Genomic DNA, 57,671 nt, shown 5'->3' on the forward strand with positions numbered 1-57,671 from the left:
TTATACCAACTGTATTAGCCATCGTTGTGGCTTGCGTTGTAAAACACATCATTGTTGATTTCAAAGAACTTGACTGAAGCGACCCACTTTGAACTGGCTGTTATCGATTATGATAGTAGCCACCCATATTCCATACAGGAAGATCGCCTAATGGAACGAGGGCGAAGCATGATTGCAACGTCATGGAGTAGTGAGGTAAAACGTAATAGCTATAATCGAGAAGAAGTGGTTGGAGACAGTCAGGGGGAGTAAGTATCGCGTGTTCTCAAAAGTGGTCGACAAACAAACGTCAGAAGTGAGGCTGCTAAAATCCCGCCAGTATCGACGTGCTGTTCATAGTGATGGTATCTTCTACGGACTAGTAAGGATCCCTAAAGTTGAATGTGAGCGTGCGTATAAAACTATGGTGGCTAATGAACAAGACGGATTTTGCGATGCAGCATCCCGTAGACAACGAAACTGCGCAGTAATTGGGTAATGGCGCGGAATCCTTAAAGACAGTATTACGAATCATAGTAGGATCAATGGAATGGAATGGTTAAATAAGAATATGGGTAGTGTAACACTTGTCGTTATAGCTGTGTCTATTCTTCTTGGAGTGTGCATGGCGGGGTCATCACGATTGTAGTTGGAAGGAAAATGGACAGAAGTGAGTTAGATTGAAAGATCTGATGCTCCTAGTGTTGATAACTAAAACTTATCAATCAGCTCTCAATTTCTTTGGATAGACGAAGGGCATCTTCCAACTCAATACCCAAATATTTGATGGTGTTTTTGATCTTTGCGTACCCTAGCAACAGCTGAATAGCTCAAATGTTTTTAGTCTGCTGGTAAATCAATGTAACTTTGGTTTGGCGTAGTGAATGAGTACCATAGAGATCAGGGTTATGACCTAAAGCGAGCGCCTAACTATAGGAGACTTTTTTCGTTATTGGCACAACTCCAATCGATGAAGCGAGTGCATAAATCGCACGCAGAATATACATGACAAGAACTAAGAGTTGGTTCTGACTCAAACTTTCTCTACTTGATGGAGGCGAAATGCTTTGGGAGAGCAGCCAAACCAACGCTTACAAGCACGATTGAAGTTACTAGGATTATGAAAACCAAGCCAATTTGATACGTGGTCAATGGGTAACGAGCTCATGGTTAAATAGTGATAACTGGTGACCATCATGACTTCATCTTTGATTTGCGTAAATGTCTTACCCTGCGCAGCTAACCTTCTTTTCATCGTCGCTAAGCTGCAATGCTGCTGCAATGCTAATCTATCGAGTGTAAATTCCTCATTACCTGCCAATAAACCTTGATAAATATTTTTGTAAACATCGCTCAACCACGGATCAATGTCACTATTATCACCCTGGAGCCATGACTCAAACAATGCTTGCACCGGAGCGCAAAACCTCCCCACCTTTCTTTGCCAATCTTGATCTGCCAACTCAATAAACGTCGTTTCAGCATTAAATGTTGCCATTACCCCAAATTCTTCGAGGTAGAGCTCTGAATGAATAGGTTGAGGAATTTGAACCGCCAGTTTCTTGGCAATTAATTTTTGGTTTGTTAGTTGTCGAAGCATTTGCCAAGTGGCCATTAATGCATCCTCATATTGCCAATGTTTGACCGTTGAACTATCGAAACCGAGCCGTAATCGACCAGCTGGCTGATCATATTGCATCTGTAAAATGGCTTCGAACTGGGGTGCGTAATGACACACCAGTTCAACTGCATGGCCTAAGCTTGGTGTGCTTCTCAACACAATATTAAAACTTCCAAAACTGTCGATGTTAAATCGATTACCAAGTCGAAACCCTGCATCAGCGTGTCCTGCCTTGAGCAGGCTCTCAATTGCAGAATGATGAATGTCTGTCAGTTCGACTAAAGTCAACGCCTTTCTGGCGATAAGCAAGGCATCCACTTCACGACTTAACTCGGTATGACATTGATAAGATTTAAATAATTCACTAAGGCTTTTTAGGGTATCTAAATTGTAATCATAAGCAATGCTTAGTTTACCCAATACACTGGACAAATTATCCATCATTTTAATCACCAAAAAATATGAGCTATAAAGACCATTTTGTACCAATGATATTAGCTATTCTTGCCACAGAAGTTAATCAATAGGAGAAAACAGTATGAAAGTCGCACTAGTTACAGGTGCATTCCAAGGTATTGGTTACGCTACTTGTGAATTATTATTGGAACAAGGCTATGCCATTGTTATGGCAGATGTTCAAGACTGCACAGAAAAAGCGACTGCCTTTACCCAAGCAGGTCATAAAGCGATTTCTGTCACGGTAAACCTTGCCGATAGCAGCTGCTTTTCAAAGGTGTCTAGCGTAATTGAAAGTGAATTTGGACATCTAGATGCTCTTATCAACAATGCGGCTATTTTAAAGGACTTTGGTATTGGTCCTATTGAGATGCAAGAAGAGATGTTACGTGAAGTATTGGAGATCAACCAGATCGGGCCTTTTTTACTCACTCAAACGCTCATTCCGCTGCTAAAGAAATCTTCAGCCCCTCGTATTGTTAACCTTTCGACTCAGGTTGCTCAATTAGAACAGTTAAGTGATATGAATTCACCGCTGAAAGATGATATTTGTGCCGCGTATCAAATGAGTAAAGTAGGTGTCAATGCCAATACAGTTTTGTTTGCAAAAGCACTTGAAGAGTTTAACGGCAAGGTCAACAGCTGTTGCCCTGGTTGGGTTGAAACCGATATGAATTTAGATGATCTGCCAGATTATGGTGACTCGCAAGACAGACCTAAGACGGTCAAAGAAGGCGCTGATACCTCAGTTTGGTTAGCCACTTTAGATGATAACGGCCCAACAGCGGGCTTTTTCACTGACCGTCAACGTATTAACTGGTAGGCACAATTATGACACAACAAGTAACAAAGAAAAGTGGCATGTTAATGGGTTCACCTATTGACGAAAAATACCTTCAAATGTCGACAAAACGTGATGAGTTAGTCCCAGTAACTCATGGCTACATTAACCGCCATAGCGGTAAAGCATTCAAGGTCAATAAAGGTCAAGTATTCAGAATCATCCAAGCAGATGGTCCTCAAATTGGTGATGTCTGGGTCTTTAACCAACACGACCGCTCTGAGCACTTTATGGGGCACACCACCTTTTTATATGAAGGCGCTTATTTAGGTCAGTACAGTCAACTGTGGTCATGTATGCCGCATGTTCGTCCTATGGCGACGATGCTTGTTGAACACTCTGGTAACCCAACACTTCCAGAAAACTTCCGCAACCATGTTGCATTAGGTGGGCATTGCACACAAGCTCAATGGGAAATGCTAAGCGGTGTGAAAGGTCATAACAGTTGTCACGATAATGGTATTCAGGCTGTGTCTGAATTTGGCATGGGCGAACAAGATATCATTCACGATAACTTTATGGTGTTTCAGCCAAGTTTCATCCAAGCTGATGGAAGTGGTGATAGTATGCCAAGCCAGAGTAATCCAGGTGATTTTGTAGAGTTTGTAGCTGATATGGATATATTAGTCGCTGTTTCTGCTTGCCCTGTTGGTGATTACTCAGTACCTATGACCGAACCTGAAAAGATTACTGCTAACGGATTAGCATATGAAGTATTAGAATGGCCTGATGCATAAGCACCTATCATTATTACCTCTTTATAAAAAAACGCATAACAAGGATTAAAAAGTATATGGAAATCAGCTTATGGTTAGCTTACGTTGGAGTCATTAGTTTACTCATTCTATCACCAGGGCCTGGTGCAATTTTGTGTTTACATCATGGAGTGAAGTTTGGAGCAGTGCATTCAATTCCAACTATATTAGGTGGATGTGCCGCTGCTCTATGCTTGATGTCATTGTCAGCGTTCGGGTTGGGTGTTTTACTTGCTGCATCTGTCAATGCATTTCTAGTTGTAAAACTCATCGGCGCCGCGTATTTAGTTTTCCTTGGCATCAGTATGTGGCGGGAAGGTGTTCAACAAGTCACTTTATCTGATTGCAATATGAATGGTGAAAATACCAAACATACACAAAATTTTAAGAAAGGGTTTATGGTTGGAATAAGTAATCCGAAGGACATTATCTTTTTTAGCGCCTTATTCCCCAACTTTATTTCCATGGCTCAGCCACAAACTCACCAATTTGTTATTTTAGCAATCACATGGTTTGTCATCGATTTTGCAGCTATGTTCCTATATTCAAGTATTGGCTTAAAAGTTTCCCCATGGTTTAGTTGCTCGAAAAAAATGCTAAGACTTAACCGATGTTTAGGCAGTTTTTTTATTACTATTGGTAGCACTTTGGCCATTTCAAGTAAATAAGCTCAAAGCGAATCTATTTGGCGCACGGAAAGGTCAATGACCAGAGTAAAGGCCCCGATGGCTATTTTGACATGCGGACCAGATTGACCTCTAGCGTGGTTTTAATGCAAGGTATAGTAATGTTGACTTAAGCGATTTACGCATGTATCGCGTACCAAAGGGGCAAGTCTTGCGTTTTTCCAGATATTACTTTTTGTATATCGAAACCAAGTCACTATCTGTATCTTATTTAGAAGCGTAACAAGTTTTGGGACATAAATGCGCTAAGAGCAAACAACAAAAAGGCAGCGAGATCGAATCTTCGCTGCCTTTTTAGTATCAGACTTTATTACTTTCCCACAATAGATATCGGAGAACAATAAATTTTGATCGACTTAATAGCGGATATGTTTATCGTAAGCTCTTCGCTTTTATAGTTTGATCAAATGTGAATTATCGTTCAGCTCGTTAGTTAGCGTAATGACAAAGTCGCTTGGTAGTTAGAGTAAGACAGAATCCCTTGGTGCTCACAATTATCACCAGTCCATCGAAACTCGCTAGTGAATAAAGGTAAGTCAACCAAATCGGTGGGCGGTTGATAAAACCTTCACTCGTTTCATTTCTTGATCCACAAAATGCAACTCACGCACACGATGTATCAAGCCAAGACAATAATTGCCTGGTAACAAGGGGATGATTAAGGAGTTCCATGTGGTGGATATTTTGTAAAGTTTCGGTCTGCGTAAATCGCAAGGCTCGCGATGAGTTGGCATTCTCCCCTAACGCACTTGTCAAAGGTACGAGTCCATCACCGACTAAATGATCAGCGATATAGTTGTGTGCTTTTTGAATTATTGAACCCACCGCATAGGTTTGTATATACGTCGGTAATGCGATAACTTGCGGTCGCTCAACTGGCGCAGTAAAACGACAGCTCGACTGCCAATCATCATCACGGATATAACCATAGCGAAGATCGGTCACACCAGCACTGCGTAACCGAGTGAGCTTTGAGAATGCAACGGTGTAAGGAACACGTTCCAGCATAGCAGAAAGTGTGTTGCCTGCACGCTCTAGTGGCGCTCCCTTATGGGGGGTACCCAAAAAGAATGCGTGCTTAACGCTCTTGTGCCAACTCAGGCCGAGTTTTTCGGCATAATACAATGCACTGCGTATCACTAAACCACCCATGCTATGCCCGATAAAGGTTAAATCGTCTATTGTCACTGGCCATTGATGTACAACTTGTTCTAACTGTACGGCCAGTGCCTGACCATTTTGTGAGACATGCAAACCACTGTTGTAGTGCAGGTGGAGGGGGGTATAGCCATGAGCGGATACAAGTGCTTCACTATGACTCTGCTGTTGAGCCAGTCCTTCCCAGTGAAGTGGACTAGAGCACAGACCGTGAACCATGAGCAGCACTTTATTAGTGGGGAGAACCACAGCAGAAACGTCGGTGGCATCTAATGGCTGTTTGCCGTAAAAAATGGTCATCGGCAATGCCAGAGGATTTCCATCAGCGACAAAGCGATCACCTATGATCCCATTTAAAAAAGATAAGGTTGCCAATCGTTGGGGATCGTATGCGTCACGACTATCAATAGATTTAATCCGTGTTTCGTTATAAGCAAAAAGCTTATCTACCCCGCTACCGACTACATTCGTTGTACCATAGATCAGTCTGTATATGCTGCCCGTTAGCCCACGACACTTACGTGACGAGGGGCCATGAGGCATGCCCAAGGTAGTATAAACCGCTTGGTGAACACCTTCTGTCACCTCAGTAATATCAAGGGTGAGCTGATGAACAACTTTACTCAGACCTCGTAAGTCAGATCCACGTAGTTTCGTAATCCCCTTAATTGCGGCATATTTAGGCATAAACGTTCCTCCAAGAATCGTTTAAGTCTAACACTTAACACGTTGGTTGCAGTGTCATCTCAATCACAACTGGACAGTACTTATTTAATACTCAAGCATATGGGTAACTGAAAATCTTCGAATAAGTCACGTAACTCAGCTTTGCAACGCGCTGCATGAGATTCCCTTTTTCAAGGGAATGACGGTGATTTTGGGATGGTTTGAAACACCGAATGGGCACTTCTGAGTTACAAAGCGCCGACGGTGAGGGCTCTCGACAAAAACGGACTTCAAGTTGGCCTCGTGAATGTCCGGAAATGGCACAGAATTACCGCTTTTAGCAACTAAATCTCTACTACGTTGCCCCCTGATAGTGATAAAATCTCCGCATCAGAATTACCGAGAAACTCTATGTTTATCCACCACGTTAACGGCATCGACTGGCTGGTGATTACAGCTTTTGAAGAACTAAAAACCATGTTTATCGAAGAAGCCGGTGAAATCCCTTCTTGCTTCTCTACCGCCAGCGAATTGAGCCTGATTGATCAAGCAAAGCGCACATATGGATATTTGCCTACACTTAGCGGCGTAATCACCGATACCGGCACTTTTCAAAGCCTGAGCAACTCGGAAGATTTGAACCCACAGCTTGCCTGCTTAGTTGAGGGGCGTGGTCGGGTGTTTATCTATCATGGCGGCTTTGTGGCTTTTGTGGATGACGAGCAAACCTTTATTACCCGAATGGACTGAAAATTATTCAGTAAGTTGAATTCGGCGAATTGGCATTCCTAGCAAGGAAATGGAGCAAAAGTGTTTTACGCTCTTTGCGTTGAAACCCACCCCTAAACCGAACCAAGTCACGAACGTAGTTAAACGAGTACAATGCTCGTGCTCGTTAGATTCCTGTCTTCGCGGGAATGACAATATTTGAGCGTACGTCTTTTTTAGCTTGAGTATTTACGGTAAGTAACTCCGAAATAGGGGGAACGTTAAGCCAGTACGAACGCTATGAAGAAGCGATTATCGTTCTGGCTCAAAGAGAAATTAACGAAGACACTGCCAAGCTTCGCTACAACAGAAAACTACTCGTTGAAGGCTTGATGATAGCTCACTTCACCTTTTGGTATTGCTACTTCATCAGCGCGTAATGACTGAACCATAAAATATTCACAAGGCACCCCTGGCAAAGTTAAATTACCATGGGATTCAAAGCCAAAGCGACGGTAATATTCTGGGTCTCCAAGCAAAACTATGCCTTCTGCACCCTGTTTTCTTATCTGCTCTATTACCTTCTTGATTAACTGACCGCCAATACCTTCTCTTTGACGTTCTGGAGCGACAGACACCGGACCTAGCCCATACCAATTCGATACCGCGTTATCGATCGCCACTGGTGATAGGGCGATGTGTCCAACAATGCCTGTTTCATCTTCGGCTACCAATGATAATGTCAACGCGCCGCTATCACGAAGTCTATTGACGATCTCATGCTCTGTAGGTTTTGCGCCAGGTGCATGATGAGGATGATTTTCAAACGCTTTATAGGTCAGCTCTTCAATTGCTCTACTATCAGTATGGGTTTCTGCTCTAATGTTCATTTTCGCCCTTAACTAGGTTCCGTTACTTTTGTGAATGGCAGACTTTAAACTATAAAGCTATAGTCAGGTCAATGCTTAAATTCAAGGTACTGAGGCGAATGACGATTTCAGATGCACACACTGGGTGAGCATAAGACCAAGACGGCTGCTTTTTGGTATTTAAGTGTCAAATGGTGCTGTATGAGCTTACTTTTTTCGAGTGAAGAGAGCATTCATCTAATGTAGCGACACTTCTTATGGGGGGTTAGTCGCTATGGAGCGTGTTTACGACTAAGCCATAGAAAAGCAAAAAGCCGCTATTAAATAGCGGCTTTTCTAATGTGGTTGCAAGCAACATATAAATTTATAGTGACAATCATACTAAACATGGTAAGTATTTAATTTAATAGGAAAAAGTATGCTAATTCTTTTAGTACATATTTGATTACACATACTAGATGGCGGTAAACGTATATAAACACCTCAAATGTCTCTCATAACATATTGAAGCCTAACTCACTTTGAGTTATTTAATTGTATCAACATTAAAACAATGCTGCTCGATGTTTCCCGCCATTGCGTTTATCAGATTCTTGGTCGCCATCATAGCCATGTTGTATCGAGTATCATGCGTTGCAGAACCTATATGAGGTAATAATGTCACGTTCTTCATAGTGATTAGGGGTGACTCAACAGGTAAAGGCTCAACCTCGAAAACATCCAGTCCCGCAGAGTAGATATCGCGCTCTTCTAATGCGGCAACAAGCGCCTTTTCATTCACCACTTTTCCTCGAGAGATGTTGACAAATATCGCCGAGGACTTCATTTTCTGAAACTCATCACGACCAATAAAATGGTGAGTTTGCTCATTATATGGCAACAATACACAAATGAAATCTGAGTTAATGAGCAAGGTATCTAGATCAACCTTTAGAGCGGAGCTTTGTTGCTCAGCTTGCTTATTTTGAGAGCGGTTATAATACATAACTTTCATATTGAAACCGGCGTGAGCTCTTTTGGCTACAGCTTGGCCAATTCGCCCCATACCTATAATGCCAAGTGTTTTCCCATGTATATCAAAACCAAAGTGATCGGGAGTGATGCTAGACCTCCACAACCCCAAACGCACCAAATCAGACATTTCTACTGCACGCCTAGCAGACATCAACATTAGTAACATCGCGGTATCCGCAGTCGTTTCCGTGACAGCCCCCGGAGTGTGCATCAGTGGGATTCTTCTTTGATTTAGTGCTGGGATATCAAATCGATCAACCCCTACTGAAATGGTAGAGATGGCTCGAAGTATCGGTGCATGTGCAAGGGTACTTTCGCTCAAAGTGACACTCGCACCAAGAATACCCTCAGCATCTTTCAGCTCAGTTAAAAACGACTCGTTTACCGTTTTTAGATCTGGTAAATAGCAGACGTCATGATGTGAACGTAACAGTTCTAGCGCCTCTTTAGGTAGGGCTTTGTACACTACAACTTTAGACAAGGGTCGCTCCTTGCATTCTCAAGAGCTGTTCTCGGTTCATAAGCGATTCGTTATCTCCACGCACGGTTAACGCTGTTGCCCCAAAAAGCGTGGCTCGCCCGATAGCTTGTTGCAAATCTAGGTTCTCGAGTAAAGCTGAAACACAACCAACGGCAAAAGCATCCCCTGCCCCGACCGTATCAACAATATGACGGACTTCGACAGCATCGATATAGCCTTCACCACGTGTTTTGTCATGATAATAGGCGCCATTTTCGCCTAATTTGATCACCACCAAAGTAACGTTGGAAGAGCTTAAGTAGAATTGTGCTATCTCTTCAGGTGTTTCGAAACCAGTTAATAAGCACCCCTCTGATAGACCCGGAAGAACAATATTACACCGCATGGCCATATCATTAAGTGCGCTTACCATATCTTGTTCACTCGTCCAAAGTGCGGGCCTTATGTTCGGATCAAAAGAAATTGACGCGCCTGATCTTTGAGCTCGTGAAACTAAATCGTGGCAGAGTTCATTTGTATGAGGTGACAAAGCTAATGAAATGCCCGTTACGTGCAGGTGGCTATCACTTTCAATGACCACGTCAGAAAAGTCATGGCAATGCATGCTACTCGCCGCCGAGTTTTTTCTTAAATAATCAACCGCCGGGTCGCTACCATCTTGAGACAAAGCTTTAACGACCATTCCCGTTGAATGAGAGGAGGAAGAGGTAATGTATCTCGTATCGACTCCCTCATTCTCTAACGTATCTACAATAAACCGCCCAAAGCAGTCAGTACCGACTTTACTTAGATAGTATGTGTGAAACCCTAACCGAGCCATTCCAATAGCCACGTTGGCCTCTGCACCGGCAAGGCTTCGAGTAAACCCATCAACAGTATTTAACGAGCCTGACTGGATGGCGCTTAATAGCGCCATAGGTTCACCAATAGTAAAAAACGATTTCATGGAATGAGCCTAGTTAAGCAGTATTGCTGGCACAAACATTGTCAGCAATAACGTAAGCAGAATAACAGCGAGATATGGAATTACCGCTTTGAATGACCGATCAACAGGTAAGTCTCCGATTGTGCTAGAGATCAGCAGGCATAAACCATAAGGCGGCGTTACTAGACCCATCGATAAGGTGATAATGACAATGATACCAAGCTGAACTGGGTCAATGCCCATCGATAATGCAACTGGGTAGATAACAGGCACAAACAACACCATAGCAGGTATTGCATCCATGAAAGTCCCAATGAATAAAAAGAAAACAACAATGAGTAATAAGAACACATAAGTACTATCTTCAAAGTCACTAAAAAAGCCAGCCACAATACTATTGATATTGTAATAACCTAAGAACTCGCCAAGTGCTGATGCCATAGCTAGGGCAAACAACGATAAGCAACTTAACTTTAAGGTTTCACTAAAGATAACGCCCAAATCTCGCAATGAGATAGAACGGTAGTAAAAGTAACTCAACAAGAATGCATAGATGGCAGCAAATGCAGCTGCTTCTGTTGGAGTAAAGACTCCAAATACGATACCACCTATAATGATAAGGGGAGTGATCATTGCTGGTATCGCATCTTTGGCTAAAGTAATGAATTCAGCGCGCGATATTCTATCAGCAACGGGAAGATTGTCTCGTTTCGCTAGGTACCAGATAACCAGCAACATCCCTAAACCAATTAATAGCCCGGGAATTAAACCTCCAATGAATAGCGCGCCAACGGAAGTATTGGTAAGCCCGCCATAAATCACCATAACGATGCTTGGTGGAATGATAGATCCAATAGTTGATGAAGCTGCCGTAACACCAACAGCGAGTTCCTTGCTATAACCTTTCTCGATCATGTTAGGAATAAGGACTTTACCCACACCCGCTGTATCAGCGGTCGAAGAGCCACTAACGCCTGCAAACAGCATTGAGACCACCACATTAGCGTGCCCTAAGCCACCAGGTCTTCTACCCACTAATGCAACCGAAAAATCAATAAGTCGGCGGGAAATATTGCCATGGTTCATTAAGTTTGCGGTCAGTACAAACAGTGGTACAGCCAATAATACGTATGAGTTTAGCCCGTAGAACATTTTCATCGGTATCATAGTATTAGGGGTGCCAGCCATTGTAGATATGCCTGCCAAAGCAGAAATCCCGATAGAGAAGGCAATCGGAACTCCAATAAAAATCAATCCGATAAACAATATCGTAACCAATGCTAGTTCCATAGCAAAGTACCTCTTCCAATTAACACTACACTTTCTTTTACTATGTTTTCAACTAGGTATATGGCGGATGTCATGAATGTGATTGGTAATACCAACCATACATATCCTTGTTTTAACTCTGGCAATGAAATCCAGCGTGAATTCCAAAATGTCTCAGTTATCTCAATCGAGTAAATCGAACAAAGTACACAAAACACCAACATAATGATGTTTTGTAAGATAATGAGGAGCGAACGTTTTTTTCCTTCTAGCTTTGCCGTCAACCCAGAAAAGCTAAAATGTTCTTTTTCTTTGACCATGACCGCTGCGCCTAAGAACATAGCCCAAATAAAGGAATTAACGGCCAGCTCTTCAGACCAAATAACAGATATGCCAAAGTGCCTTGAACCTACTTGGATCAATGTTGATACTAGGAACACAATGAGACAGCCAATGCCAATCGTAATTTGTAATCTAGAGATGAAAGTGGTGATGTTATTCATAAAGGGATCTCATGAACAGTGCTTGATAGCACTGTCCATTCTAGTAGCATGTTATTTTAAGTCACGTATGGCTTTAAGAGTTGGCTCCATACCTGAATTTTTTGACCAAGAGTCCTGAATAGAAACAGCTTGGGTGATAAATGGAGTGCGGTTCAAGGTGTTTACAATTGCGCCATCTGCAATGGCCTTTTCTTTGTACTGAGATTCTTCACTATAGAGTGCTTGTCGCTCTGCTTTGGTACCCGCAATAACGGCTTTACTGAAAGCTTGCAGCTGCTCGTCAGTAAAGGCTTCATAAGTTTTATTACTCACCAACAGTAAACGAGTTGTATAGTCGTGGCCTGTTTCTGAAATGAACTTACCATTGGTTGTTTTATGATGCTCCATCGGCACTAAGTACGGATAGGCATTTTCTGCCGCGCTAACCACATTACTCGACAATGCTTGATACAGCTCAGCCCAAGCGACAGAGGTCGGTACTGCGCCTAAATCTTTCCAATATTGTGAAACCACACCCGAAGTTTGAGTACGAATTGTCAAACCTTTTGCATCTTGAGGAGTTTGAATTGGCTTTTCGCCATACCAGTGTCGAACCCCGGCCGTCCAATACGCTGCAACTCGATATTTCTCACCAGACTTTGTATAAACAATATCTGAGACTTGCTGGCCAACTTCACCATCAACAACGCGCTCCCAATGGCTATAGTCATCAAATAGGTAAAGAAGTGAGAAGATATCTATTTCTTTAATGCCAGCAGAAGTCATAAACCCAGGGGAAACAAGTACAACATCGGCTCCACCAAGTACTAACTTCTCTACCAGTTCATTTTCATTAGTACCAATGGTACCTGCGTGAACTTCAACTTCAAAAAGTCCACTCTCTTCCGCGACCTTTTCAAGCTCCAGCATACCTGTTTGGTAAGGGCTCGTAATGTTCGTTTGGTTGTGAGCAGCGATGATTTTAAGCGGACCTGCTTCTTCATTTGATTCACCACAACCAACCAGTGTCGCTGCCACCATTAATGCTAATATCTTTTTCATTGTAATATCTCGTTTCACGTTTATTGGGGAGTAGGTTTACAACTTACCTTACGATGGAATCGGTTCCATTGTTAGTGGAACCGATTCCTTTTTGTGACCAACAAGGCAATTTGCCAAGATTATAAGTGGACTATTGTGACGTAGATCGACGAGTGATAAGCGTTGCTGGTAATTGAATGTCTTTCGAAGACAAATTTGGGTTATTGATACGACCAATAAGTGTATTGCACGCCGATTGTCCAATCATATAAGTCGGTTGCCTCACTGCAGTAATTCCCGGACCAATCAACTCACACCAGCTAGGGTCATCAAAAGCAACAAGCCCAACCTCATCACCAATAACCACGCCCATTTTTTGGAGTATTTTGACGACATTTAAGGTAACAACACTGTTAGTACAAAAGATGGCCGCTTTAGTGGTCTTGCATTCACTATAAAACTCTTGAAGAGCTTTGACTAAATAATCAGCATCTTCATGCTTCCATTCACAGACCTTTACCGTCAATGAATCATGTTGTTCTGCGAACTCTTTCAGTGCATCAACTCGTGCTTTCCTTGGCGATATAACTAGGTCTGCGGTTACAACCAAAACACTTTTGTACTGTAAATCATATAGATGCTGCCCAACAAGCTGCGTCGCACTTTCATTGTTAACACCAACACAATCCAAATCAAGGCTCGGAGCACTTCGATCGACCAAGACAATAGGCGTATCTATTGATTGTAAACTGTTTAGCTCGTCTTTAGACATACCTACTGTGTTCACAATGATCCCATCAACACGGTGCGATTTCAAAAGCTCCAAACTTTTGGTGTTTAAATGGGGGTCATTATCGGTATTGCAGACCAATAACATTAAGTTATTCTCTCTGCATACTGCCTCAATCCCCTTCATCACTTCGATACTGTAAGAGTTGGTAATATCTGCAAGTACTAAACCTATGAGATTCGAACGCCCTGCCTTTAACATTCTTGCCGATTGGCTTGGCTGATAGTTTAATTCATCTATTGCTCGGGCAATCTGCTCTTGCAGCGCAATGGATAGCTTATTTTTTTCTCCATTCAGATAGCGTGAGACACTTGTTTTACCTGAGCCTGCTAATTTAGCCACATCTGAGATGGTTGAAAATCGATTTGCTTTTGTCATATAAGCCTCATCAATAAAAAACGTAAAATGACAGAAAATAAAAGTGCCGTAAAGAACCGAGTAACCCCATCGACTCGAAACAAAGATCTACCCCTTAATTCCGTTAATTATCACTGGAATCGTTCTTCGCTTTAGACTAGTGTGACATGCTTTTGTAATGTTTCGTTGATTCAGACTGAGTTTGGGGTGTTTTTACAAGCATTGTAATATTCCTAATTAATGCAAATGTCACTTACATGATCTATAGAGGTACCCTTGCCGACTGGGCTATAAATTACAATGCTTCTTATGAGGCGATGTTGCTCAAACTCCTCGAAAATAGTGAAAAATCGTCTCTTCTATTGGACAAATCTTTGCCATTATTGAATAGAAGTTACTAAGGTTTTCATTCTGCTCGCCATGTCTTTCTAACACTTCGATTTTCTCCCACAGACCCTGCTGCAATCTAGATGCTTTCAATTTAGCAGTATTGAGTGAACGAGTGGATAGCGATTTCTTGATTTCACGCCCATATGGAAAAAAAGATCGAAATCGAGCGGGAATTTGATAACGGAAGTACCAGATACCTGAAGAAGAACGTTGAGTTAGATAGCGCATGTTTAGTACCACTATTTAGTACCAATTGGCTTTCTGAGCTATATTTAAAGGGTAATTACTTGATAAGTAAGGAGAAGGTAGTAGAAGTGTGGTTGCAAGCATAATGCGTCCACCCATCAATTAAAAATCAATAACTTACAGCAAAGCTAAAACTATAACATGTCCCAAACAAAAACCATAAAGCGTCCTAATATTTAACTCTTCATGACGTTCAGCTTAACGATGAAAGAAAGTTACACCAAACAATACTTCGACCTACGCACCTCGGTAGTTAACGTAATGACAAAGTCGCTTGGTAATTAAGGTACGACAGAATCGCTTGGTGATCACAAAAAGCTCTGCTGACGTTATAACAAACTTTTGGACAGAAATGTTTTAGGTATATTACTAAATTAGGACATAACGGATTAGTAAAAGTAACGTCCTGTTAAGGTGTGAGTAACGCAATGCCGATCCGCCGCAGACCACCTAAAACACTAAAATCAACGCACACTGAAAATGCCACGCGTAGCGAATCACTCTTAAACAGATCGTTAAGGCTCAGTACTTAAAGGGGAGCCGACTGTAATGACGTCACGCAGCTGAGGAAAGTTGTAAACAGATAAAGGCTTCGTAATACCATTCGCGTTGGGAGATATATTGGTAGAGATATTGTCTCCGAACAATTTCATCAAAATCTTTCTATTGGTCTCGCTTTCAGACTCCCACCACTTCGGTGATACAAATACATTTTCGAAATTTTTGAACATGTACTGAATGATGATCGGAACGTACTCCTCTCGATCTTTATGAAGAAGCGATGACATTACTTTGCAGCATGTTTCATCACTATTTTCTAACCACGAAAATGCGATAATTCCCTTTTCACCATCATAATAAGATGTAACAGAGAGGTTATCAGTCCTTTTCATAAGATCCATTAGGTCCTGAACAGGGTTTCCATCAAAGTCAAAGTCTGGATTGGTTCCGCCACAGACCATAACAGGAGGAGCTTCGTCGAATGTAAATATTACTGCCCTTGCTGTCGAAAAGTCGTCATTTTCCAAGGCACTATCAAAATAGCTTTTATGATAGTTTAGGTCTTCAATGGCCGCTCTGTTTCCCAGCTCGTAAAGGAAGTTGTTCATCTGAATATCAAATTGAGCCTCAATGTGTTTACCTTTATCTGCACCATGCCTCAATGTGGAAAGCTCTTGAGCACCTACTATAGCGTAGTACTCCCGAGCAAAAGCTCGATATGCGAGTAGAAAACACTGTTTCTGACTCGCCACAAATGACTCTTTTTCTAAAGGAGCGAAAATCACGTCATCATGATATTTACAAAAGCCATTGAATGTAGACGCATGATTGATACCGATCTTCTCTAATAAAGGTCTACCTCTATTCTTTCGGATCGCCTCATAACTCATTTTAAGCCCAAGGACATGCCCTGCGTCAGAGATTGCTTTCAAACTGGAAGTCTTGGGGACAGTATGAGCTCGTATAACATTTCCCGTGCAACTCTCATTAAATGAGTCAGGACATGAACACTTTTTACGTGAGTTTACATTGTTAAACTCTCTGTTTATTTCCCAATGTTTCATTGGCTCTTGCTTATCACGAAACAAGTGACATTTTTTGTATTTTATCTGAGAACCACACCAACAAGGGTCATTTCTACCAATCTTTTTATCGTACAAGCCAAACTCCTTTGTGAGCCTTAACGATTTATAGACGGACTTTTCCGTCTTTGCATTCCGTCCATGTTGCTGCCATTCATTATGAAACTCAACTGGTGTCAACCTGTTGTGTGAATCGGCATATAGTTGTGGGGGCGAATTACGGAAAATTCCATATAAGAGAACAAACTACGGATTAGATTAACTTAGTCTATTGTGTACTGATCTGGCGTTCCCCGTTACAGGTTATGAGAAGTCTTGGGGCAAAGATGAGTCAGCAGAGGACTAACTAGCTTAAAATGGGAAGTGCTCTTCTTCATACGCTTCCACCCAGGTCACTAGCTTTTCAAGTTCGTCACCTTCGGGTGTGCCTGGTTCAGCATCGAATATGGTTTCAATCCTCTTTAAAACCATCCTGTACTCGTTTTCTGACGGTATTTCCGATTCAGTAAGTCCTTTAACTTTCATGAGAGTTTCCCTATCAACACTCCCGCTTTTGTTAAAGCGTTCAGCCATTTTTAGCATTTTTTCCATTCGGGTGTCGTTAAAAACATCGTCTCTTTGAACAAGAAAATCGCTTTCTGCTTTATCCGTATCTTCAGAATAAGATCCCCAATCTTTTTCATTTGTAGTCGCGAGTTCATCAGCGTGTGCTGTTTTGGGTGTAATACCCTCAAGCAGTTCTTTTTCTGAAAGTGGTTTACGGCTCATGGATCGCTCCTCGATTGAAAGTAACATTATATGATTTATAGCATAGTGAGTTACCAGCTGTAAGGTATGAGCTGTTTTGAGACAAGCTTTGGGGCAAAACTGTGTCAGAGCCCTAGTCAGCAAGGCTCTGGACATTTTTGATTTAGGGGAGACTGGTTCCCTCATACAGAAATGATGGTTCACAAATCATCAATATCAACGTCAATCTCTGGCGAGTTCTCTCTTTGCTTAACTAGTTCTCGGTCTTGTTCATCTTCCTCAAATTCAACTCGGCAAGAATCAAAGACATCTTCTCTTTCTACTAGAAAATCACTGTCCGTCTTATCATTTCCCGAATAAGATCCCCAATCTTTTTCACTTATCGTCGCAAGTTCATCAGAGTGTGCAGAATGGCTCGTTAGCTCTTCTAAAAGATCTTGTTCTGACAACCGTTTTTTACTCATGCTTACTTCTCAATTCGAAATGATAGTAGATAATTTATAGCATAATAGGGCACTAGCTATAACATAAGATCTGCCTTGAAACACGGAAAGGGGCATTTTCGTGTTATTTGCCTCAACCTGAATGATTGTGGGCAAAGTTGAGTTACCTACGAAAATGACTTCGGTTAGAAAGTTGGGCTAACTTTCTAACTGAAATCTCCGTACTTTAGGCTATTTAGTAGCTGTGTTAGTTGGTCATGATCTAAGTCGATGGGTTTGCGCCCTGACAGACTTGGATTAGGTCTTCGAAACCATTCTTCAGCCAATGAGTCACTTCCAAAAACTTCGAATGCTAGTGTTCGAATGTTGCTATCTGCAGACGAAAGAGCTTTTTTCATGTTAGCTTACCTCAGTAAATAACTATGATTCAAAAGTATATCTGATAGATATTACTCTTACACACTTTGGGACAGAGATGAGTTCATCACGAATGTTGCGTGAAGCAGTGTGCGTGATGGATTTATAACGCGAAACGGGCGTAAGGAATGATACACACTCGTCCTATACAAGGTTTATTTGTAGATAATTTGCGTTAAGGGATTAACTCCATTTTTGCGGCCACAGTCGCTTTCAATTCCTTCAACAACCTGTGCGTAGTACGGTACATTTTAATTACATCACCAAAAAGGCGCAGCATGTCCCGAAAACTCCCACCATCACCATTTTGCTTAATGTGAGCAAAAGCCGCATGAAATACTTCTTCATCAGGAGCTATTAGCTTCTCCTCTAGATAGGTTGCAAATTCACCAATGTGAGTACAGTGATAAAGCGCCTCACTAAAAAGGGTATCAAGGTCATACGTATCTCTCCTTGCGTGCTCGTAGAGATCTGGCAGTGGGTGCTCTGCATCACCAATCTGTTTATAGACCTCCTGAGCAGATGGCTCGTTTTTGATCTCTTTTAGTTCATCAAACATGTCGGAAGCTCGCTGCTTGATCGCTACCAACTCAGACAACAACGCTTCAGCATCAGTGTCAGTGTACTTATCTAATTGCATTGGGTTCCTCCCAGTATTAATGTACAGATGTGTTGTAGTTTCTAGTGAACTTCACTCTTATCAGAACTCTCTGAATCGCCACCATTACACTAGTCACTCTGTAGCATTACTAAAGTTAGGTCAATCTTTCGACGCTGAAGTTACTTGTGAATTACATTGCTAGATTGAAATGGGGCATAAATGCTTCAGCATATTGGCCAAAGAACATCCACATTCACTGTTTGGTCAGCAACACTCAATACGCCCCACACTTCATGGAATTTCGCCACTACCTAACAAAAAACCATCAAGCCGAAACTCAATGGTTTTGATTATCTACTACTTGTTCAGCAGGTAGGTTGCTTTCTTCCTGACCTATTCTTAGCTGCCTATGCGGCAGGTCACGCGTCGCTACCCATGTTGCGTATTCTGAATAATTTCTTAGCTGCCTATGCGGCAGGTCACTTTCATAGGTTCATTACCTTTCTGAGTTGATATTTCTTAGCTGCCTATGCGGCAGGTCACTGTAAACTTTAGACCATAACCGCCTGATAGTTCTATATTTACGTCACAGAAACCCAAAAATACCCTTTTTTACGCCACCTTTTTAACTCACTGTTTTTATTAGAACTAAAATACTTGTCTTAAAAAGGGTCAAAAGTGAATATCAGGTACGGTTCCTCGTTTATCTTGGTTGGTGGCGAAGCCATAACTATTAAAACTAGCACGGACGCGCTCGCCAACACGTTCTTTTTGAACATGTAAAATGAAGTCCTGCCTAGATGAGCCACTAGAAATTGGAATTCGATGGAAATGTTCAACCTCGCGATCTTCATCTGCAACGGGTAATGATTCTACACCTGCTAGTTCTGCTCTAACCATACTGCGTTTCATTCTTCGCTTTTTAGAGCCAATGAAGCTTTTGCCTATCGCCTGATTTCGGACAAACCTCACTTCAGCAGCTCCTTCTGGAGCCTCGCTCACCGCTGATAGTTCAAATAGCTCTTCTTCTTTCATAACAGAAAAGTAAGGCTGAAAAGACAGTCCAATCAAAAGCTCTTTATCTTCTGAAACAAAAGCGATGGTATTACCGATGGAATCGACTCTCCAGCTCGGAAAGCTCACTCCTATTTGGTTCATGACCTGTTTATTATTGATCATAAACTTGTGCATTTGACTAATACACCGCCCAGCAAGAAGGCTACAGTCCGCCTGTGCTGGAAGGTAGCGTATACAGACGTAATACCTTTGTTTCATACCTACCCTCATTTTTCTTTGCTCTTTTTACTACTTGAACCATTGAATAGACCACCCTTGACCAATACGGACATAATGAAGTGAACCTCATTAGGAATAACCTGGGTTTCGTTCATTGTTTTAGTCCAAGCCTCTGTGTCTTTGATCAGATGATAGAAGTCATTTTTTAGCGCAACATGCCTTCTCGCAATCACATACTCGCGGTCAGCACCATACTCATTCACCCGTAGAGGTTTGTCTGCATCTTCATGCCACCAATCATCGATCGATTGCAATGCAGCGCCAACTTTCTGTCCATGAAACGCAGCGGTTTCTTTACCATTTTGCAGTTCTACCGTTGCTAATTTTTTTTTTGGCCCCCCATCCTCTCTGCTGTCTAGAAATTCTTGGCTCGGGTATATTTCATCTCCCCATCCAACAGACAGTTTGGCTCGAATATCCATGTAGAAATACTCAGAACGCTCTGACAACGCACGAGTAAGATAAGCCGTCAACAGCTCAAGGCTTTGCGTAGATGGTTCATCCCATTTACCATACCAAGAGAGCCTAGTGGCATCCTCCACCACTATTTTTTCTTGGTCGCTCGTCGTCACCTCAATAGACAAACCTCGACACTCTTCATTTCGCCACAGCCATTTACCTGACAAAATATTTTTGGCGTAACGGTGCGCCAGCTCGTGATAGCCATTAAGCTCTTTATAGGTAGCGGCCAGCGACAACAACGCATCGCGCACACCATCATCATTGCAAACCTCAGGGCTTAGGGAATTGGCTCGAATACGAAGAGAAAAAGCGCAATAAATATCATCCACCCCGGGGGTAACGTAGCACTCTTCAATATACTGAGGGTTGGCGTAAGCTAAATCTTGAGGGGCCACGTTTTTAGGAGAGAAATTGCTTCCTTTATACGCTTCAGCATATCCTCCTTTTGGTGCTCGTAATCGTGTTCTATCAACACCAATCGGGCACATCTCATCATTCTTTGATAAGTAGTAAAAATACGCCTTCCCTGAGGACAGAGAACGAACATAATTAAGCTGGCTACACAAATCCATAAGCACCTAATTCCTATAGTTTTTTATAAGAATAGTTTCGCCACTGGATTCTAGCGACCAAAACGCTCGCTCAAAATAGTGACCTCGCCCACTAAATCGAACTTCAATCGGATTCACTCGCTTCGCAATACCTAACACATTCTCAGCATAAGCATGATGTTCTGTTATCGAGTTCGCACGAACTGTCGGTTTTTCTAACAAGTGATAACCAAGGGAAACTGGAATGTTATCGCTATCATCGAAAATATTTTCTTCAAGTTCATCCAAGTTAATAGGTTGCTGATCACTAGGGTACAGCCAACGCCCGTAAGCCGGAGCGCCCTTGATAGTATGAAACAGTTCCGACTGGCGGCTAAACGTTGTCAACCAATTCACTTCAGCTGAAATCTGCGGCTGAAATAAATATCCTCCCGCAAAGGCCGTTGGTAACGTTGCTTTTAAGTCGGTCAAGTAGTCTGACAATCGCTCGCTACCATTGACTCGAATCACCATATCTATTTCTAAATCGGTTAGTCTCTCACTGCGAATCGTCGACCGTTTGGCATTAGAAACCGTTCGTTTGGTTGCGACGGAGTTTGGTTCCGTCAACTTTGCTGTTGATCGCATATCTTCACTTCGAACGAAAAACGAGAAGCTTGAAAACTCAAATGGTGAGTCGCTTCCAATCAACCGATTGAACTCTCTTTGATAGTGGTGCATGAAGCCCCAAATGGCCGTAAGTGATGGTACGCCACACAAATATGGGCAGCTCATCGCCACGGCATCTTGAACTCGCATGGAAGAAAGATAAATGTATTGCTCGCTTTGGACCGTCTCATCACTAGTGCTTGGCTTGCTCAGTTGGTTAAGCACCCACACTATCTGAGCTTTAACAACTTGTAGCAGCCTTGGGTGGTAGGCGAACTTATGAGTAAATTTATTCTCCTGAAACGCATAGTGAAGCCGATGGTTAAATTGCGTTGCGAGTGATTTCAGCTCTACTTCAGGCAGCGTCAAAAAATCATGAGCTAAAGGATCTTCATGTTCTAAAAGCTGTTCGCTTGGGGTTAAATCGGCTCGGTCTCGCAGTTCAATCAATGGCAGCATCCATAGCGCTATCTGCTTTCTTAGGATCTTGCTTTGAACGTTACGCGCTTTGTCTCTTTGCTTTTTGGTTTTAAGGGGTTCGGCGCCAATCATCCTATTGAGCACCTGACAAATCTGGTAGTTTGTCACCTGATAGTCATCAAGGTAGCGCCCTGTTTTGTTACGACTTGCCGCTAGCGTCCCTTGTGGTATTGGTTTAACCTCAAGCGGATAATTCATCACTTGTATATGTCCGCCAACACTTCCGCATAAGTTTCCAATACTGGCGGAATTCGGCAGTGATGACGTCACAAAGCTGAGCTTACTCTCTTTGTCACGAGATCGAACCTCTAGCTCTCTTTGAACTGAATGATTCACAACTGGCGTGATAGAGACATAATCACCATCCCATGGAAACCGTAGTTGCTTACTATAAGGACTTACTACCTTGGGAAAAGCTGTATCTGGCAAATGCTCCTTAATCGCCCGTTGTAATGCCACGAGCTGTTTCACATCTAATCCCAAATCTTGCAATAACTCTAACCAAACGGGCTGCCTCTCCCAAACAAGTGAGAGTACATTGGTTGATTTTGATTGCCATAGAAAAGGATTCAGTAACCACAATACATGGCGGTAAGCTGCGGAGTTATGTGCCCATCCCATACTCTGTTCAAGATTTTTGCTTGAAACAAAGATTTCTTCTGTGTCGAGAGGTCGCGCTATGAGCCTTTGCTCACTCACGCGGCAGTCTGGAAACTTCAGGTTATGGGTGTGAAACCATTTCAACTCACCCATTGATGACTCTATGTTTTCTGAATCGCTCAAATGCCGCTTCGCACGGTCTTTGTCTAACCAATCATCGCATTTATCGCCTTTATGATGAGAGCTTAGGTTAACTAGTATCGTTAACGCCTCTTTCTCAAGCCCATCCACTTCCGCATCAGCGGTATAAGACATAAACCACCTCTTCAACGCCTTCTGTTTTTCTTTTGCATCTTCGATTGCCAGTAAATCAGTTAATTTAGTCATGCTTACCACTCCGGCAAATATACGTTAAGCCCATCTGTTTCCGAACACATTCGCGTTAACTTGGTTTCTACAATGCTTCTCAGTGTGAAGGCGGACTCATGGCTGGCTATTTTGGTGTGCATGCGCGGCCTAATAGCCGCCTTTATTTCACCGAACTCATACAACCGATACACCTCATCCGTTGTGCAGGAAAGCAATGTAGATGCATCTAGGGGGCTTAATAGCACATCAGCGACATTTCCCTTCGATGATGCTGGATTGTCTGCCACAAGCTCTGAGAGATAATTGAACACCGCAGCCAAGACAACATTTTTGCTTAACTCGCGGCTCGGTAGCTGGCGACAATCTTTGAGCAAACTGCCAAACGCCTCTGAGAAAAACACTTTTCGCCAGTCTTTTGTTCGAACAACATCTGCTTTTTCAACCAACGCATCTAAATCCTGCTTCAGTTTTGTTGGCCACGCCGAGCAATATTCAATAAAAGCATCAAAGCTAATATCGCCTGCGTCGCCGTATCGGTTTACATACCAAAGCAAGACACCATAACGCTCTGATACTGTCATTGCTTTGCTCATCAATCCCGTTTCAACAGAGTTGTCTCCAATCAGCCATTTTGCCGTAATTAACTCAGAATTCGGTGCGGCTTCAGCTTCGCTTTCTCTCAAATCAAAACCACATTCACAATAGGTGATGCTTTCTATGTTTTGATATTCAAGTAACGATTTGCACTCTGGGCAGCGGTGAACCAGTTTGCATTGATGCTTTTCACACACTTGAATGGGAATAAACTGCCAGTTTTGGCGAATATAAGGTTCTTCAACCAGACAGCTGGGGCAGAGAGGCGTAAAGCGCTTTCTTAAAAAAGCGAAAGGGTAATCAACCCCAAAACGATGAACGGCTTTGTAATCGGGTAAGAACGTCGACTTAGAATGATTTAACGCGAGACGGAGAACACCGTAGTTATTAAGCTTAAGCTGCTTTTCAAGTTGGATAAGAACCCGCACCCGCATTTGGCTTGTGGTTTGAGCGTGGTAGATATTGACTCGGTTGAGCTCAAGGGGAAAGGCCCCAGGAATCGCTTCATGGGAGTTTAGCGTTTCATACCAGATGTCTTCTGCGAAGTGCGAGTAACGCTCATAGCCTTGAAACTGGCTTAAGCGCAACAGAAAGCTTTCGAGCGATTCGTCGGGATAAAGTTGAATGTCCGTATTCATATGTCACCACTAAAACTTAGAGTATCTAAGTTTTAGTATTACAGCTAAACCCATTAAATCAAATCGATTGAGACCAAATTGTGACTAAAAACGGGTCCCTGGCTTGCCACCTTGGCAATTCGGACATTTTCGTTGAAATACGTCTGTGCCATTGTTTTTCTGATTGTTACGATTCACATAGCCAATCTGTGTAGTTTTGCTCGTACCGCTTTAACATCAAAGACTCCTATTCTACATCCAACCGGAACCGCCACACTTCCAACAACCGCCATTGACTCCCCCATCTCCACCACAAACTGTGCAAAGCGTGTAGCCAGTCTTATAGGAGCTGGTTTGTGTCACTTTTTTCGTCACCCCGAAACGCATCGCTGTGGGATTCTTCAATGAGGGTTTCACCTTAACTTTCTTAACCGGCGGCTCTTGTTCTTTGATATTTGAGGGTTGAGAAAAGTTTCGATAACTATCAAATCCTTTCAACCATTCGATTGCCTCACTCTTGGACGTCGTCGACACTAAGCTCGCTCGGTTCTTAGAAGTCAAATGCCAGTATCCATTACTTTCATAGAGGTACAGATTTCGAATATTGATCAGGCTCTTTCTGACGCTGCTATATGGCGATATATTTGATTGAATGTTTATCGAAGCAGGGAGGACTCGCTTCAAGTGCTCATGTGTTATGAAAAGTTTCTCGGACTTTCCAGCTAACATAAGCGAGATCTCTTTTGATTTACCTTTCGCAACCTGTTCTATCAGGTGGATTTCGCTCTCATTAGCATTCACATACATCGCTCGGTGATTCGGACAAAGAACTAGATCTGAAAAAGGTGATGATTCAATCTGTTTTGAGATAGAGACTTCTTCCCAATAATATTCACCGTTGGCAAGCTTGAATGGCAGAGCTGACTGACACACCTGACAACAGAGCTCTCCAGCTTTGTTAGTGTACTGCTCGGTCAAAAACTCTCGGGAAGAATCGTAGATCTTAACTGGTTCAGGCTTTATCTCTTTGGCTGGCAGTTTCTCACCTTGATTGACTGAAGTCGGCCATACCCAAGTATATTTGTGCTTCAGGTAGTACTCGTCTTTCAGCCAGGCTAGGTCATGCTCCCAATCTTTAATTGCGAGTTTCATGTTGGCATTTTTGCGTTTTGCGTTTCTCGCAAGGGCAGCAAGAGTTTCTGCCATTTTCTTGAGTCTCGTTGCCGTTTCGGGACGCCCCCACTCAGCGACATATACCTTTGAGTCAACATACGGCAGCTTTTCACAATAAATGCTTCTTAATAGTTTGAGCCTGGAGGATGTATTTAGACCTGAAGCTCCAACAGCATAGCCTACAGCCTTAAGCATACCCATTTGAGGCCACTGACTTTCTGGTAATATCCCATCTGCTTCGTTGGCAACTGTGGAGGGCCAGCGAAAAGTCTTCTGGACTGATTCCTCAACCTTCATACTTGGCTTGGCCTTTACCGCGTTTTCGTCTTTTGAGGAATTACTCGCTTTAGTGTCTTCTTTGTCTTTAAGTTCGACCGGGCTTAGCGTCTCCAAAACATTGTGGCCATTTGGCAATGAACCGACAGCTTCGACTTTAGTAACGTCACCATCGTCACTTGTACCCTGAACGTCAGAAGACTGGGTACCCTCACTTAAGCCGACGTTCTCTACCATTATCGCGGCTTTATCGGCTTCTTTGTGATTATCAGATCGTAAAAGTGAAGGGGCAAGCTGAGGACGCTCATCTAATAGTTGCGTATAGATGCCTGGTTGAACCAAAGCAGATTCAATTGATTCTTTCGTTTTTGCAAAGCCGAGTCTTGATCGAATCATAACTATGAGATTCGCTTTCTCTATAGCAGAGAGCCTTTGCCAACTGAGCTGTTTTTGTAGTAACGAAGGCGTTGTAGTAAACGCAAAATTCTTTTTCTTAATACTTTTGGGAAGCTTTACTTTTTTTCCTACAGAATATCTCAACGTTTGAGTAGACCACATAAAGTTGACTAACTTCTCTAGAGAAACCCTTTGCTCACGCTCACCCGTATAATTGCTTTTAAACGTAAACAATCTGTAAGCACGTTTAAGGAATTCAAATTTCTCTTTTTCATTTTGACCTTGAACGGTTTCACACGGAAAAGCAGTACCGATCTGTCGCAAAACCAATCTGCGACTACCATCGGTCCAGGTCCACGCACACTCTAGTCCATAAATACCAAGCTCTTCTTGAAGCTTTAGTAATATCGAATCATTATCCTGTAACTGATCTCCATCTTGTTTCAGCTCCGGCCGGCTCAAAGAACCACTTGGGAGCTTATCAATAGGATTCATCTTTAACGCAGGATCTAAGTCCTGAGCTGAGCGCTTTTTTACTTCACTCCAAGACGGGGCGTTTGACCAGCTGCTGGTACTTTTTTGTGCGGAGCTCGTTTTTCTCAAGACTGTTCTCGGTGAATGAGAAACAGTTGTTTCTAACTTTTTCACCTCTCTCCGTTGCTTTTTAAGAGCAGCTTCTTTCTTCCTTCGAGCTTTTCGCTCCTTTTTGAGTTCACTTTTGGTTTTAAGCGTGTCGCTACTTTTTTGAGATTGAGAAGAAAGGGATTTGGGCTTTTGTTGCTTCTGCTTAGTTAGTTCATTCCAAAGAAGCTCCAACTGAATTTCTTTAATGCCATCGTCAGAACGGTCATTTTGAGTAATCTTTTTTACGCGCTCTATTGCCGCAGTCTCATCCTTATCGTTACTGTAGTTGTAACGAGAGAAGTCATAAACAAATTGGCTGACATTACGACTTGGATTACTCAACTTACCCATAGATTAGACCTACCTAACGAAACTAATTTCTTTGAGAATACTGACATTTACTTCGGCATTCTTGCCAAGTTACGCCATTCCATCAAGTTAACACCTATATACAAGATATATAGATACCACCACATCATTTGATTATAAAATCATACAATATCTACAGTACTGACTGTTATCTAATGGCGCTAGTATTTCGTAATATTCGTTATTCTTGACATTGCTAACCAATCCCGACACACGCACTAGCTAGGTCTAATCCGTCTTACCTAGTGTTCAGCAGAGATAATATCCAGCATCAACACTTCATGTTCACGAATGTTGGCTCGCCCAGCATCATGTGGTCCCCAATCTTTGTAACTCATCATGATAGCTTGCTTTAAACTCTCTGCTCGATTGTTCTCAATGTAGAACTTCTTCTTATCTTGCGGAGAATAATTACTAAGCCTTGAGTTACTGCTTGGTGAAATAAGGCAAAGGTTACCGAAGCGATCCACGTCCTGCATCTTACTTGCACCAGATGGGTCGGTTTGTGGGAAGTAATGTTCAACAGAAGTTCTGAATGAAAACTGAAAATCGTCGAAGTGCTTTCCAAGTTCATTTTTACCGATACCATCAAACGATTCATTGTTTGAGAGACGTTTCCACAATAAATAGTCTAAACGATTAAAAACAAAGTTTTGCACACCAGTTCCCTGATGTAACACACCGACATTATTCTCTGTAAACTCAAGTTGAGAACCACCACAGATCTCATCAAAATACTTGTCACTCTGATTTTCAAGTGCAGCTAAGTACGAACTGCCATCAACTTCCAATCTGTCTTCTGTAGCGAGATCGTTTAATACCCGTAAGGCGTCATTCAACCAACGCTTATATACCAAAGCAGGGTTCGATACATGGAACATTGCCAAGATCATACGAATCTTTTCGTTGTTATCGCTACTGAAGGCATTTGGGTACTCTGGACTCAAACTATTTTTGTTTATGTAAGAGTTAAGCCTTAACAAGCTCCACTTACGCTTTTCATCGTGTTGGTCAGGCTTGATTACGTAACTATCAAACAGAATTCGACATTTAAGCAGTTCATAGACAAAAGCTTTAGCGCCAACCTTTAGACCATCGCCTTTAGAGATAAATGCATCGATCAGCTTCTTATCATCAAGCGAAACGTTCTCTTCCGTCTTCATCAGTTTTAAGACATGAAGTAAGAAGTTTGAGAAATCGATAACCGAACCAAAGCGTTCTTCCTTCTCACGCTCGTCATCGTCAGTATTTGAGCTGGATGCCTTGTTACCGATGATTTCTCGCAGAGTCATTGCATCTTCTTTTTGCTGCTTGCTCGTGTGCTTTTCTTGAATAGCTTCAAAGCTTATTGGCATTGTCTGCCAATCTGAGCCGAATACCTCTTTTCGTAAGTCCGATTGGAAGCCCATTTGGGTATAGCGCGTCATATTCGCACAAGCGTCCCAAACAGTGGAAAAGCAGCCTCTCTCCTCATCATTATCGAGGGTAGCCATAAACTTCGCTTTCAAAACTTCATGCTTTTCTAGCTGCTCACCACGGTTATTCATGATCTCAAAGTAGTGGTTAAGATCAGTTTGAGGTGGAACGACGACTCTAAGAATGGTGACGTTTTCTAATAGATACCCAAAGAACTGCTTAGTTTTCGCCTGTGTATCTAATCCTTTGGTTTTGAAGTAACGCTTGATGATGTTGAAAGCAGCATGAATGTTAGGCTCTTCTGACTCGCCATTGGTTCTGCCTGTATAGATGTCATCTAATGCTCTGGAGGATTTTGGACGACTATCAAAGGTGAGATTAATGTCTAGCCCTTCTAGCTCGCTCTCTTCGAGCACATCACAATGTTTGAGGTACGCCAACAAGATAGAGAGCGTGGTATGCCTTTGCTGTCCATCAATGGTTTCGTACACCACATTAGATTGATGTGAATGCGATGTACGCTGATAAACTACAAGACTACCAAGATAGTACTTTACTTGTTTGGCAGTAGCAGTTTCATTCGACTGAGTAATCAGCCCTGCAGCATCACTGATATCTTGGATAAGCTGCTCAATTTCTGTCGCACCCCAAGCGTAGTTGCGCTGATAGATAGGAATCACATATTGGGTTTTACTGTCGAAAAGTGCTCTAACGGATAACTGCTCTACTTGGTTCGAATCACTCATTTACACTTCCCGATTTCATTGCTTCAATAGATGCCTGCACGTCCTTCGCGTTCTTGAACTTAGGCTCTTGAATGTAAGGAGGCTGAAAGTTCAACACCTGTTGAGGGTGAACAGCTTTGCTGATTGCTCTAAACAGCCCACTACGATCCTTAGCGTGGTTATCTACCGACTCCATACCGATACGTTGTAGCTCAAGGCGAAGGAAATAACTCCAGCGATAACAAATCTGTGCCGCTTTCTCTAACTCCACATCACCGAACTTGTCGTAGTAATACATCACTGCACACAAAAATAGGTTTCGTACATAGCTATCCCCTTTACGGCTACTGCCTTTATACTTAGCGTGCTTATCGACGAATGAAGATAGCCTTGCCTCATCACCAACGAACAAGGTCGAGTGAATCGCCATGTAGTGCTGAATGTACTCAAAGAAGCGTTTACCGTTGATCATCACCTGATCAACTTGAAATGGATACCCTTTCGTTTGCTTGTCCCATTTACGTGCGGGATCAGCATTAAAAGTTTCAATCGCATAATCAAGCGCAAGCATAGAATCTACATAGGCGTACTGAGTGTTTTCTAGGTTAATGCCTTTAAATACATCGATGTTATGGCGACTAAACTGTATGCCGTAGTCACCATCGACCCAACGGCGCATACGGAATAAGAACTCTCCCATGATAGTATGCAAATTCGCAGAGTCATCATCGGGGTTAACGCCTTGCTCCCACAAGCTTACATGGTGCAACCTCTCTGTTTGCTCTGTCGAGTCCATCATTTCACGTAGATGGTAAGCCTTTAGCAGATCATGAGGTGCAAGCGCTTTACCACGAGCGTTTTGCGAATCGAAAAACTGGAATGCTTCACTTAAATCATCTAGCGTAACTTGTATAAGCTCGCACTTGTTAAGAACGAAATCGAGTAGCTCTTGCTTTTCTGTATCTGGCAGACTGGCTACTCGTTCAGAGATTATTTGCGCATTATTCTTGAGGTTTTGGATACTGACCGAGGATTCAAATCTGTGCTCAAGAAGAGTTGATATGATGGTTTTCTCTTCTCCATCCAGGATAGTACAAAGCAACGTTAAGGTGAGAAGGCGCTGCTGCCCATCAACGATGTTAAGCGCGTCCTTTTTTTCGCCACTTTCCACATCTTTTCCTTGATGTAGTACCACCGTACCAAGCCGATAACATGGCTTAGTGCGGTGATTAAAGATGTCATCAATCAGTTGATTAACGTGTTTAGGTTGCCATTTGTATGGGCGTTGGTACTCAGGAATAGTGAGTTTTTGTTCCAACAACTGCGCAATGGTTTGAGGCTGATTGAAGACTATTGCCATGGTTATACCGCCTGTTCGACAATAGCGTCTGTTACTTGTAATTGAGTGATTTGAGACTCTTTTAATCGAGCTTTTAGTTGTTCGCAGACAACCATCAGTTCTTTAACTTTAGTAACTATACGGTGTTGTTCTTCTAGCGGTGGCATTGGCAACACAATGCTACGACTTTTTGTAACAGATATATTATCCTGACCAGCCGTACCAATCAGTTCTATACTCTGAAGGAATAACCCTGCCGTTAAATAAGTATATATATACTTATTTAATAAAGGTTCTATCGGTCGAAATACGACTATAGCCTGATTACAATTCCATTCAGGATATGAATCAGGGATTATCGCTACTTTTCCAAGAGGTGGCCCTACGATGTTCATCACAACGTCACCAGGATAAAGAATTGAACGGGTTAGTTTGGTTTTATGGTGTACAGAATCAACGAACTGTTCTTTATAATTGAAATCAATTTCCTGATTTCTAATATTGTAAACCTTGAGATACGGCACACCTTCACTCTCGATAAACTTATCTTTCGGAGGGGTAGAGCCAGAAGTAATACCTGTACAAATGTCATCAAAACGAGCAAAACACCAACCATTTGCAAGCTCAAATAACTTTTCATCATCAGCAATCGGCGGCAGTGCCTTCTGCTTTTTGATTTTCTTCTCTTTAATTAACTGGGCTTTTTCTTCCCCAATACGCTCAAGCAGCTTTGCAGCAGGTTCATCATTTGGGTCTTGTGGGACAAGCTTACCCATTACCGCCAGTTGCAAGATGGTTTGTTTTAGCTGATCGATGCTCGCTTCGGTGGTGAACAGGGTATCGAAGTGCTCCGCAACCATTTGCCAGTTTTGCATTAACTCTTCAGCATTTGCTGAGTTGGTTAGCGTGTCTAACAGCGTTGTTACCAATACCTGATGCGCTTCAATGTTGGCTTCGGTTTGTTGTTCTAGTTGGTCGCAGAGTGTCATTAGTTCATCGACTTTGGCGACGATGCGGTGTTGTTCTTTTAAAGGTGCAACAGGAACTATTACGGATACTACTGAGCTTGTATTTAATTCGACTTGTTTCGTTGACCCAGAAACTAATGCATTCTCATGGTCTGGTTGTATTCTAGCTTGTACCCCTGGTGCCATAATGAAACACCATAAAAATCGGCTATAGAAATTGGTTGGGCGAATGACAGTAACGTGTGAATCGGCAACGATACGCTTTTCAGGAATATTCGTAATCACATTTGCACGACCAACAGTGCCTGTACCTGTTGAATTCCATAGAATATCATTGTCTTGCAAATATCTTTCTTCCTGATATTTTTCAAGACTTTCATCAGTCACATAACGAGCAGGTGATAAATCGAATCCAGAGTTTTGCACACACTTTTGGGATACTACTTGTACACTTCCTGATTCAGCATACTTAGGTCCTTTCCCTCGCTGAACATATGTCGTCAAATCTTGTAAATGAGCCCATTCCCAACCAACTGGTAATACAAAACTTTTTTCTTCGTCTGATATTTCAGGTAAGTTTTTCGGCTTCTTAATCTTCTTCTCTTTGACCAACTGCGCTTTTTCTTCCGCAATTCGCTCAAGCAGTACCGATGAAGGTTCATCTGTTGAGTCCTGAGGCACTAACTTACCTCGCACAGCTAATTCTAAAATCAGCTCACGCAGCTTCTTCACACCATAAAGCTCGCGCTTTTTGCTGCTGCCACGACCAGAGGATGACTTGGCTTTAACGGTTGAGGTCCAAACGTCGATATTATCTGTTATCAACTGATTCATAGAGGTCTGTTCTACACTCATTATTCAGCACCACCCACAGACGAATTCAGGGCTTCACCTAGAATGCCTTTAAGTTGATTACGAAGCTGAGAGATCTCTTGCTGCTGCTGTTGGTAGCTCTCTAATAACTCTTTTGGATCGTGACTAATCACTTCACCTTGATACGGGTTTTTAATATCTAGGTTGAAGTTACGCTCAATGATGTCGGCGATTGGCACTTTCCATGCGTGATTGTTCTCTACACGACTAGCAAAACCGTCATCTTCATTGCCCCACCAATCGATTTCTTGCTGGAACTCTTCGAACTTCATTGGTTTGGTTTTGCTGTAGTTCTTCACGCCTTCTGGGTATGGGTGCTCGTAGAACCATACGTCTTTGGTTGGCTTGCCTTTGGTGAAGAATAGAATGTTGGTTTTGATGCCTGTATATGGGTTAAATACCCCATTAGGTAAACGCACGATGGTGTGCAGGTTACACTCTTCGGTTAGCATCTTTTTGATTTTGGTTTTAACGCCTTCACCAAACAAGGTGCCGTCTGGCAGTACTACGCCTGCTCGACCGTTGTTTTCATCAAGCACTTCAATAATAAGCTGTAAGAACAGATCGGCAGTTTCACGCGTCTGCATTTCGGCTGGGAAGTTCTTTTCAATGCCGTCTTCTTCTGTACCACCAAACGGAGGGTTAGTCGCAATCACATTGATGTTGCTGTCCCAGCTTGAAAGCGGTTTGTTTAGCGTATTGCCGTGTTTGATTTGTACTGGTACTTCAATGCCGTGCAGCATCATGTTGGTGATGCACAGTAGGTGTGGCAGTTGTTTCTTCTCGACACCATGAATCTGCTTTTGCAGTGTTTGGTGATCCGCTGCAGTTTTCACGTAGTTGTCTTTCACATGGTCAAACGAACATGCAAGGAAGCCGCCCGTCCCCGTTGCTGGGTCCATAATCGCTTCGCCCAGTTTTGGGTCTAAGCGGTTTACGATGAAGCGTGTAACAGCACGAGGCGTGTAGATAATGGAATTTTGGGACTTTCCGAAAACTGTTACACCTACATCCAATAAGGCTTCAAATGGTGTAACAGTTTTAAGTCAATTATCGCCCAGTACACTCTTAAAACGGAATGGGCGCAGTGGATTTTGTTACTTATATGGTAGCGGTGGAAGTATTTTCGCTTTTAACTCGTCGACAGAATACGGTGGTGATTTACGGTGGAGCATCGCATGGCAGTTTGGACAAACAGGCACTAAATCCTTAATTGGATCTACTTGGTATTCTTCGTCAATATCAGAGAGGGGAACGATATGATGTACGTGTATAAAATCACGCCCTATATCACCATAAACATCGGAAAAGTTGAAATTACAGACTTGGCAAATCGCTTTGTAGTGCTCAATGCACGCCTCCCTTGCTTTGGGGTTCCTCTCAAACTTATTAACAGTAACTTTCTTTGATGAGCCTTCATATTGATCTTCTATCTCGTCAGGATAAACAGAAACATCTACCTGCTTTGAGTAAGCGAGAAACTGTAGGTAAGCGTGCATCGCAGACTTACAATTCCTTCTAGAACCATCTGGCATATCCGTATCCAACAGGCAACCATCAATCTTGCGAACATCAGCCTCTGTTGCGACTGTCTTTGAGGTTATATTAATGCCAATGTGATTGGTGATATTGTTCAAATAGTCGATATAACTCGTCGCTGTACCTGTTGTCAGCCTGCGTTCTTTTTCGTGAACAAGGAAATACTTGAATTCTCTTTCTTGCTCGATCATATGGCGACTCCTTGTCACTATTATATTTCAGGTTAACCCACAAACTTCAAACGCTCAGCAAAGTCATTTCGCTCCGCAAGCACTTGATCATACATTGAATAAACCTGCTGAATATGCTCCCAAAGCTGCTCGTTTTGCTTTTGGTACGAGCAAGCCATCAACTCCGCTTCTTCTTGTTTTTGCTTTGCCTTATCGAGCTTAGACTTCAGCTTCTCAACCTCTGTCGTAACCTCAATCTGTTCCTTTCGACTTTGCTGTGTCTCTTTAGCAGCCTGAATACGCACCTTTAACTCAGGATAACGATTATAAATTAGAGCATTAGAAACACCTGCCTTTGCTGCTACTCGGCTCACATTTATCTTTTCGCCTGTCGCAATCATCTCGGTCACAATGGCTTCAAGTTGCTCTCTTGTTTCAGTTTCCATTAGGCTTCCTTAACGTTGATTTGAAGTTGTTCAATGATTCGATTGGCAGCATGTAAGTTATCGGTGAGTGCGCCCTTAAACGATGCAAACCTTGGTTGCATCTCTTCAGGAAATTGCTCAAACGCCGTTAGTTGCTGTTCACAGCGTTGCTTTATCACTAGCCAATGAGGTAGATGTTTCGGTGTTGCGATATAAGAGTCACAGTTGATGCAATGGCTTGGGTCAGCCGCATTGCGGACTTTGCAGCTTGTACCTTTGGTGCAATATCCATGTGATAGCCCTCTGAAATTAGACGAGTGCTTGGCGGTATAGGTTAGTAGTTCTTGCATATTGGCGAAGTGCGGTGAAGAGCCATTTTCAAAGTCATCACCAAGCACCTGTTTTAGTATTTCAACAAACTTCTGACCACCTCGACCAGCCAAATGACCTTGCTCTGCTGCGCTGACCAAATTGGTCATGGCTTGCTCGGTTAAATAAGCTTCAAAACTTTCGGTAAGACGTACAACCTCTGCCATAGAATCGTAACCGCGATGGCTATAAACCAGCGTCATACTGCTTTCTAAGTGTTTATATTGGTACTTAATGTCATCAAGATCGCCTAAGCGATTGGCAACAATAAACCAAGCAAACGTGTGCCGAAATTGGTGAGAAGTAAAGTTAAACGGGATGCCAACTTGGTAAGGTAAGCGGAAGTTTTTACTCGTTGCAGAGACAGATTGAACATTACACCCCAACGTTTCCAACTGCTCAATATCCGCTTGCGTCACTGGGATGCTAAACAACGTATTCACGTTATTGAAACCGTTTTTGCTTACCTTAGATTGATTACTAAACCACGCCGACTGCTTGGGGTATCTCACTCGAAATAGTTTGTTGTCCTCAGCGCCAAATTGAAGGTTAAGGAAGCGCTTTTCAGGAAGTGAGTTTGAATAAAATTGGATGAGTTGCTTGGCTCGTGCACGATAAATCGTGTTCATCTTGCCAAGTAACTTAACCCCTCTATACGCTTGTTCACTGACTACCCATTCTAACGCTTGACTGCCATCTGTTGTTTTTGATAAATCAGAACGTAAGTAATGAATAGCATCACGGCTGAATGCCGCATCATCGTCAAGCGCCATGGCTTCACTGTGCCTCATCCCTGAGTAGGCCATAACAACCACAAAAACATAGCACCTTATACGTTTAAAATACGCATGCAAATGATTTAGCTCTTCCGCTTCAGTTTCACTCAATGCATCGATAAAGGTGTTACAACTAAAGTGACCAGGATTGAGGCCTGCAATTCGGTTATTCAAGCCCAGTTGGATGGCTTGCCATTGGTCAAAATGCCTCTCCGCATGCTCAAGTTGCTCTTCGCACTCCTTCAGTATCAATTTCATTATGCGGATAGGGATCACCGCATGCTTCTGACGTAGAGAGGATTGAAGGGCAATCAGAGGACTGAGTAATTCAGTAAATAAATCCACACGTTCGGCTGATTTAATAATGCCGTATTGTTGCCACCAATAGAGCGCACTCGATACATCCTGTGCGATGTAAATATGCTTTGATGCGTTATTAGCCGTCAAAAACTTACCAATAAGATGCCTTAACCTCAACAAGGGCAACACATCTAACTGGTGTAAAGAGCGAATGTTTTGCGCCTGCAACCAAAGACCAAATCGTTTGCTACAACGAATGATCCGTTTGGTTGTTCCCCATTTTACAGGTTGCATGCCTTCACCTGCACCATGCGCAAGCATCCCTAACGTTATCGCTCTCAGTTCATACCCCAACTCCGTATTCGCCTGATGAAAGGTGATGGATGACTTCTCACCATTTCTTAGCCAAGAATCATCACTGAAACGGCTTATCATCGTTCCCGTGTTTCTGTTTGCTTGCCATAAAACCGTGGAGGCTAATCGTTGGTATTTTTCCGTAGAAAAAGGGCGCAATCGAATGGCACCATCAACATTCAAAACTGTGTCTACCACGTCATGTATCATGACCTTTCCCCTATACCGCGACGGTTGAAATAGCAAATGACCAGAATGGGTGCATGCCCTGATTTCGCTGCATCTCTTGAGCTTGTTCGACTGCTTTATGATCTCTGTTCGAAAGCTGATGCAGAATATCATTCACTCGGTCTTTCAATACTTCCATTGCTTCCGTTTGTTGTTCATTGCCCTCTAGATTAGACACACTTGCCCTCATATCCGCTAAGACATAGTCCCGATAACTTAGAAGTTGCCACACATGATCTGGATCGGCGACAGTTCGAAAATATTTGCACCAAATACAAGCTAGATAGTCACTGCACCATGTCGCCTCACGGCCATTGTCTTTATGTAACAGTCGATGCTCTTTGTGATATTGCTGTGCTTCAATGTCATTGCCCTTGGAGGCACATAACCCCGTTGGCGTCTGCTGTAGCTCGGTATCATCTTTGTCGATAATAATGATGTCAGAGCTGATCTCACGCCCCGTAAAGTAGCTCTGCATGGTTTGCACTGCATCGCCAAGATTGGTTTGAATATCGGCTTCTTCCACTTGCTTGTAGTGCTGAATAAATGTCGAGTAGGAATGGCGCATCCGCTGCTTGTATTTACGCAAATCTTTTGCCACTTCACGGTAGATATAATTAGCCCCTGACTTACGAATGCGCTGAGAGTTGTACCGCACACGGCAACCTTGCTGTTCCAACTGGTTGTTTATGTAAGATGTGGCATTAGTGCCTTTAACGCAGCCGATCTCTCCGTACTCTTCATAAACAAACAGGAGTGATTGAAATGGCGAGCGAGCCTTTCGGTACTGTTCAGTGAGCACTTTTACTTGCAACAAGTCCTGCATCACGCTGTTCACCGTGCGACCATCAAGCTGAAAAGTATCGATGTCGTACCCTTTACGCGCTTTTTGCAGCATGACCACCATCGTCTTTTTCGACGTGGGTAACTCAATCTCTTTGATATCAGAGAGTTCAATTGCACACATTGGCGCAGTGTTCCAGCAAGTTTTTAGCTGGATTTTGGCAAAGTACAGAGCGATTAACGGCTTACTTTCTTTTGCTTGTTCAATGGCTTTCTCTACGTGGAAAACCAACTCCGTTAGCTCTTCATCACTGTAGGTCTTTTCTAGTGATTCTCGCTTGGCATGAGTTTGGTAGCGTTGCATCGATATTCGATAGGCATCGACAACCTCTTGTCCTGTCACTTCCATTAACCAACGTATGACTTCAAAGTAACCTGTACCCGTTCGGAGTGAGATACTCTTTTGCTGAACATCACTTTGAATGGCTTGAAACAGTGATTTTTGGATGCGATTGTTATCGACACTTAACGCTTGTAAGCCATATTCCTCTAATTCGTCTTTAAACTGCGGGGCTAAGCACTCTAGTAACAATCGCTTGGCCTTTGAGAAGCGAGTATGGAGTGTTTCCATACTGTAGCTTTTTTGCGGCAACAGCTCAGTCTCGCTGCTTAGTAAGGAGGTCATTTCAGCGTAAATCTTTGGCATAGCCGCTTTTAGATCTGCGCTATCGATGTGTCGCCAAGCACCTTGTTCTTTAAAATAAAATGCCCACAAATCCGAAAGATAGTGATGTTTTTGCAGCGGTCTTCCCATGAAAATACCAATGGCAAACACCAGTTCATTACGCAATTCTTTGCGGATATCACTGCGGTAGATTGATTTCAAAAATGCATTATGCTCCTTAACAAAGCCACTAAACCCTTGTTTAAGCAATTCTGCATTGGCGTCATTAGCAATAATGAATCGGCAAGCCGTCAATATCACACGAAATCGTGCCGACATTGAGCGTTGATTATGACCTTTCCCGCCTTGATATCGTTCACTTGCCAAAATTTGCTTCAAGTCCTCCACTAAAGCAGGTGAAAATTCGAATAAGTCCTTGATGTTGGTATTACCAACAGGCAGTTCAAGCGTAACCTTACTCATGCTCACCACCTTGCTGTATTGCTAGTAAATCACTGTGTAGGCTAGGTAAATGTTCACCAAACAGCTTATCGACCCAGCTCGACATCTGCTTATCAAAGGTTTCTGAACGCGCAAAGTTGATGTACTTTTGCGTGGTTGCAAAATCACTGTGTCCAAGCAGTTGCATTAGCTTGTATTGAATAAAGCCAATCGGCAGGTTTTGCTTAAGCATGAACTTGGCAAGGTTCGTGGCAAAGGTAGAGCGTAAATCGTGAAAGTCTCGTTCTAGCGGCTTATCTGTTAACTCTGCTCGGACTTTAGAAATCACATTGCTGACTGATTTGGAGACGATTGGCCTGCCTGAGCGATTAATAAACAGCGGTGCCGCATCACTGTCACCATGCTCTAATTGCCATTTACCTAATCGACGCTGCCGCTCAGCCGAGTTTAGATAGCCCCATAAACTCGCCATAAGCGCACTCGAAACCATGACCTTTCTGGTCTTACTCAGCTTGCCTGTGATTTCAACGTAAAAGATTTTGTCCGTGATAAGCGCAGGGTCTTTGACTGCCGATGCTGGAAATGTGGCGACCTCATCGGCTCTTAACCCACATTGGTGCGCCAATTCTACCCACAACCTTGATGCTGGCTTGGTTAGTTCCTTGCTTGTGTAAAGCAGTTCCAACTCTTCACGGCTATAAGGCGCTAATTCATTCTGATTAAAGGACTTTTGTTTGTACTTCTTAGGTATGAGCAAGTCGGTGGTTGTTACCGTGATACCACGCTCTTGAGCAAACTGACCACTAAATAGGAAATCAATATCCCCATCTTTGCGCTTTTTCTTAATAACTTGAGTTTTGTATTGGAAAGGAATTTTATCGATACGGCGCTGTTTCAGTGCCCACTCGTAAAATTGGCGAATATGGTTCATATAAAGATTGGCAGAGTCACGATCGATCTCTTTGGTGGCCACTCGATCAATTAAATGTTTGCGAAAACGGTACACAGGGAGCCAATATTTGGCTTTTTCTGAAGGAGCAATAGCAATCACTTCTTGCCACGCTACATTGTTTTCTTCAAGCCATGACAGGAAGATGCTTAATGAATAGGCCGTTGAGCTAAGCGTCAACACACTTACCCCACCAAGGGTGTTTGTTTGATTGGCACGCTTGGGAGGCATAAACTGCCCTTTATAGCGATGCTCTAAAAACAAATTCATTTCCAATACATCGTGAATACGAGTCAATGAGCGTAAACGAGGAAACTTACTGATCTCACGCTCACAATGATACGACACCTCACGTAAAGACTGCCCACAACGTGACTCCTGATTGAAGTACGGCAAATCACCCAGATTCACCTCATTTTTAACAACACTTACCATTACACCACCCCGCACCATCCGCTTACTGCAATAAAAAGATAGGTGAGGTAGGTTTTAATGTCAAAGTTTTATTTGCATCATACAATTACTGTAAAAAATCATTGCGCGAGATTTGTCAGATGCCACAATATCAAACATGGAATAACTAAGAGGCTCAGCCAAATGGTTGAAAGTAATGAGCAAGCAATCTTGAACACGCCAAAAGGAAGCGTTCAGAGATGAGTGTTCAGAAAACGGTTACATCAGTAACACTCAACGACTGTGTCACGATTCAAGCGGGTTACCCATTTAGAGGGGCGATCAGAGCCATCCCTAGTGGTAGCGTCAAAGCCGTACAAGCTAAAGACATCTCTCCTTTAGGCGAGTTGATAACGGATGATTTGATCACCACCGACCTGACAGGTAAACGAGGTGCTGACTGGCTCAAGCAAGGTGATGTGTTATTTAGCGCCAAAGGCTCGAAACATCTGGCAAGCTATGTGAGTAAGCAATTAGAGAGCACTACCTGTGCGCCAAGTTTGTTTTTGCTCAGGGTAAAACCGCAATGGCAAGAAAAGGTTAATCCACAGTTTTTAACCTGGCAGCTTAACCAAGCGCCTGTGCAAACCTATTTTAAGCGCAGTGCCGAAGGCAGTTTTCAGATAAGCATCAGAAAACCTGTGCTTGCAGCAACGCCCATTGCACTGCCCGATATTGAAACACAGAACACGATTGCCAAGCTCTATGAAGCCAGCATCAAAGAGAATGCGCTGCTTCATAAGCTTATCAACAACCGTCAGCAGCAGCTTAATGCTATTGCTTCTGACTTAATCCAAAATTCTAATGAATTAAAGCAAACTAATTAAAGGCTAGGGAAAATGGTACATACACCAATTAATCAAGATCCTCTTTACCAAGAACAAGTCAACAAAGCCGTATGGGCTGCCTGCGATACCTTCCGTGGCACCGTAGACCCATCTATTTACAAAGACTTCATCCTAACCATGCTGTTCTTAAAGTACATCTCAGACGTACACCAAGACAAGTTTGATGAGCTATCAAAGCAGTTCAATGGTAACGAGCAGATGGTCACTGCGATGATGTCGAAACAGTCTTTCAAAATCCCCACTGGTTCTACTTTTTGGGACTTATACGAAGCTCGTCATGAAGCAGGTAACGGCTCTCGTATTGACCAAGCCCTCCACGCGATTGAAGAAGCGAATGGCACTAAGCTAAAGAACGTGTTCCAAGACATCAGCTTTAACACTGACAAGCTCGGTGATGAAAAGCAAAAGAACGACATCCTTCGCCACCTACTGGAAGACTTTGGCAAAGAAACCTTAAACTTACGCCCAAGCCGCGTCGGTTCACTGGACGTAATTGGTAATGCATACGAATACCTCATCAAACACTTTGCGGCTGGCAGCGGCAAATCGGCGGGTGAGTTCTATACTCCACCAGAAGTATCGGACTTATTGTCTATCATCCTAGAACCACAACAAGGCGATAGTATTTGTGATCCTGCCTGTGGCTCAGGTTCACTGTTGATGAAGTGTGGTAAGCAAGTACAAAAGAACTGTGCGGGCTCTAAGCAGTATGCTCTGTTTGGTCAAGAAGCGATTGGGTCAACATGGTCGCTAGCTAAGATGAATATGTTCCTGCACGGTGAAGATAACCACCGCATCGAATGGGGTGACACTATTCGTAACCCTAAGCTACAAGACAAAGAAGGTGGCCTATTGCACTTTGATGTGGTAACCGCCAACCCACCATTCTCGCTAGATAAATGGGGTTTTGAAGATGCAGGTAACGACCACTTTGGTCGCTTTCGTCGTGGTATTCCGCCTAAAACCAAAGGCGACTATGCGTTTATCTCACACATGATTGAGACGCTAAAGCCGCAAACAGGTCGTATGGGTGTGGTTGTACCTCATGGTGTGCTATTTCGCGCTTCAAGTGAAGGTAAAATTCGTAAGCAGCTTATCGATGAAAACCTACTCGATACCGTAATTGGTCTACCTGAAAAGCTGTTCTTTGGTACTGGTATCCCTGCTGCCATTCTTATCTTCAAAAAGCAGAAAGACGATAACAAGGTACTGTTTATTGATGCTTCTCGTGAGTTCAAGTCTGGTAAGAACCAGAACCAGCTTACGCCTGAGAACATTCAGAAGATTGTTGATACCTACAAGGCGCGTGCAACTACCGATAAATACTCGTACCTAGCGACACTAGAAGAGATTGCCGAAAACGATTACAACCTCAATATTCCTCGTTATGTGGATACTTTTGAGGAAGAGGAAGAGATCGACTTAGTTGCGGTGCGCACTGAGCGTTTGGGGCTGCAAACTGAACTAGCCGATCTAGAAGCGGAAATGGCGGGCTACCTAGAGGAGTTGGGTTATGGTGCCTAATGGTTGGGAGTTCAAAAAGCTTGGGCTTGTAGCTGAGTTACAGCGTGGCTTTGATCTACCTTCAGCGAAACGAATTGAAGGGAATGTACCAATTATTTCATCTGGTGGCTTATCTGGGTATCACAATGAATCAAAGGTAGAGCCACCTGGTGTTGTAACAGGACGATATGGCTCAATTGGTGATGTATTCTATGTCGAGGAAGATTTCTGGCCACTGAACACCTCCTTATGGGTAAAGAACTTTCATGGGAATTATCCCAAGTATGTTTATTATCTGTTAACTAGCTTTGACTTTAAAAAATTTAGTGATAAAACAGGTGTCCCTGGTGTAAATAGGAATGATTTACATGCAGTTAAAGTCGGGCTGCCACCGCTACACGAACAACGCAAAATCGCCAAAATCCTCTCAACATGGGACAAAGCGATTGCCACCAATGAAAAGCTGATTGAAACCAGTAAGCAGCAGAAAAAAGCCCTGATGCAACAGCTTTTGACGGGTAAGAAGCGTTTGGTGAATCCTGAAACGGATAAGGTGTTTGAGGGGGAGTGGGAAGAAGTTAAATTAGCAAGTTCCGTTTCACTGATGAGAAGTGGTTTATCCAGAAAACTGGAAAGTGAGAATGTCGGTATAGCTGTTTTACGTTCAAATAATGTAGGTGAACGCTACACATCTAATGAAGATTTAAAGTATTGGTATCTAGATGACCCTCAAGGTGCAAATGTAAGGAATTACATCCTAGATGAGGGAGATATCCTTGTTAATTTTATCAACAGCTTAAGTCAAATAGGTAAAACCTGTATTTATAAAAAGACTGGTGACTTAAATGCGATATATACAACTAACTTACTTCGATTGAAACCTAATACCGAAGCAGTTACAGGGGACTTTTTGTTCTATTTAACGAAGACTGAGCGTTATCGCAACGCCGTAAAGTCAATAACAAAACCTGCTGTTAATCAGGCTAGTTTCACAACTAAAGAGTTTGGAAAAATAACATTCACTCTACCAGCTCTTAAAGAACAACAAAAAATCGCCTCAGTCCTTACCGCTGCCGACAAAGAAATTGAAGTACTTGAAGCAAAACTGGCTCACTTTAAACAAGAGAAAAAGGCACTAATGCAGCAGTTGTTGACGGGTAAACGCCGCGTTAATGCTGAAAAACAAACGGAGGTAGCCGTCTAATGGAAGTTAAAAAGTTAACATTACACAAAGTTGGACGTTTTGATGAACTGGAGATCCCTCTAGCTCCTCTTGGCAATCAATACGGTAACGTTACTGTGTTTGTTGGTAATAATGGCTCAGGGAAAACTTCTATACTCAAAGCATTAGCCACCTCATTGAGTTGGCTTGTCTCTCGTATCCAAAGTGAGTCAGGTAAGGGAAGCCCTATTCCTGAACTTGTTATCAAAAATGGTAGCCCTTCGGCTGCTATCGATGTAGATATTTTTAACCACGTTGTTGGTAACACTGAAGATGGTGATCTAGAAGCTTTCGATGAAAACTACTTTGAATGGCGTATAGCAAAAGCTCGCAAAGCTAGGAAGAGTGAGCACAAAAGTGATTACTGGGGAGCAACCAGTCTAGCGGACTTTTACCGTGAGCAAATTTCATCAGATGAAAAAGCTTCGCTTCCATTAATGGCTTTTTATTCCGTAGAGCGTGTCGTTATTGATATTCCATTGAAAATTAGAGAAAAGCATACTTTTCTTCAGTTGGATGGTTATGACAAATCATTGAGCCAAGGGGTAGACTTTAGACGTTTTTTTGAGTGGTTCAGAGAGCGAGAAGATACTGAGAATGAGTCTGGCTTAACCGATGATATCCTGGATCAACTAAAAGGGCTTTTTGATGATGACCAAGAAGCATGGTCAAAACTTAAGAGCCTAAACGCATCAAGCAAAGACAGGCAACTGACCGCAGTTCGCTCAGCCATCTATAAATTTATGCCTGAGTTTTCCAACCTCAGAGTTCGACGAAAACCTCGCCTTCACATGTCAATTGATAAAAATGGTCAATCATTAAACGTTGCTCAATTGTCTCAAGGGGAGAAGTCTTTAATGGCTCTAATTGGGGATATTGCGCGACGATTAGCAGTAATGAACCCAAGTTTAGAAAACCCGCTGATGGGAGACGGTATTGTACTAATCGATGAAGTCGATATGCACCTACACCCCAAGTGGCAACGTACCTTGATAGCTAAATTGACAAATACGTTCCCTAACTGTCAATTTGTTCTTACAACTCACTCACCTTTGGTAATCAGCGATAGCAAAGATGTTCTAACTTACTTGATTGGTGAGGATGATGTAACCCCTCTGCCATCACTTTACGGGCAAGATGCTAACTCGGTTCTTCTCGATATTATGGATACTGATATTCGAAACGCTCAAGTTAATGTCAAAATAGGTGACTTGCTTGATGCAATCCATGATTCAAACATCGGTAAGGCAAAAGAGCTGATCGCAAATTTAGAAGCTGACTTGCCATCAGATAACTTGGAATTATCTAAAGCAAAACTCTTGCTTCGTAAGAAGGAGCTAAGAATTGCGAAAGATAACTAAACGTGCAGGATACGAGCCCCAGCCATTGACGGATTGGAAACAAGCCAACCCGAATAAGCGATATCCACAACTTAAAGATGGTGCCGTACGTCAATCAATACGCTCGGAAGCTCTTAAAGAACAACATTATTTATGTGGTTACTGCTGTCAGGCTTTATCTGGTGGTGGCGATTGTCATAATGAGCATGTTGAAGCACAAGATCTCAATCAGAATAAAACTCTAGATTTCAGCAACATTATTGCTAGCTGCAATACATCAAAGCAATGTGGAGACTCCCATAAATCTCAACCTTTGCCACTAACACCATTAATGGCTCAATGCGAGACTGACTTGGTGTTTAAACTCAGTGGTCGTGTATCAGGTAAAACCCCTGATGCGATTGAAGCTATAAGAGTTTTAAATCTTGGGGATACTGAGAGAAACAACAAGAGCCTCATAGAAAAGAGAAAGCAGTTATCTCTCGCTCTATTGACTGAACATGTCATTGCACCAGAAGATGAAGAAGACTGGACAGAGGAACCTGAACTGCTTACAGACGTTATAAATGACCTTCTTACTCCAGAAAATGGAAAGCTAAAGCCCTTCGCACCTGTGGTTGCTAATGTATTGAGACAGTGGATGGCATAATGAACAACTCAAGCAATTTACCCAACTTCCGTGAAGAGCAAAGCGCGAAAATTCCCGCTCTCACCCTGCTGACCAACCTTGGCTATCAGTTCATTGCACCGAGCGAATGTGTGGTGAGACGTGGCAATCTTTCCACGGTCATTTTGCCTAATGTACTGCGTGATGTGCTCAAGCACAAAACCTACTCGTTCATGGGGAAAGATCATCGCCTCTCGGAAGCGGCCATCGATAAAATTGTCCATCAGCTTGCCAACCCGGCCATGAACGAAGGGCTGAAAGCGGCGAATGAAAAGCTGTATAACGCGCTGACCTATGGCATTGGCGTCACCGAGTTCGTTAATGGTAAGAAAGCCAGCCCAACGATCAATGTGATTGATTGGGAAATCCCTGAGAACAACCAGTTCCACTTTACCGAAGAGCTAGAAGTCGAAAACGCACATGGTACGGGTAAACGCATCCCCGATATTGTCTGCTTTGTGAACGGCCTGCCTTGGGTAGTGATTGAAGCCAAGCGTCCTGACTCTTCTCATGAAGGCAAGCCGACGGTTGCTGAGGGTATTTCACAAAACATCCGTAACCAAAAAGTCGATGAGATCCCACACCTGTTTGCCTATAGTCAATTACTCATGTCGGTGAACGGAAATGAGGGCTTATACGGCACCTGCGGTACGCCAAGTAAGTTTTGGGCGAAGTGGAAAGAAGAACAGATCACCGATGCCACCTTTGCACGCCTTAAAAACACGCCACTGACGCCAGATCAGCTAGATAAGCTGTTTGCGCACCGCACAGCCAAGGTTCGTGATGAATACCTATCGCTGATTGCGGGCGGTGATTTAATGGTGACTGACCAAGACCGCTTGTTGGTATCGCTGCTTCGTCATGACCGCCTTCTGGAAATGACCCAACTCTTCACCTTGTTTGATAAAAAAGCGGGCAAAATCGTGGCGCGTTATCAGCAGGTCTTTGGCATTAAAGCCCTGATTGAACGCGTAACCTCCTTTGATGAGAAAGGTGCACGTAACGGCGGCGTTATCTGGCATACCACAGGCTCGGGTAAGTCGTTCACCATGGTGTTTTTGTCCAAGGCTCTCATTTGGATTAAAGAGCTCGCCAAATGCCGTGTTGTTGTCGTTACTGACCGTGTTGATTTGGAAGATCAGCTAGCACGCACATTCGCCTCTGGCGGTGCACTGTCTGAAAAAGATCGTAAAACAGCCATGGCTACCACAGGCCGCCGCTTAGCGGAGCAAATCGGCAAAGGCAACGAGCGTATTATCTTCTCTATCATCAACAAGTTTGGCACCGCGATTGAACTGCCAGAGTGTTATAACGACAGCCCTGACATGATCGTGCTGGTTGATGAAGGCCACCGTAGCCAGAACGGTGAAAACAACATTCGAATGCAGCAAGCGCTGCCAAAAGCTGCTTACATTGGCTTTACGGGGACACCGCTTCTGCAAGATGATAAGACAGAAAACAAGTTCGGTAAAATCATCCACTCCTATACCATGCAACAAGCGGTGGAAGATAAAACCGTTACCCCACTTTTGTATGAAGAGCGTGTGCCAGAGCTCAGCACCAACGACAAAGCGCTTGATGCTTGGTTCGACCGCATCACCGATAAGCTGACCGAAAAACAGCGTACCGACTTGAAGAAGAAGTTCGCGCAGAAAGGTCAAATCTATCAAACTGAGGGTCGTATCGAGCTTATCGCTCACGACATTTCTGACCATTTCCAAAACTTTAAGCGCCAAGGTTTAAAGGGTCAGCTTGCTTGCGACTCAAAAGCCTCTGCCATCCAATACAAGAAGCTTCTCGACCAAATTGGTAAAGTGACCTCGGTTGTTGCCATGTCACCGCCAGACACCCGTGAAGGACACGATACAGTCGACGGTGAAAGCAAAGATGTGGTACAGAATTGGTGGAAAGAGAACGTGCTGGATTCTGATTTTGGGCAAGATGAAAAAGCCTACACCAAGCATATCATTGAAGAATTCGGTAAAGATGACGGCCCCGACTTAATGATCGTGGTCGATAAGCTATTAACGGGTTTTGATGAACCAAAGAACACCGTGCTGTATATCGATAAACCGCTTAAACAGCACAACCTTATCCAAGCCATTGCTCGCGTGAACCGTTTGCACCAAAAGAAAGAGTTTGGTTACCTCATCGATTACCGTGGCATCTTAAAAGAGCTCGATGCCACCATTGCGGACTACCAAGACTTGGCTGAGCGCACCCAAGGTGGTTTTGATATTGACGACCTTAAAGGCTTATACAGCCGCATGGATACGGAATATAAGAAACTGCCTGGCCTATACAGTGAGCTGTGGGCTTTTTTTATTGATGTAAAAAACACCCAAGATCCTCAAGCAATGGCACGAGTATTTGCGCCGAACATAGAATATGTAGATGGTCAGCCAACAGACTTAAACCTAAAGAAACGCCAAGATTTTTATAGCACGCTCACTGCATTTGCTAATTGTTTGAAAGTCGCTCTGCAATCTGCCACCTACTTTGAAGACAAGAGCTTCGATGATAAACGCCAGATTTATAAAGACACGCTAAAAAGCATGACGTCGCTGCGCCAAGTTGTCCGTCAGGATGCCGAAGAAACCATTGATTACGACGAGTACGCTGAAAGTATCCGTACCATGCTAGACAAACACATTGGTGGTGTTGAGATCCAAGAATCTAAAGGCGCGTATCTGGTCGGTAGCATGGGTAAAGATGTTAAGCCAGAAGAGCTGAGTGATGATGAAGCACGTAACAAAAAGGACGCGATTACGGGTCGTGTCACCAAGATGATTGAGCAAGACCTTGCCGATGACCCATACGCCCAAGAGTACTTCTCGAAGCTGCTTAAACAAGCGATTCAGCAAGCAAAAGAGATGTTTGATGCGCCTGTTAAGCAATATCTCCTATTTGCTGATTTTGAACAGCAAGTGATCGATCGCAAAGTCGAGGGAATGCCAACCGATCGCTTCGCAGAGCTAGATCCAAAAATTAAGCGTCATGTTCAAGCTTACTTTGGGTTGTTCTTAAAACATGGCGCTGAAGGTCAAGGTCTTACTGAAGATCAATGCTTCAACTATGCAGTAGAGATTGATGAGAAAGTACGCAAAGCGGTGGCAGAGTTTTCAATCAATCCATCAGAGATTGAAAACCAGATCACGCTAGAGGTACTTCCGTTGCTGTTTGCCGATTTAGGGGTCGATAAAGCGCAAGTCATTGCCGAAGAAGTGGTGCAAATCACTCGCTTAGGTCTAGCTGGTCACCATTAATGGCATCAACGGTTTCTGACGAACATAACAAGGAAGAATACAGCTTCATCTATGGGGATGAGGCTGTGAGCTATGAGGTGCTGCGTAAGCCTATCAAACAAGGAAAGAAGCGAAGCATTACCATCAAGGTGCAACCCAACTGTGATGTCACGGTGAGTACCCCAGAAGACGCTGAGCTTGAGGACATTCACCAAGCGGTAATGAAACGTGCCAAATGGATTTATGATGCTCTGAAAGAGTTTCGAGGTCATTTGGAGTACGTGCAGCCCAAACACTACGTCAGCGGTGAGATGCAGTTTTACCTTGGTCGTCGTTATGTACTAAAGGTTGTAGAAGATGCAGATGCCTTGCCAGCGGTAAAAATGACTCGTGGTAAGCTACTTGTCACCTTGACGAGGTTCAACGATGACAAAACTGCCATGGTTAAAGCGTTGGTGCGCAACTGGTACAAGGTTCGTGCGCAGCGTATTTTCCATGAGCGCCTATCTGAGTTGTTGCCACAAGCGACATGGGTTGATGGTATCCCAAGTTTTCGTGTGCTGCCCATGACCAAGCAATGGGGAAGCTGCTCAGCCAAAGGGAACCTGATGTTCAACCCTCACCTTATCAAAGCGCCTAAAGAGTGTATTGATTACGTGATTCTGCATGAGCTTTGCCACATCGCTGAGCATAACCATAGTGAGAAGTTCTGGCGCTGGCTGACCAGCGTGATGCCTAATTGGAAAGAAGTTAAAGCCCGTTTAGATGGGATGGCGGAGCTGTATTTGAATGAATAAGGATTGCTGAAATGAGATGCCCAACTTGTGAAAAGCATATTGGCTGGGACTGGCTAGAAGATGAATGCATCGAGCCAAACGAAGCCTTTGATTGTCCGCATTGCGATGAAACCCTGCGTTATGAAGTTGATGAAGGCACATACCTTGGTGCGCAGCACGTAACGATTGAAGTTGTGGATGATTGATATGAAGAAAACAGCAAAGCTATCAGATTGTCGTACTTATCGTTATGAGCTTTGGCGAACCTGGGATGAGTCAAAACCTTATGCAATGTTCGTCGGACTTAACCCATCGACGGCAGATGAAACAGAAGATGACCCTACCATTCGTCGCTGTATTAATTTCGCTAAGTCATGGGGGTATGGCGGTTTATGTATGGCCAACCTTTTTGCCTATCGAGCTACTCAGCCAGAAGACATGAAAAAAGCATCAGATCCAATCGGCGACAAAAATGATGAGACTCTAATTCTACTTGCCAAAAATGCAGGAGTAATTGTTGGTGCGTGGGGAAATGATGGTGTGTTTTTGAATCGTTCAGAAGAAGTTCGATCTTTGATTCCAGAGTTAAGCGTATTGAAGGTAAATAAATCAGGTGAGCCTGCTCATCCACTATATTTAAAATCGACTTTGACGCCTATTGAATGGTAACAATTTATGCTGCCAGTGGAAGGTGGCATTTAGACTGTAAAGAGGTAGATGGCATTATGTAGAACTCACCCGCATTACCTGCGCTTTGCAGATCTTTTAATATTTGTTCGTAAATATCACCAAACAGGTGACGCTCTGATGAATCAGTAAAGTCTATTTCATTCAGCTTGTTGATCACTTGGCGTAGTAGCGTGCCGTTTTTCATGTAGTTGAAGGCATCGCTAAACGCTTCTTTGGCTACAAAACCACGCGGGTTGAGATCAACCGGCGCGGTTAGGTTTTTCAGTTTATAGAACAAGTCGTCGTTTACGAACTCAAGCAGTGCTTCACCGGTGATACCTTCAGCATCTTGCGCCCAGTTGCGCCACAAGTATTGCTCAGGGATTGGGAATTTGTAGTCGTCCAGTTCTAGCTCTAACTCTTCCTCTTGAGCGTCAAACACTTTTAGAAAGAGCAACCAAGACATTTGACCAAGGCGCTGTGCATCACCGTCGACACCGGCATCTTTACGCATGATGTCTTGAATGGATTTTATAACTGAACTGATAGACATGGTTTTCTACTTATTAGACAACTGATAATTAGGCGAATTATAACAGAACTTGTCTCGAAAAAGTCTACCTAGGTCGATGAATGTGGCAACGCATTCGTGGTTTAATAGCTTTGTTTTTTATAAAACCATACACATAAATAAAACAATTTAATTAATCAAGCAGTTGACTATAGAAATGAAAATCGAATGCCCACATTGTCAGGAAGACAATCGCATTGAATTTGCCGAGAATATTTCGTGCAAAAAATGTGAAAAGAATTTTAAAGGTTTCAAGTTCAGTAAAAGAAAGTTGGTATCAGCAGGCTCTGCCTTGGTCATTGGCACCGTTGGTGGCTACGCCGTTAATAACAAATTCGATGAGGAGCGCTATCCACTGGAAGTGGAGTACGCGATTGTGGATACCTGCGTCAATTCATCCAAGAGCATGGTCTCAGTAAGCTGGTATGAAAATAAACGAGACGCCTGTTTATGTACATTGCGTAAAACAGAGCAAGATATATCTTACTCCGACTATAAATCTGATGAGGCGAGCTTCATTGCAAGTTTTCGGCATAACGCGAGAAGTTGTAGTTAAAGGAGGCGGCACAACACCGCCTCGCTAAGCATTAACGTTTAGGTGTATTACCACGACCAGGGCCAGATGGATTACCTGTTTTACTTGGGTAGTTCGGGTTTTGGTTGCTCATGATAATGCTCCTATTTGCCTTGTTTTTGGTTTTTTTCTGCTGCGCGCTGCGCTCGTCCAGCAAAATCCCCTTTCGGAACTTGGCCACCGTTTTTTTTCGCTGCATTCCCTTGAATACGAGCAGCGGCTTCTGGTGTCATTGGTGCTTTATTCTTAGACATGTTGTTTTCCTTTTTAACATTAATTTGAGGTGTCTTCGCTAAGACAAGGCAACAATAACGTAGAGGGTAGGGACAAATGGGGACATTACAGAAACAAGAGCAAATCCGCTCAATACTCAACACTCTTAACTGGAGTTACCGACAACTGGCTGAGGTGTTATATGAGGAGCTGTACTGCGACGCTTATCAAAATTTGGAAGATACCAACCCAGAAGATATCTCACTGTTTCATGAAGCCTTAAAAAAGCAATTAAAGCGCAAAACCACATCTGAAAAACGACTCGATGAATACTTAACAATAATCTCAGAACATCCAGATTTTTTAGCTGCGCGCCTTAATGTTATTGTCCCTAAATACCTAAAGCACCAGTGCTTAAATGAAAGCCTAGCGAATGAATTAAAAAATATATCAAGCTGGCTAGATAAAGACTCTAGCTAACAAAAACACTTCAACAGCATTGATTCCACAAGGTGCATATTCTAATCTGGCTCATATTCCCATGTTGCTAAAGGAATTTTGTATGTATAAAGGGCATTGGTATGATGTTTCAGGTAGAGAGCGAACTGATTTGAGAGCCATGACTTTAGACTTTGACTCACTAAAGCTCGCCGTAGATGAAGCCTTGAATGTTTTTCCAGAAACCCAATTAGTCGCCCTAAACGATAGGCTTGACTGGGGGCTAATTTCTATTGAGTCAACAAAACGCATGTTGATTTGCAATGACTAAGTACCCCCATATAACAACACACCCATATGTGGTTTGTTGCCTATATCACAGTTTGTTTAATAAGTCCGCAATATCATATAAGTTCAACATCAACCAAGGAGCTTTATATGACATGTAGTAATTGCAACAAACGTTTGAATATTGGCATGATCCATAAACGCGAGCCTCAAACAGGACGAAAATACAAATCATGCCCTCATTGCTCAGACGCAAACAACGGTGAACATGTATTCCACCCATATCCTTCTTCTTTTGGCAAAACTCCTGCTCGAATTTCAGCACGCAATCCAGAAGGCTATCAAAGCTACTGCATCGATTGTCGAAAATTAGATAAAGGCGTTCAGTCACAAACATATAGGAACGGAAAAACATGCAGCAGCCTAATCTAGGAACTCAATGAATTTATCTAAAACTGACGCTGTAAACTGGCTAACAACGCTCGATACTGCGAGCGTTGACCTGCTAATTACCGACCCACCGTATGAATCGTTGGAAAAACATCGAAAAATTGGGACAACCACTCGACTGAAAGTGAGTAAATCTTCAAGTAATCAATGGTTTGAAATTTTCCCCAATTCAAGATTCGAGGAGTTATTACAAGAAATATATCGAGTATTGAAGAAGAACGCCCACTTCTACCTTTTTTGTGACCAAGAAACAATGTTCGTGATTAAACCCATTGCCGAAAAAGTAGGATTCAAATTTTGGAAACCTATTGTTTGGGATAAGGTCTGTATTGGTATGGGTTACCATTACCGAGCTAGGCATGAGTACATTCTGTTTTTCGAAAAAGGGAAAAGAAAACTTAACGACCTAAGCACTCCAGACATCTTGACCTACAAGCGAGTTTACAAAGGCTACCCCACAGAAAAGCCCGTCGATTTACTGGAGGTTCTAGTTAATCAAAGTAGCTCAGAGGGGGATTTAGTCGTTGACCCCTTTTTTGGCTCTGGCTCAACGTTAATCGCAGCAAACAATTTGAAAAGAGAAGTTAAAGGGAATGATATTTCCGACGCTGCTCATGAGTATTTCGAGCAGCGCGGTAAATTCTGATTTATGCAGATTGATAAATTGCCGCTTCCAAATCGTGTACAGCCTCTAAATATTGAGGCTTACCACCAAATCCTTTCTTGATGATTTCAAGCGGCCTGCCCATTTCATCAAAAGGCTTCACTTTTAGAACATGTATATTTTCAATCTCTTGCACACCTTCATCGGCATATTTATCAAGCAAATTGCTTAGTACCTGTTGCGCGGTATCACCGTATTTAGTGAAGTAATTCCGCTTTTTAACATTCTCTGCACGTTCTTTACGAGTTAACGCGGGTTGGTCGTAGACTACGTGACAAATCATATCGAATGGGTCCATGTCTTTCCCCACTTCATCTTCCAACGCTTCCCACAGAATGCCTGCTTCCGCGAGTTCATCTATGATGGCTTGCTTACGCTCTGAGTCATTCCAACGCTTGGTAAACTCATCCAGTGATGAAAACTGCTTCACCATGGTTTTGCGGGTGTAGTCTTTAAATGACTCAGTCACAAGCTTTCCGTCTGAGTCGTAATACTGAACACGTTCGGCCAAGGCTTTCACCGCTACGCCGTTGACATGGAATTTTCGAACTCGGTTGTCATCGTCCCAATCATCACTGCTTTCACCACTTTCAGTTGAGCTTCCTTCGGAACCTGCATCATAAGTCGGTTCTGGCTCTTGGATTGAATCTGGGTCGATATCTTCATCACCAAATGGATTATCAGCGTCTACGTCATCAACACCATCGATGATGTCATCTAAGTCTTCGTCATCTTCAAACTGTTCTGGTGTGGTGACTTTTACGCGCTCTGGTGTGCCGTCAAAACGCTCATCAGCGAACAGCTCTGTCGCTTTTTTGAAATCTAGGATGGTAAACCAAAGCTTGCCGTAGCGATCATCGATACGGGTTCCACGACCAATGATTTGCTTAAACTTGGTCATAGACTGAATCCCTTGATCAAGCACCACGAGCTTACAGGTTTTAGCATCAACCCCCGTGCTCATTAGCTCAGACGTCGTCGCTATGACTGGGTATTTCTTTTTCGGGTTGATGAAGTTATCTAGCTGAGCTTTGCCGATTTCATCATCCCCAGTAATTTTCATCACGTACTTTTCGTTTTTCTTCACTTGCTCTGGGTTTAGGTTAACCAAAGCACGGCGCATTCGTTCGGCGTGGTCAATGTCATTACAGAAGACAATGGTCTTTGAAATTGGGTCGGTACGTTTTAAGTAATTTGTGATGGTTTGAGCCACTAATTCAGTACGCTCATCTATCACCATGGTGCGATCAAAATCTTTCTGATTGTAGATACGGTCTTCAATCACTTCGCCGTGTTTATCGGTTTGGCCTTTAGTTGGTCGCCACCCTTGTACATCGACATCAATATCCACGCGCACCACCTTGTATGGCGCTAAGAAGCCATCTTCAATCCCTTCTTTTAACGAATAGGTGTAAACAGGGTCACCAAAATACTCAATGTTTGAAACTTCGTCGGTTTCTTTTGGCGTTGCAGTTAAACCCACTTGGGTAGCCGAGCCAAAGTATTCAAGGATTTCGCGCCAAGCGCTGTCTTCTGATGCACTGCCTCTATGGCACTCATCGATGATGATAAGATCGAAGAAGTTTGGATCGACCTGTTTATAAGCCTTTTGCTCTTCTTCTGGGCCAGTAAGCGCTTGGTACAAAGCCAGATGGACCTCAAAAGCAGGGTCAACTTTTCGCCCTGTTATCTTTGTCATCGCTGTGCCGAACGGCTGGAAGTCATTGGTTTTTGTTTGGTCGACTAGGATGTTTCTATCGGCTAAAAATAGAATCCTTTTTTTAGCTTTTGCTTTCCATAATCGCCAAATGATTTGGAAAGCGGTATAGGTTTTACCTGTGCCTGTCGCCATCACTAATAAGATTCGATCTTGTCCTGCGGCGACGGCTTCAACGGTCTTATTAATGGCTTGAAGCTGATAATAACGCGGTGATTTACCGCTGCCATCATCATGGTAGTCTTGGGTAATAACAGGCAAATGTTCGGTTTTATAGCCTTTCCAAATGCAGTATTTATCCCATAGCTGTTGAGGGGTAGGAAAATCTTCTAATCGAATCTCGGTTTCTAATTGAGTCGGATTCGTTTTATCGTAGAAAATAAAACCATCGCCATTGGACGCAAATATAAATGGCACTTCTAAAAGGCGGGCATAGTCCATCCCTTGCTGCATACCTTTGCCAACTTCATGCTTATTCGCTTTTGCTTCAATGACAGCAAGCGGCATACTTGGTTTATGGTATAAAACGATGTCGGCCGATTTTACTTTTTTACGAGCGGCAGCTTGGCCTCGAACAATCACCTTACCATCGCGCAGCTTCACTTCCTGGCGAATCTGTGTCATATCATCCCAGCCCGCGTCTTTAATAGCAGGTAGAATAAACTTGGTGATGATATCGGTTTCGGTTAGCTTTGCTTTATTAATGTTCGTAACCATGCTGCAGACTCGAAGAAACGTATTGATGAACCAGTATATAACAAAGTTCATATCAAACTGAATGTATTACCTTTAGAGTCATCGTGTTATTTGTACTCTAGCTCACACTTTGGCCGCGAATGTCCTAGGCTAACCATTTCACAACCTATCAAAAAATGCTGAAATGACACGTTGCTTAAACTGACCAAGTTTCAATTCCTCTTGTGATAGAGCTAAGCTAGATAATCCCTCTGGCTGTACTTCTAAGTCGCGCCAGTTGAGTTGGGATCTATCCGTTTGAAATGGATTCTTGCCAGTAGTTGTACTTAGGTTATCTTTTGGCTCAGCTGTGAAATGATTTAACTCCTTTGTGTTTTGCTTTAAATACGTGCACGTATCTGGAATATCTTGCTCAATTCGTTCTGCAAACCCAATTAGACTTTCTTCGGCAAAGGTGAATAGCCATGCTTCTTGATTTGGAGCCGTATTCACTCGCAAAATTCGCCCTAACACCTGCCTAAAATACAACTCGGTTTTTACCGCGCTCATATGACAACATACTTGCAACCTAGGGACATCAGTACCTTCACTGATCATTCCAACACTCACTATCCACTGGGTATTAGAATGACGAAAGGCTTCTATCTCTTCTAACGGGTTCTCATGCTGATAAGTCACAATACAAGCCGACTGGCCAAAGTGTTGAATGAGTAATGATTGAATGTGTTTGGCATGCTGCACAGAGGCGGCGACGATCAACCCTCCGGCTTGGGGGGAGCACAAGCGTATCTCGGCAAGTTTCCGACACCCTAATTCAAGTAAATAGTTCATCGCCGCTTCGTTTTGAATCACGCTCCGGTATGAAATGTTGGATTGTTTAATCAACTCTAAAATAGAGGCGAATTTTTTGATTTCAGTGCCTTCCGTTAGTGAAAGGTGCTCACTATCGACTAATACAATTTTAGGGGCGCGACACACTTTCTCCTGAACGGCGCGTTTTAGTCCATATTGATAATCACACAAGAACTTCCCATCAGGGTCAGTATATTCTGCCATCGCAATAGGCACACTGTCGGAGCGCCAAGGCGTTCCGGACAGTGCTAATGTATAACGAGCCAAACCTTGAATTTTTGTGAGGATTTGTTCACCCCAAACATTGGAACGACCTTCTTCATCAAAAGAACAATGGTGAATTTCATCAAACACAACAAGCACGCGGTACTTCCTGATTGTGTTCCAAAACGCATCGTCTAAAAAGCGGATAGACTGGTAAGTATAGGAAGCTCCCATCGCTCCCATGCCACCATCAAAAGAGCAGTCTAAATACCGAGAGAATGTCTCTTTAATCCCAAGCGCTACGGTGGAGGATGGCGAAAAGCAAAGTACTAAGTCGATTTTATCTTCTTGGATTAAACACTTCGTTAGTTCCGCTGCCATTACCGTTTTTCCCGCACCTGGGGTTGCCTGACAGAAAAAGTTTCGCCCGCCACTGCGGTATTTATCTAGGGCTGCTTCTACACAATCAGACTGCCATTGCCTTAACATTACGCAGCTACCTTAAACGTGGAGGCTTTTAGTACTTTCGACAATGCGTTGATACTACCGAGTAGTTTTGCTGAACCCTCCTTTGCCTCTGTTAACATTGGCAGAAACAACGCCTTTTCTTTCGGAAAACGTTTAATGAGAGACTGATACTCTTCCACTTCACCAAGTACAATCGCAAGCTCCCCCTCATATCGCCTCTTTTCTTCCACTAATGTTTTTAAATCCGTAGTGCTTTCTAAAGCGGATACTTTGCGAGGTTTGGACAGTTCTTTTTTATCGCGAGGAGTGAATGAGTGTGACAAAAATGACTCGGTTTTGGTGTACCTTTTCACGCCGCTCAATACCTTTGATATTAGCCAACCTTTTCGTTCATATGTCCAGATCTGTCTGTATACGTATCTTCTCGCCTCCTCATGGTTTTTGAACTCTGAGGTTGTTGCCATCAATGCATCTCTCGCTTCTGTCACTGAGA

At 43.0% G+C, this 57,671-nt stretch carries 51 protein-coding genes and 4 pseudogenes (1 of these 55 running past the window's edge); 20 read left to right on the forward strand and 35 right to left on the reverse strand.

Annotated features, from left to right (window positions below):
- The first annotated feature begins 69 nt into the window (after positions 1-69).
- Positions 70-252 carry a hypothetical protein gene (locus LNL84_RS01570; RefSeq protein ID WP_244354626.1) on the forward strand — a complete coding sequence of 61 codons (183 nt, stop codon included), beginning with the start codon at positions 70-72 and terminating at the stop codon, positions 250-252.
- A 452-nt stretch (positions 253-704) separates the two neighbouring features.
- Here the strand turns inward: LNL84_RS01570 and LNL84_RS01575 are convergent.
- Together LNL84_RS01575 and LNL84_RS01580 are read right to left on the reverse strand one after the other, a co-directional pair.
- Positions 705-896, reverse strand: a pseudogene (locus LNL84_RS01575) (integrase); the annotation flags it as partial.
- Between the two features lie 116 nt (positions 897-1,012).
- Positions 1,013-2,044 (reverse strand): AraC family transcriptional regulator, encoded by a 1,032-nt coding sequence (locus LNL84_RS01580; RefSeq protein WP_244354629.1) that lies wholly within the window; start codon positions 2,042-2,044, stop codon positions 1,013-1,015.
- Positions 2,045-2,138: 94 nt separating this feature from the next.
- On the opposite strand from LNL84_RS01580, the gene LNL84_RS01585 reads away from it, so the two are divergent.
- The 4 genes and pseudogenes from LNL84_RS01585 to LNL84_RS01600 all read left to right on the forward strand — a co-directional run.
- On the forward strand, positions 2,139-2,879 hold the full coding sequence (locus LNL84_RS01585; protein WP_244354632.1) for an SDR family NAD(P)-dependent oxidoreductase: 741 nt from the start codon (positions 2,139-2,141) through the stop codon (positions 2,877-2,879).
- Positions 2,880-2,887: 8 nt separating this feature from the next.
- Positions 2,888-3,634 carry a DUF1989 domain-containing protein gene (locus tag LNL84_RS01590; RefSeq protein WP_244354634.1) on the forward strand — a complete coding sequence of 249 codons (747 nt, stop codon included), beginning with the start codon at positions 2,888-2,890 and terminating at the stop codon, positions 3,632-3,634.
- Between the two features lie 56 nt (positions 3,635-3,690).
- Positions 3,691-4,320 carry a LysE family translocator gene (locus tag LNL84_RS01595; protein WP_244354636.1) on the forward strand — a complete coding sequence of 210 codons (630 nt, stop codon included), beginning with the start codon at positions 3,691-3,693 and terminating at the stop codon, positions 4,318-4,320.
- A 12-nt stretch (positions 4,321-4,332) separates the two neighbouring features.
- Positions 4,333-4,451 (forward strand): annotated as a pseudogene (locus LNL84_RS01600) (DUF3429 domain-containing protein); the annotation flags it as partial.
- 490 nt (positions 4,452-4,941) lie between these two features.
- On the opposite strand, the gene LNL84_RS01605 reads toward LNL84_RS01600, so the two are convergent.
- Positions 4,942-6,183: an esterase/lipase family protein gene (locus LNL84_RS01605; RefSeq protein WP_244354637.1), complete on the reverse strand. Its 1,242-nt coding sequence runs from the start codon at positions 6,181-6,183 to the stop codon at positions 4,942-4,944.
- Between the two features lie 390 nt (positions 6,184-6,573).
- Between LNL84_RS01605 and LNL84_RS01610 the strand changes: the two genes are divergently transcribed.
- Positions 6,574-6,912 carry a cytosolic protein gene (locus tag LNL84_RS01610; RefSeq protein WP_244354639.1) on the forward strand — a complete coding sequence of 113 codons (339 nt, stop codon included), beginning with the start codon at positions 6,574-6,576 and terminating at the stop codon, positions 6,910-6,912.
- Between the two features lie 332 nt (positions 6,913-7,244).
- Here LNL84_RS01610 and LNL84_RS01615 read toward each other — a convergent pair whose 3' ends face one another.
- The 27 genes and pseudogenes from LNL84_RS01615 to LNL84_RS01740 all read right to left on the reverse strand — a co-directional run bounded on the left by LNL84_RS01615 (position 7,245) and on the right by LNL84_RS01740 (position 39,755).
- Positions 7,245-7,760, reverse strand: a complete 516-nt coding sequence (locus tag LNL84_RS01615) for a GNAT family N-acetyltransferase (protein WP_244354641.1) — start codon at positions 7,758-7,760, stop codon at positions 7,245-7,247.
- Between the two features lie 505 nt (positions 7,761-8,265).
- Entirely contained in the window at positions 8,266-9,234 is a 969-nt protein-coding gene (locus tag LNL84_RS01620) for a 2-hydroxyacid dehydrogenase (protein ID WP_244354643.1), read from the reverse strand.
- Positions 9,227-10,180: a sugar kinase gene (locus LNL84_RS01625; protein WP_244354645.1), complete on the reverse strand. Its 954-nt coding sequence runs from the start codon at positions 10,178-10,180 to the stop codon at positions 9,227-9,229. Before LNL84_RS01625 ends, LNL84_RS01620 begins: the two co-directional genes overlap by 8 nt.
- Before the next feature lie 9 nt (positions 10,181-10,189).
- A complete protein-coding gene (locus LNL84_RS01630) occupies positions 10,190-11,449 on the reverse strand; it encodes a TRAP transporter large permease (RefSeq protein WP_244354646.1) in 1,260 nt (419 codons plus the stop codon).
- Positions 11,440-11,931, reverse strand: coding sequence for a TRAP transporter small permease (locus LNL84_RS01635; protein WP_244354647.1), 492 nt, complete (start codon positions 11,929-11,931; stop codon positions 11,440-11,442). Before LNL84_RS01635 ends, LNL84_RS01630 begins: the two co-directional genes overlap by 10 nt.
- A 51-nt stretch (positions 11,932-11,982) precedes the next feature.
- Positions 11,983-12,972, reverse strand: a complete 990-nt coding sequence (locus LNL84_RS01640; protein WP_244354649.1) for a TRAP transporter substrate-binding protein — start codon at positions 12,970-12,972, stop codon at positions 11,983-11,985.
- Between the two features lie 130 nt (positions 12,973-13,102).
- Complete coding sequence (locus tag LNL84_RS01645; RefSeq protein WP_244354651.1) at positions 13,103-14,119, reverse strand: LacI family DNA-binding transcriptional regulator; 1,017 nt, start codon at positions 14,117-14,119, stop codon at positions 13,103-13,105.
- A gap of 303 nt (positions 14,120-14,422) precedes the next feature.
- Positions 14,423-14,716, reverse strand: coding sequence for a DUF6538 domain-containing protein (locus tag LNL84_RS19765; RefSeq protein WP_341829444.1), 294 nt, complete (start codon positions 14,714-14,716; stop codon positions 14,423-14,425).
- 533 nt (positions 14,717-15,249) lie between these two features.
- A complete protein-coding gene (locus LNL84_RS01650; RefSeq protein WP_244354653.1) occupies positions 15,250-16,395 on the reverse strand; it encodes a YecA family protein in 1,146 nt (381 codons plus the stop codon).
- A 273-nt stretch (positions 16,396-16,668) separates the two neighbouring features.
- Entirely contained in the window at positions 16,669-17,085 is a 417-nt protein-coding gene (locus LNL84_RS01655; RefSeq protein ID WP_145568542.1) for a hypothetical protein, read from the reverse strand.
- 179 nt (positions 17,086-17,264) lie between these two features.
- Positions 17,265-17,528 carry a hypothetical protein gene (locus LNL84_RS01660; RefSeq protein WP_244354655.1) on the reverse strand — a complete coding sequence of 88 codons (264 nt, stop codon included), beginning with the start codon at positions 17,526-17,528 and terminating at the stop codon, positions 17,265-17,267.
- A gap of 185 nt (positions 17,529-17,713) precedes the next feature.
- Positions 17,714-17,905: an MbcA/ParS/Xre antitoxin family protein gene (locus tag LNL84_RS01665; RefSeq protein WP_244354657.1), complete on the reverse strand. Its 192-nt coding sequence runs from the start codon at positions 17,903-17,905 to the stop codon at positions 17,714-17,716.
- 194 nt (positions 17,906-18,099) lie between these two features.
- Positions 18,100-18,564, reverse strand: coding sequence for a hypothetical protein (locus LNL84_RS01670; RefSeq protein WP_244354659.1), 465 nt, complete (start codon positions 18,562-18,564; stop codon positions 18,100-18,102).
- A 633-nt stretch (positions 18,565-19,197) separates the two neighbouring features.
- Positions 19,198-19,800 (reverse strand): type I-F CRISPR-associated endoribonuclease Cas6/Csy4, encoded by a 603-nt coding sequence (gene cas6f, locus LNL84_RS01675; RefSeq protein ID WP_244354661.1) that lies wholly within the window; start codon positions 19,798-19,800, stop codon positions 19,198-19,200.
- Between the two features lie 8 nt (positions 19,801-19,808).
- Positions 19,809-20,855, reverse strand: coding sequence for a type I-F CRISPR-associated protein Csy3 (gene csy3 / locus LNL84_RS01680; protein ID WP_244354663.1), 1,047 nt, complete (start codon positions 20,853-20,855; stop codon positions 19,809-19,811).
- A 6-nt stretch (positions 20,856-20,861) separates the two neighbouring features.
- Positions 20,862-22,949, reverse strand: coding sequence for a type I-F CRISPR-associated protein Csy2 (locus tag LNL84_RS01685; protein ID WP_244354666.1), 2,088 nt, complete (start codon positions 22,947-22,949; stop codon positions 20,862-20,864).
- 2 nt (positions 22,950-22,951) lie between these two features.
- Entirely contained in the window at positions 22,952-24,163 is a 1,212-nt protein-coding gene (locus tag LNL84_RS01690) for a TniQ family protein (protein ID WP_244354668.1), read from the reverse strand.
- Between the two features lie 231 nt (positions 24,164-24,394).
- Positions 24,395-26,962 carry a hypothetical protein gene (locus tag LNL84_RS01695; RefSeq protein ID WP_244354670.1) on the reverse strand — a complete coding sequence of 856 codons (2,568 nt, stop codon included), beginning with the start codon at positions 26,960-26,962 and terminating at the stop codon, positions 24,395-24,397.
- Between the two features lie 260 nt (positions 26,963-27,222).
- A complete protein-coding gene (locus tag LNL84_RS01700; protein WP_244354672.1) occupies positions 27,223-29,142 on the reverse strand; it encodes a DUF262 domain-containing protein in 1,920 nt (639 codons plus the stop codon).
- Positions 29,135-30,481, reverse strand: a complete 1,347-nt coding sequence (locus LNL84_RS01705; RefSeq protein WP_244354674.1) for a DUF262 domain-containing protein — start codon at positions 30,479-30,481, stop codon at positions 29,135-29,137. Before LNL84_RS01705 ends, LNL84_RS01700 begins: the two co-directional genes overlap by 8 nt.
- Before the next feature lie 2 nt (positions 30,482-30,483).
- Entirely contained in the window at positions 30,484-32,283 is a 1,800-nt protein-coding gene (locus tag LNL84_RS01710) for a restriction endonuclease subunit S (protein WP_244354676.1), read from the reverse strand.
- Positions 32,283-33,269 (reverse strand): annotated as a pseudogene (locus LNL84_RS01715) (N-6 DNA methylase); the annotation flags it as partial. The gene LNL84_RS01710 and the pseudogene LNL84_RS01715, both read right to left, overlap by 1 nt.
- Positions 33,270-33,398: 129 nt before the next feature.
- Positions 33,399-34,031, reverse strand: a complete 633-nt coding sequence (locus LNL84_RS01720) for an HNH endonuclease (RefSeq protein WP_244354679.1) — start codon at positions 34,029-34,031, stop codon at positions 33,399-33,401.
- A gap of 32 nt (positions 34,032-34,063) precedes the next feature.
- Positions 34,064-34,456, reverse strand: a complete 393-nt coding sequence (locus LNL84_RS01725) for a hypothetical protein (RefSeq protein WP_244354680.1) — start codon at positions 34,454-34,456, stop codon at positions 34,064-34,066.
- Entirely contained in the window at positions 34,456-36,444 is a 1,989-nt protein-coding gene (locus LNL84_RS01730; protein WP_244354682.1) for a site-specific integrase, read from the reverse strand. Before LNL84_RS01730 ends, LNL84_RS01725 begins: the two co-directional genes overlap by 1 nt.
- A gap of 10 nt (positions 36,445-36,454) precedes the next feature.
- Positions 36,455-38,392, reverse strand: a complete 1,938-nt coding sequence (locus tag LNL84_RS01735) for a hypothetical protein (RefSeq protein ID WP_244354684.1) — start codon at positions 38,390-38,392, stop codon at positions 36,455-36,457.
- Positions 38,385-39,755, reverse strand: a complete 1,371-nt coding sequence (locus tag LNL84_RS01740) for a tyrosine-type recombinase/integrase (protein WP_244354686.1) — start codon at positions 39,753-39,755, stop codon at positions 38,385-38,387. Before LNL84_RS01740 ends, LNL84_RS01735 begins: the two co-directional genes overlap by 8 nt.
- Positions 39,756-39,973: 218 nt before the next feature.
- Between LNL84_RS01740 and LNL84_RS01745 the strand changes: the two genes are divergently transcribed.
- From LNL84_RS01745 to LNL84_RS01785, 9 genes are read left to right on the forward strand one after another with little or no spacing between them, the layout of a single operon-like run.
- Positions 39,974-40,600, forward strand: coding sequence for a restriction endonuclease subunit S (locus LNL84_RS01745; RefSeq protein WP_244354688.1), 627 nt, complete (start codon positions 39,974-39,976; stop codon positions 40,598-40,600).
- A 12-nt stretch (positions 40,601-40,612) separates the two neighbouring features.
- Positions 40,613-42,145, forward strand: a complete 1,533-nt coding sequence (locus LNL84_RS01750) for a type I restriction-modification system subunit M (protein ID WP_244354690.1) — start codon at positions 40,613-40,615, stop codon at positions 42,143-42,145.
- The gene (locus tag LNL84_RS01755; RefSeq protein ID WP_244354692.1) at positions 42,135-43,328 is read left to right on the forward strand and encodes a restriction endonuclease subunit S; all 1,194 of its coding nucleotides are present in this window, start codon (positions 42,135-42,137) and stop codon (positions 43,326-43,328) included. The genes LNL84_RS01750 and LNL84_RS01755 overlap by 11 nt, the downstream gene beginning before the upstream one ends.
- On the forward strand, positions 43,328-44,707 hold the full coding sequence (locus tag LNL84_RS01760) for an AAA family ATPase (RefSeq protein WP_244354694.1): 1,380 nt from the start codon (positions 43,328-43,330) through the stop codon (positions 44,705-44,707). Before LNL84_RS01755 ends, LNL84_RS01760 begins: the two co-directional genes overlap by 1 nt.
- Complete coding sequence (locus LNL84_RS01765; protein ID WP_244354696.1) at positions 44,691-45,335, forward strand: HNH endonuclease family protein; 645 nt, start codon at positions 44,691-44,693, stop codon at positions 45,333-45,335. The genes LNL84_RS01760 and LNL84_RS01765 overlap by 17 nt, the downstream gene beginning before the upstream one ends.
- Positions 45,335-48,619, forward strand: a complete 3,285-nt coding sequence (locus tag LNL84_RS01770; RefSeq protein WP_244354698.1) for a type I restriction endonuclease subunit R — start codon at positions 45,335-45,337, stop codon at positions 48,617-48,619. Before LNL84_RS01765 ends, LNL84_RS01770 begins: the two co-directional genes overlap by 1 nt.
- The gene (locus tag LNL84_RS01775; protein WP_244354700.1) at positions 48,619-49,395 is read left to right on the forward strand and encodes a M48 family metallopeptidase; all 777 of its coding nucleotides are present in this window, start codon (positions 48,619-48,621) and stop codon (positions 49,393-49,395) included. The genes LNL84_RS01770 and LNL84_RS01775 overlap by 1 nt, the downstream gene beginning before the upstream one ends.
- Positions 49,396-49,406: 11 nt before the next feature.
- A complete protein-coding gene (locus tag LNL84_RS01780; protein ID WP_170963342.1) occupies positions 49,407-49,580 on the forward strand; it encodes a hypothetical protein in 174 nt (57 codons plus the stop codon).
- Between the two features lies 1 nt (position 49,581).
- Positions 49,582-50,043, forward strand: coding sequence for a DUF1643 domain-containing protein (locus LNL84_RS01785; protein ID WP_244354702.1), 462 nt, complete (start codon positions 49,582-49,584; stop codon positions 50,041-50,043).
- Positions 50,044-50,101: 58 nt separating this feature from the next.
- Here LNL84_RS01785 and LNL84_RS01790 read toward each other — a convergent pair.
- Positions 50,102-50,596: pseudogene (locus tag LNL84_RS01790) on the reverse strand (type I restriction-modification system subunit M N-terminal domain-containing protein); the annotation flags it as partial.
- 175 nt (positions 50,597-50,771) lie between these two features.
- Here LNL84_RS01790 and LNL84_RS01795 point away from each other — a divergent pair.
- Positions 50,772-51,170, forward strand: coding sequence for a hypothetical protein (locus LNL84_RS01795; RefSeq protein WP_244354703.1), 399 nt, complete (start codon positions 50,772-50,774; stop codon positions 51,168-51,170).
- Between the two features lie 122 nt (positions 51,171-51,292).
- Here the strand turns inward: LNL84_RS01795 and LNL84_RS01800 are convergent, their stop codons facing one another.
- Positions 51,293-51,442 (reverse strand): hypothetical protein, encoded by a 150-nt coding sequence (locus LNL84_RS01800; protein ID WP_244354705.1) that lies wholly within the window; start codon positions 51,440-51,442, stop codon positions 51,293-51,295.
- Positions 51,443-51,518: 76 nt separating this feature from the next.
- Between LNL84_RS01800 and LNL84_RS01805 the strand changes: the two genes are divergently transcribed.
- From LNL84_RS01805 to LNL84_RS01820, 4 genes are all read left to right on the forward strand, one after another.
- Positions 51,519-51,881, forward strand: a complete 363-nt coding sequence (locus LNL84_RS01805) for an elongation factor Ts (protein ID WP_244354707.1) — start codon at positions 51,519-51,521, stop codon at positions 51,879-51,881.
- 82 nt (positions 51,882-51,963) lie between these two features.
- Positions 51,964-52,170, forward strand: coding sequence for a hypothetical protein (locus LNL84_RS01810; RefSeq protein ID WP_244354709.1), 207 nt, complete (start codon positions 51,964-51,966; stop codon positions 52,168-52,170).
- A 107-nt stretch (positions 52,171-52,277) separates the two neighbouring features.
- Positions 52,278-52,559, forward strand: coding sequence for a hypothetical protein (locus LNL84_RS01815; RefSeq protein WP_244354711.1), 282 nt, complete (start codon positions 52,278-52,280; stop codon positions 52,557-52,559).
- Between the two features lie 7 nt (positions 52,560-52,566).
- Positions 52,567-53,223, forward strand: a complete 657-nt coding sequence (locus tag LNL84_RS01820) for a DNA-methyltransferase (protein WP_244354713.1) — start codon at positions 52,567-52,569, stop codon at positions 53,221-53,223.
- Position 53,224: 1 nt separating this feature from the next.
- On the opposite strand, the gene hsdR is transcribed toward LNL84_RS01820, so the two are convergent.
- The 3 genes from hsdR to LNL84_RS01835 all read right to left on the reverse strand — a co-directional run.
- Positions 53,225-55,675, reverse strand: a complete 2,451-nt coding sequence (hsdR, locus tag LNL84_RS01825) for an EcoAI/FtnUII family type I restriction enzme subunit R (RefSeq protein ID WP_244354715.1) — start codon at positions 55,673-55,675, stop codon at positions 53,225-53,227.
- A gap of 138 nt (positions 55,676-55,813) precedes the next feature.
- Positions 55,814-57,199, reverse strand: coding sequence for a DEAD/DEAH box helicase (locus LNL84_RS01830; protein ID WP_244354717.1), 1,386 nt, complete (start codon positions 57,197-57,199; stop codon positions 55,814-55,816).
- On the reverse strand, positions 57,199-57,671 hold the 3' portion of the coding sequence (locus tag LNL84_RS01835) for a hypothetical protein (RefSeq protein ID WP_244354719.1). Its footprint extends 67 nt past the window's final position; only the last 473 of its 540 coding nucleotides appear in the window; its start codon lies beyond the right edge, outside the window; it ends in the stop codon at positions 57,199-57,201. Before LNL84_RS01835 ends, LNL84_RS01830 begins: the two co-directional genes overlap by 1 nt.

Origin of the sequence: Vibrio gelatinilyticus (assembly GCF_022836845.1) — a bacterium.
Classification (GTDB): Bacteria; Pseudomonadota; Gammaproteobacteria; order Enterobacterales; family Vibrionaceae; genus Vibrio; species Vibrio gelatinilyticus.

Coding starts and splice junctions, on each gene's coding strand:
- LNL84_RS01580 (WP_244354629.1), bottom strand. CDS start 2,044: ATGATGGATAATTTGTCCAGTGTATTGGGTAAACTAAGCATTGCTTAT.
- LNL84_RS01585 (WP_244354632.1), top strand. CDS start 2,139: ATGAAAGTCGCACTAGTTACAGGTGCATTCCAAGGTATTGGTTACGCT.
- LNL84_RS01590 (WP_244354634.1), top strand. CDS start 2,888: ATGACACAACAAGTAACAAAGAAAAGTGGCATGTTAATGGGTTCACCT.
- LNL84_RS01595 (WP_244354636.1), top strand. CDS start 3,691: ATGGAAATCAGCTTATGGTTAGCTTACGTTGGAGTCATTAGTTTACTC.
- LNL84_RS01605 (WP_244354637.1), bottom strand. CDS start 6,183: ATGCCTAAATATGCCGCAATTAAGGGGATTACGAAACTACGTGGATCT.
- LNL84_RS01610 (WP_244354639.1), top strand. CDS start 6,574: ATGTTTATCCACCACGTTAACGGCATCGACTGGCTGGTGATTACAGCT.
- LNL84_RS01615 (WP_244354641.1), bottom strand. CDS start 7,760: ATGAACATTAGAGCAGAAACCCATACTGATAGTAGAGCAATTGAAGAG.
- LNL84_RS01625 (WP_244354645.1), bottom strand. CDS start 10,180: ATGAAATCGTTTTTTACTATTGGTGAACCTATGGCGCTATTAAGCGCC.
- LNL84_RS01630 (WP_244354646.1), bottom strand. CDS start 11,449: ATGGAACTAGCATTGGTTACGATATTGTTTATCGGATTGATTTTTATT.
- LNL84_RS01635 (WP_244354647.1), bottom strand. CDS start 11,931: ATGAATAACATCACCACTTTCATCTCTAGATTACAAATTACGATTGGC.
- LNL84_RS01640 (WP_244354649.1), bottom strand. CDS start 12,972: ATGAAAAAGATATTAGCATTAATGGTGGCAGCGACACTGGTTGGTTGT.
- LNL84_RS01645 (WP_244354651.1), bottom strand. CDS start 14,119: ATGACAAAAGCAAATCGATTTTCAACCATCTCAGATGTGGCTAAATTA.
- LNL84_RS19765 (WP_341829444.1), bottom strand. CDS start 14,716: ATGCGCTATCTAACTCAACGTTCTTCTTCAGGTATCTGGTACTTCCGT.
- LNL84_RS01655 (WP_145568542.1), bottom strand. CDS start 17,085: ATGAGCCGTAAACCACTTTCAGAAAAAGAACTGCTTGAGGGTATTACA.
- LNL84_RS01660 (WP_244354655.1), bottom strand. CDS start 17,528: ATGAGTAAAAAACGGTTGTCAGAACAAGATCTTTTAGAAGAGCTAACG.
- LNL84_RS01665 (WP_244354657.1), bottom strand. CDS start 17,905: ATGAAAAAAGCTCTTTCGTCTGCAGATAGCAACATTCGAACACTAGCA.
- LNL84_RS01670 (WP_244354659.1), bottom strand. CDS start 18,564: ATGCAATTAGATAAGTACACTGACACTGATGCTGAAGCGTTGTTGTCT.
- cas6f (WP_244354661.1), bottom strand. CDS start 19,800: ATGAAACAAAGGTATTACGTCTGTATACGCTACCTTCCAGCACAGGCG.
- csy3 (WP_244354663.1), bottom strand. CDS start 20,855: ATGGATTTGTGTAGCCAGCTTAATTATGTTCGTTCTCTGTCCTCAGGG.
- LNL84_RS01685 (WP_244354666.1), bottom strand. CDS start 22,949: ATGACTAAATTAACTGATTTACTGGCAATCGAAGATGCAAAAGAAAAA.
- LNL84_RS01690 (WP_244354668.1), bottom strand. CDS start 24,163: ATGAATACGGACATTCAACTTTATCCCGACGAATCGCTCGAAAGCTTT.
- LNL84_RS01695 (WP_244354670.1), bottom strand. CDS start 26,962: ATGGGTAAGTTGAGTAATCCAAGTCGTAATGTCAGCCAATTTGTTTAT.
- LNL84_RS01700 (WP_244354672.1), bottom strand. CDS start 29,142: ATGAGTGATTCGAACCAAGTAGAGCAGTTATCCGTTAGAGCACTTTTC.
- LNL84_RS01705 (WP_244354674.1), bottom strand. CDS start 30,481: ATGGCAATAGTCTTCAATCAGCCTCAAACCATTGCGCAGTTGTTGGAA.
- LNL84_RS01710 (WP_244354676.1), bottom strand. CDS start 32,283: ATGAGTGTAGAACAGACCTCTATGAATCAGTTGATAACAGATAATATC.
- LNL84_RS01720 (WP_244354679.1), bottom strand. CDS start 34,031: ATGATCGAGCAAGAAAGAGAATTCAAGTATTTCCTTGTTCACGAAAAA.
- LNL84_RS01725 (WP_244354680.1), bottom strand. CDS start 34,456: ATGGAAACTGAAACAAGAGAGCAACTTGAAGCCATTGTGACCGAGATG.
- LNL84_RS01730 (WP_244354682.1), bottom strand. CDS start 36,444: ATGATACATGACGTGGTAGACACAGTTTTGAATGTTGATGGTGCCATT.
- LNL84_RS01735 (WP_244354684.1), bottom strand. CDS start 38,392: ATGAGTAAGGTTACGCTTGAACTGCCTGTTGGTAATACCAACATCAAG.
- LNL84_RS01740 (WP_244354686.1), bottom strand. CDS start 39,755: ATGGTAAGTGTTGTTAAAAATGAGGTGAATCTGGGTGATTTGCCGTAC.
- LNL84_RS01745 (WP_244354688.1), top strand. CDS start 39,974: ATGAGTGTTCAGAAAACGGTTACATCAGTAACACTCAACGACTGTGTC.
- LNL84_RS01750 (WP_244354690.1), top strand. CDS start 40,613: ATGGTACATACACCAATTAATCAAGATCCTCTTTACCAAGAACAAGTC.
- LNL84_RS01755 (WP_244354692.1), top strand. CDS start 42,135: ATGGTGCCTAATGGTTGGGAGTTCAAAAAGCTTGGGCTTGTAGCTGAG.
- LNL84_RS01760 (WP_244354694.1), top strand. CDS start 43,328: ATGGAAGTTAAAAAGTTAACATTACACAAAGTTGGACGTTTTGATGAA.
- LNL84_RS01770 (WP_244354698.1), top strand. CDS start 45,335: ATGAACAACTCAAGCAATTTACCCAACTTCCGTGAAGAGCAAAGCGCG.
- LNL84_RS01775 (WP_244354700.1), top strand. CDS start 48,619: ATGGCATCAACGGTTTCTGACGAACATAACAAGGAAGAATACAGCTTC.
- LNL84_RS01780 (WP_170963342.1), top strand. CDS start 49,407: ATGAGATGCCCAACTTGTGAAAAGCATATTGGCTGGGACTGGCTAGAA.
- LNL84_RS01785 (WP_244354702.1), top strand. CDS start 49,582: ATGAAGAAAACAGCAAAGCTATCAGATTGTCGTACTTATCGTTATGAG.
- LNL84_RS01795 (WP_244354703.1), top strand. CDS start 50,772: ATGAAAATCGAATGCCCACATTGTCAGGAAGACAATCGCATTGAATTT.
- LNL84_RS01800 (WP_244354705.1), bottom strand. CDS start 51,442: ATGTCTAAGAATAAAGCACCAATGACACCAGAAGCCGCTGCTCGTATT.
- LNL84_RS01805 (WP_244354707.1), top strand. CDS start 51,519: ATGGGGACATTACAGAAACAAGAGCAAATCCGCTCAATACTCAACACT.
- LNL84_RS01810 (WP_244354709.1), top strand. CDS start 51,964: ATGTATAAAGGGCATTGGTATGATGTTTCAGGTAGAGAGCGAACTGAT.
- LNL84_RS01815 (WP_244354711.1), top strand. CDS start 52,278: ATGACATGTAGTAATTGCAACAAACGTTTGAATATTGGCATGATCCAT.
- LNL84_RS01820 (WP_244354713.1), top strand. CDS start 52,567: ATGAATTTATCTAAAACTGACGCTGTAAACTGGCTAACAACGCTCGAT.
- hsdR (WP_244354715.1), bottom strand. CDS start 55,675: ATGGTTACGAACATTAATAAAGCAAAGCTAACCGAAACCGATATCATC.
- LNL84_RS01830 (WP_244354717.1), bottom strand. CDS start 57,199: ATGTTAAGGCAATGGCAGTCTGATTGTGTAGAAGCAGCCCTAGATAAA.